This window comes from Streptomyces sp. NPDC057939, assembly GCF_042887545.1.
GTDB lineage: Bacteria > Actinomycetota > Actinomycetes > Streptomycetales > Streptomycetaceae > Streptomyces.
The window spans coordinates 1-55,200 of the sequence record NZ_JBHVPG010000002.1; the positions used below are offsets into that span (position 1 = coordinate 1).

A 55,200-nucleotide genomic window follows, 5' to 3' on the forward strand; every position below is an offset into this window, starting at 1 on the left:
GCCCCTGGTGTCCGGGGCAGCCGGTGCGCCACGACCGCGATGAACGATGATGGGCGGGCGTCGCGGCCTACGGGTGGAAGCGGTCCCGGTCGCCCTGGGAGAAGGCCATGACCTTCTTGCCGCCGCCCTCGGAGAAGGCGGTCACCTTCTTGCCGCCGCCCTCGGACGCCGCGAGGACCTTCGGCCCGCCGGAGCCGGCGTTCGTCGACACGGCCTTCACGTCGCCGACGGCGCTCGGCGCCGCCGAGGCGATCGAGGCGGTACCGGCGAGGCCGAGGGCGGCGAGGGTCAGTCCGGCGATGGCGAAAGTACGGGAAACGCGCATGGGTCAGGCTCCTCTGGGGGCGGGTCCGTCGGCGCCCTGCCGCGATGTGGCGGACCACGCGAAGTGGGGGTTCGGGGTTGGTCTGTTCTGCACCGACCCCTCAAGAAGACCGCGGATCCCGCACCGCCGACGTCCTCCTATCGGCCCCCCGCACGGACGAAGGCCCGTCGTCCCCCGAGCGGGCGCGGTGCTCCGGGAGCTGACACCCTGTTCCCGGCCGTACGCGGGCCGGCATGCTGTGGCCATGGAAGACACGCACAAAGGGCACGACGCCGTGGCAGTCGTCACCGCCACCGGCGAGTACGACGCGGACACCGTGGGACCGATCGCCGAGGAGCTGACCGCGGCCGCCGCGACCCACCGCACCGTCGTACTGGACGCCTCGGCCCTGACCTTCGCCGACTCCTCCTTCCTCAACCTCCTGATCAGGGTCCACCGCACCACGGCCCTCCGCATCGCGGCCCCACAGAGCCAGCTCCTGCGCCTCCTGGAGATCACCGGCGCGGACCAGGTCCTCGACCTGCACCCCACTCTGGACGAGGCGGCCCGACCCTGACGGCGACGGGCACCACACGTGAAACGTACGAGCCGGCGGCGGCCCTTCCCCCTGACCGCACGGACGATGTGTGCGACGATCGCGTGGTCGATTCGGCAACGGGCAGACGCGGAGACATGGGACGGTCACGAGGCAACGACGAGCCGGGCGGACGTACCGCCCGCCCGGAAGCCTCCCCCGCGACCCCACCGGCCCCGCTCCCCGCGACCGCGGCCGACGCCCGCACCCAGGTCGCGGCCGTCCTGCAACGAACAGGTCTCCCCTGGGACCCGCGCGCCGTGACGGACGCCCTGATGGTCACCACCGAACTCGTCACCAACGCCATCCGCCACGGCGGCGGCCTGGCGGCCTTCCACGCCGACGTCCACGAAGGCGCACTACGGGTCTCCGTGGCCGACCACGACCCGCGACCCCCGATCACCCGCACCAGCCCGCCCGCCGGAAGCCGGATCGGCGGCTACGGCTGGCCGCTCGTGCAGAGCCTCGCCGCTCGCCTGACCATCACCGAGCACGGTGGCGGCAAGCTGATCACCGCGGACCTGAAGCTCCACTGAGCCACCGCCTCGTCCGTCCGGCCGACCTGGGCCCCGCTCGGCCGTCCGTCCGTCCGGCCGGTCGGTCGGGGAGTGGGTCGGCCGTGGGGACGGTGCCCGTCCCAGCGCCGCGAGCGGGGTTCAGTCCGCGTACACGAAGATCAAGCAGAGTGCCGCGAACGGTACGACGGACGCCCCGAGCAGCGTCAGCGCCGCCGGAACGGCCGCCGTCCGACGCTCCCGGCCCTTGCGCACACCGGCACGGAACACCGCGCGGGCCGGAACGAGCGGCAGCACGACGAGGGAGATGAGGATGACCGGCGCGAGGAACCGGCTGAACGCGGTGGCACCGCTGTCCGTGGCCAGGTGCCAGGCGGTCGTGCCGAACACGACGGCCGAGCCGCCCAACACGCCGAACGAGAGCACCGACGCCACGGCGACGGTCAGCCGCTCCGCCCAGCGCTGCGCCCGCGTACGCTCCCGCCGCGCGTCCGTCACCCCGTCGTACCCCATGCCCGTACCCACGCCCACACCCGTCCCCCTCCGCTGTCACGGTCCGGCGCTGCAAGCCCACGGCGACCCGCACCGCGTCGCCCGCCCCGCACCCCGGGCCGATGGTACGGGGACGGGATGCGACCACGCCGTGTCGAAGCCACCGCCCTGCGGCAGTTGTCGGGCGGGCCGGTGGCTCACGGCGGCCCGAGTCGCTATGCGAGCGGCACCGGGCCGGAGCTCGGGCAGAACTCGGCCTGCAGGACGTCCGTGAACGTGGTGATCGGTGAGTTCCAGTCGCCGTTGACGTTGACCGAAACCATCCGCGTGCCGTTGCGGGTGCCGAAGGTGTAGGTCCAGGAGCCGTTGACGGCACCCCCCATGCCCCATACCGTCACGCCGCAGGAGAGTTTCTGCGAGGCGACACCGAGCCCGTAGGTGGTGAACGGGATCCAGTTCTTGGTCGGGACCATGGTGAGCATCTCCCGCTGCTGGGCCGGGGGCAGGATCCGTCCGCCCAGCAGTGCGCCGAAGAACCGGTCGAGGTCGCCGGTCGTCGAGATCATGCCGCCCGCAGCCCACCCCCACGACGGGTTGAGTTCGGTCACGTCGTGGATGCCGGCGTCGGGGTCGGTCAGCATCAGCTTCGAGTAGTGCCGGCCGTGGGGTCCGCGGATCAGCGGATCGTCGCCGCGCGGCAGGTACGTCGAGGTGAGGCCGAGCGGGCGGGCGACGCGCTGCTCGATCGCGGTGGCGAGCGACCGACCGGTCACCCTCTCGATGATCATCCCGGCGAGGAAGTAGGCGGTGTTGGAGTACGCCCAGCCGCCGCCCGGCGCGAACGTGGGCGGATGGGACACACCGATCCGCACGATCTCCTCCGGGCGGTAGCTGTCGAAGCGGTGCTTGAGGAAGGGCAGGCCCACGCCCTTGTCCGTCATGCCTTCGTCGTTGACGTAGTCGTAGATTCCGCTGGTGTGGTCGAGCAGCTGCCGGATGGTGATCAGCTCGGGCTCGTGGCCGGGGCCGCGCACGACGCCGGGCAGCCACTTCTCCACCGAGTCGTCGAGGGTGAGCCTGCCTTCGGCGGCGAGTTGCAGCATCACGGTGGCCGTGAACGTCTTCGTGGTGCTTCCGATACGGAACCGGTCGTGCGCCCGGCGCTGGCGGCCGGTCGTGGTGTCGGCCACTCCGGCGGTGCCGACCCACGTGTCACGGCCGTCCTGGATCGTGGCGAGGATCCCGGGCACTCCCCCATCGGCCACGGCACGGTCCAGCACGCGCTGGACGCCGGTGTGATCGGCGGGCTGCGCCGCCGCGGATGCGGCCGGGGCCGCGATGGCGACCTGGCCGGCCACCGCCGCGGCGATGATCAACCGCAGTCCCGCACGGATCCCCCGGCCGGGAGCACGCAGCGGGTTGCCGGTCCGGCCCCGGGCGGGACGGCGGCCGTGGGCGGCGAGGTCATGGGCGGCAAAGTCATGGGGGGAGGAGCCGGAGGTCTGTCGAGGCGTTTTCGTCGTGTTCATGAATGAAGCGTCGGACCCTGACGCAGGGTCAGGGTCAAGCCCGTGCGGCATCCAATCGCGGAAGCGGCGCGCACCACCCTTTCCGCAGCCGCGGGACGCCTCGTCGACCAGACTTTTCAGGCAAGGGAAAGCTACGTTGCGTTTCATTCATCAGCAATGATGCTGTTGCGTACGCTCAATGCATTCGCAGGTAACGACAACCGATTCGTTGCATAGACCCAAGACTTAACGCAACACACGGCAAGGATCGCGTTGCATTGATGTGAAGTCGAACGCTAGGCTGGGGCACTCTCGACCACGAAGGAGACCGCGATGCCGGGAGGCAGGCTCACCCAGCAGGAACGCCGACAGATCGAGCTGGGAGTGGGAGACGGCCTCGCCTACGCCGAGATCGCCCGGGGGCTCGACCGGCCCACCTCGACGGTCACGCGCGAGGTGATGCGAAACGGTGGCCCCGGCGCCTACCGCGCCGACCTGGCGCACCGCGCCACCGAACGCCGCGCGCACCGTCGCAGGCAGCCGGTGTCGAAGGGGGCGGAGGCGCCGGCGCAGGCCCACGGACGGGACGCCGAGGCGGTGCGCGAGTACGAGGAGGTGTTCGCGACCGTCTTCATGCAGTCGGGCCTGCCCAGGATGACGGCCCGGGTGCTCGCCGGCCTCTACACCACCGATACCGGCAGTCTCACCGCGTCCGAGCTCGCCGGTCGCCTGCAGATCAGCCCGGCCTCCGTGTCCAAGGCGATCACGTTCCTCGAAAGCCAGGGGCTCATCCGCCGGGAACGCGACGAACGGCGTCGCGAGCGCTACGTCGTCGACGACGACGTCCTGTACCAGTCGACGATGGCGAGCGCCCGGGCCACCGCCCACCTCGGCGACGTCGCCCGGCAGGGCGTCGCCATCCTCGGCCCCCACACTCCGGCCGCCGCCCGCCTGGAGAACATCGCCCGCTTCGTCGCCTTCATTTCCGAGAGCATCGCCCGAGCCGCGGACCAGGCCCGCGAAGTCCTCCACACCAAGCCCGAAGGGGCTTCGGACGGCGCCCCCCGGCCGAATCCGGACCAGGGGTAGCTGCCGGACCACGAGTAGCAGGGCGACGCGGGCAGCGCCGTCAGGTCGACGCCGGGCCCTGCGCGAGATCCAGGTCCAGGAGCGCGTTCGAGACCACCTCGGTGGGCGCGGGGTGGATCCACAGCGGGGTTCCGGCGAGCGCACCGGCGTCGATGCCGAGGCTCATGGCGACCACCAGCGGTTGGATCAGGCTCGCGGCCTGCGGGCCCAGGATGTGCGCGCCCAGCAGTTGCCCGGTACCGCGGTCCGCGAGGACCTTGCAGAAGCCGGTGCCGTCCTCCAGGGCCCAGCCGTAGGCGGTGTCCGAGAAACGGCGAACGGAGACCGCGTAGTCGAGCCCCTCCTGCCGACACTGCTCCTCGGTCCGGCCGACCTGCGCGATCTGGGGGTGCGTGAACACCCCGGCAGGCACTGCCTCGTGGGAGGTGCGGATCAGGTCTCCGGGATGCAGCAGGTTGTGCGCCACCACCCGGGCCTCCCGGTTCGCCACGTGCTTGAGGGGGAACGGCGTGCAGACGTCGCCGAGCGCGAACACCCCCCGGGCATTGGTGCGCTGGTGGGCGTCGACGGCGATCCGGCCGTCGTCGTGGAGTTCGATCCCGGCCCGGCGGGCGTCGATCCGGTCGCTGTTCGGCGCGCGCCCGACCGCGACCAACAGGGTGTCCGCCTCCACGGCCGTACCGTCGTCCAGCACCAGGGACAGCCGCCCCGGCTCGCCCTCCACCCGGGTCAGTGCCGTTCCCGTACGCACGTCGTACCGGTCGGAGGCGATCTCCGTGTAGGCGGTGGCGACCGCCTCGTCCTGTGCGGAGAGGAGGGTGTCCTCCTGCTCGATGATCGTGATGCGGCTGCCCGCGGCGTGGAAGACGTGCGCGAGCTCGGCAGCGATGTAACCGCCGCCCAGAACCGCCAGGTGCCGCGGCGGGCGGTCCAGGCGCATCACCGTGTCGGAGGTCTCGTACGGCAACCCGCAGTCGCGTACCGGCGGCGGTACGGCCGGGCGGCTGCCGGTGGCGACCACGACCTGCTCGCCGCGGACCGTGACGGCGTCCGGGCCGCTCCCGATGGTCAACGTACGGTCCCCGGTGAAGCGGGCGCGCCCCTTGAAGACGTCGATGTTCGGGGCGTCCCGGCGGCCCTGCTCCCCGTCGGCGGCCTGCCGGTCCAGGCGCCCGAAGACCCGTTCGCGGACGGCGGACCAGTCGACGCCGCTCAGCCGTGCCCGAACGCCGAACCGGTCGGCGTCCCGGATGCCGGCCGCGAGGTCCGCCACGTGCACGAGCATCTTGCTGGGGATGCAGCCGCGGTTCAGGCAGGTACCGCCGAAGGGGCCCTCGTCGACGAGGGCCACCTGCAGGTGGGAGAACCGGTCGTCCAGGAGGGCGTTGCCGGAGCCCGCCCCTACGATCACCAGGTCATGAGTACGCATCGGCGGAAGGTACCCCCGCATCGCGGATGTATCCGCGAACGGCACGCAGTGCCTGACGAAATGTTGAAGGTGCAGACCATGTGAACACCCGGCGCGCATGCTCCCGCCGCGTGTAGGGCATGAGGTAGCAACCGCGCACCACCCTTACCTTCCGAACGGAGTTGCCGCCGTGCCCCTGTGGCTCACCGCACTTGTCGTCCTGGGCGTCTGGGCCCTCGCGGCGACCGCCCTCGGTCTCCTGTTGGGCCGCCTCATCCACCGCAGCCCGACCCACGGGCTCCACCCCGCCGTCGTGGAGCGGAGATCGCCGCACCCGCGGCAACCGTGACCGGGCCGCGCCGCGGCCCGGCCGATCCGACCCTCGCGATCGCACCCCCGCCGCAACCCGCCCGATCACGCACCCATCACGCCTCCCACCGCGCCCCGAACCGCGACGCCCGCCACTCATTCGTCCCCGGTTCATCGTCATGCGCCGGGGTAGCGGAGCGGCATGGCTTCCGAGAACGCATCCACCACCGTGACCGGTTACGTGCAGCCCGAGATCGACGTCGCCTCGCTGACAGCGGTGCTCGATGGCGAGTACGCCGGGATTCGTGACCTCGTCCGCACCAACCTCACGAAATACGCCTCCGTGCTCCAGGACGCCGACGAGCTCGGCATCGACGCCTTTCGTGAGCGGGTGCGGGAGATCGTCGTCCAAATGGCCGCGACCGGCCAGACCGGCATGGGCTTTCCACCCGAGTACGGCGGGGGCGGGGACGTGGGGGCCTCGATCGCCGCCTTCGAAACGCTGGCCTTCGGCGATCTGTCCGTCCTGGTCAAGGTCGGCGTGCAGTTCGGGCTGTTCGGCGGCGCGATCCTGCACCTGGGCACCGAGCGCCACCACGAGGCGTACCTCCCGGATCTGATCACCGGCGAGCTCATGGGTTGCTTCGCGATGACCGAGACCGGACACGGCTCCAACGTCCAGGCGCTCGGGACCACCGCCACGTACGACCCCGCGAGCCGGGAGTTCGTCATCACCACCCCCGACGAACAGGCGCGCAAGGACTACATCGGCAACGCGGCCCGGCATGCCGAACTGGGTGTCGTCTTCGCGCAGTTGGAGGTGGAAGGCCGATCCCGGGGCGTGCACGCCTTCGTCGTCCCCCTCCGGGTCGACGGAACGACGGCGCCCGGAGTCCGGATCGAGGACGACGGGCGCAAGATGGGGCTCAACGGCGTGGACAACGGCCGCATCCGGTTCGACGGCGTGCGGGTGCCGCGCGAGGCGCTGCTCAACAGGTTCGCCGACGTCACGCCGGACGGTGTCTACGAGAGTGCGATCGACAACCCCAACCGGCGCTTCTTCACGATGCTCGGCACCCTGGTGCAGGGGCGCGTCAGCGTGGCGGGCGCCGGAATCAACGTCGCCAAGGTCGCGCTGACCATCGCCACCAAGTACGCGGTACGGCGGCGGCAGTTCGAGGCGGATTCGGGCACCGGGGAGCAGGTGCTCCTCGACTACGGCCTGCATCAACGCCGTCTGCTGCCGCTGATCGCCCGGACGTACGCCCTCCACGCCGCGCAGGACGTCGTGCGCGCTCAACTGCACGAGGTCTTCTCCGACATCGAGGACGACGCGCAGGCTCGGCGCCGGCTCGAATCACAGGCCGCGGGCCTCAAGGCGCTCGGCACCTGGCACGCCACCCGCGTCGTCCAGGAGTGCCGCGAGGCCTGCGGCGGCGCCGGCTACCTCGCCGTGAACCGGTTCGCCGCCCTCAAGAGCGACAGTGACGTCTTCACCACCTTCGAGGGCGACAACCACGTCCTTCTGCAACTGGTGGCGAAGGGGCTGCTCACCGATCACGCGAGCGAGTTCGAGGACCTCGACCAGCTCGGCATGGTCCGGTACGTCACCGGTCTCGCCGTGGAGACGGTCATCGAGCGCACCTCGGCGCACAAACTGCTGGAACGGGTGCGCGACCTCCTGCCCGGCGGCGACGAATGGGACCGGGAGGCCGGCCTGCTCGACTCCGAGTACCAACTCGCCATGGTCCGTTTCCGTGAGGAGCACATGCTCGCCGGCCTGGCCCGGCGGATCAAGCGCGGCATCGACCAGAAGCGCGAACCGGGCGCGGTGTTCTCGCAGGTGCAGGACCATGTCATCGCGCTCGCGCGTGCGCACGTGGAGCGACTGGTGACGGAAGCCTTCGTCGACCAGGTGCGCGGTCTGCCCGAGGGGGACGAGAAGGCGGCGCTGGGCCTCCTGTGCGACCTGTTCGCCCTGTCGACGATCGAGGCGGACCGGGCGTGGTTCATGGAGCACGGGCGGCTGACCGTCCAGCGTTCCAAGGCGATCAGCCGCGAGGTGAACGACCTTTGCCGCAAGGTCCGTCCCCTCGCGGTCGAGCTGGTCGACGCCTGGGGAGTCCCGACCTCGATGCTGCGGGCGCCGGACCTGGTGGGCTGATCCGGGTCCGGCTCGTACCCGGATCCGACACGAAACCGCCTCGGCCGGTGGTCCGGACCCTCCGTAGGGGGTCGGACCACCGGCCGAGGCGTCACCGGTGCGGGCTCAGATCATGCGCCGGCCACGATGGCGCCGAGAATCATGCCGCCCACGAGGCCGACGGCGCTCACCACCATCGCGATCGTGGCGAGCCGTTCGTGGCGGACGGCCTTGGCGACGATGGCCAGGACCAGGCCGATCACACCGAAGACGATCGGCAGGAAGATCAGGGAGATCACGCCCAGCACGATCGCGATGATGCTCAGGACGTTGCCGGTCGACGCGCCGACCGGGGCGCCGCCGGTCCCGTGTCCGGTGGGCTGGTTGCCGTACTGCGTCGTCATCTTCCACTCCTTCGGAACGATCACCCAAAGGCCCGGTCCCGAGGAGGACCGGCCTGGCCCGCGAATACCCCGAACTCCTATGACAATGCAGTTACTTGAGCGCCTTCATCGAGCCCTGCGACCGGGGCCCGACGTAGGACCAGGCAGACGAAGCCGAAGTCGTCCCGGTAGGAGCGCAGCCATTCGCCGCGGCGGGTGGTGGCCGTCGCAAGGGCTTCGGGGCTGTCCGGATCGTCAGGATGGTCCAGTGCCCAGGAGGCCAACGACCCCCAGCACGCCCACTCGTAGTCGTCCAGTTCCCGGCGGGTGCTGATGTGGCCGTGGACGGGCACCCATCCATCGGCGGTCACACGGTCCAAGGTGGTCGCCAGGTCGGTGAGGTCGCCGAGCATCTCGACGGCCGCCGGGGAGGGTTCCCGCGCCCAGAATCCCTCTCCGAGCAGGACGCGCCCGCCCGGGGCCAGATGCCGGCGTGCTGCCGCGAGTGTGGGGAGCAGGCCGCCGAACGCATGGGTGGATCCGATGCTGAGCACCAGGTCGAACGGGTTCGGGGAGCTGAAGTCCGCCGCCGCCCGGTGGTGGAGGACCAAGCGTTCTCGCACGCCGCGCTCGCCCGCGGCCGCATGGGCTTGCGCCAGGGCGTCCTCGGAGATGTCGACGCCCTCGGCACGCAGTCGGGAGTTGGCGGACAGGGCGCGGAGCAGCCATTCGCCTCCTCCGCAACCCAGATCGAGCACCTGTGCGTCGTCACGGGGGATGCCGTGGCCGAGGAGTTCGCGCACCGAGTCGTCGTCGAGCGGGGACCTGATCGGATGGTCGGCATGGGCGATCCTGGACACCTGTTCACGGTTCACCGGCGGAGACTGACATCGGCGGAAGGCCCGACGCATCCCATTTCCTCGCTGCGGCGACGGCCGGGGCCGCCTCCGCCCCGTTTGGAGTGCACCGGAGGGCGGGAGTCTCCCAGTACTCCCCCGCCGCGCGTCATCACGGGCCCTGTCCGGCCTCACGGCGGTCCGGACCCCGGCCGGGGTCCACCCGAGGCCCCCGCCGGGGCCGTCCGCCGCCGCGTGGCGAGCCGGTTCGAGGTGCCCCGCGAGCGGGTCGGGCGCAGGCTGGACGCATGCCCGACCAGACGGAGATCGTCATTCACCCCGTGTCGCCCCAGGGCGGCCGGAAAGTGACCGTGCACGCGCTGGGAGTGGATGCCGACCTCGGGCGCGCCTACACGCCCGGTGACGTGTCGGAGTTCCTGCGTCGCGCCGGCCTTGAGGACGTGGACCTGTCCGAGGACGGGCCGATCCGCTGGGAGGGCGGCGGCCCCGAGGTGTGGACCTGAACCGGACGGCATCCCGGGCGGACCGTCGGACGTGGCGGAGCTCTCCCGACCCGGCAACGGGACGGGGAGAAAATTCGATGGCGCACGAGGGTTTGGCGGTGAGGGTCCGGGACACACGCGTGGGTACGGTGGACGCCTCAGGAGACGGGCGGCCACCGCGGCTGGGTGACCGCAGGCGGCTCCCCTCTCCCCCCTGGGAGTCGCCTGCGGCCCGCCGAGCGGCGCACCGCGGCATCACCACCGCGCGGCGAGCGGCGCGCCCGGACATCGCCCGCCGAGCGCGACCCGCCCGTCCCGACCCGGGGCGTCAGTCCGTGGCCTCCTGAGGCTTCGGATCCTTGGGCTCGGCGGGCCGGTCCACCCCTTCCCCCGCTTCCTCCCGCGGCTCTTCGTTCGCCTCTTCCCGCGAGCCTTCGCGTGGCTCCCCGCGGGATTCGACGGGGCCGTCGGCCTCGCCGTCCCACAGGTCGGGCGCCTCGACGAACCTCGGGGGCAGGTCGGGCGTGAGCGCGTCCTCGTTCTCGGGAACCTTCGCGGGCAGCTCCGGTTCGGGCGTCCTGGATTCACGGGCTTCACCGTCATGAATGGTCATACAGCCCGCCTGCCCCACAAACCGATCCGAACGCCCGCCCGGGAGAACGGGCTTTCCGGTGGTCGGACTTGCGTACCCACCGGCGGTGGCCGATGCGACGGGCGCGGTGCGGACGGACCCGCTTCTTCGCTGCGAGAGCCGGTTGGCGACCGTGTCAGGGGCCGGTGCGATGATCCTCTGGGCGGGTGCGTGCTCGCCGAAGTATCGACTCGGGGGTGGCTCGGTTTTGGACACGTGGCAGGAGTTGTCCGCGGCGGTGGAGGATCGCCTGGCAGCCATGTCGTCGAGTGAGCGGGCGGTGTTCGCCGCCGGCGCCGCCGAGCGGCTCATGAGCCGCCATGAAGCACTGCCCGAGGAAGACCGGGCTCCTTTCACGATGAGCCTTCGACCCCTGCTGAACTCCGTCTGGGAGGGATCCCTGGGGGACTCGACAGCTTTCACGGCGGTGAAGCGGGGTATGGCCGAGTACATGCTCGGCGAGTACTACCACAACGACGGCCAGGACGGCCCCGACGATGCGGACGAGAACGCGGCGGCCACTACGTTGTATGCCGCGCAGGCCTACCTGTTCGAGTGCTGTGACTTCTCGGTCTGGGCGAGCCGACGGGCCGTGGACGCTGTGGACGAGCACCTTGAGCGCCTTGCCGAGCGGGAGGAGGAAGTACCCGAGCTCGCCGAGGCGACCGTTGCGGAGCTCCGGCGTCAGTTGCGGGATCTCGACCTCATCGCGCACCACTCGGAGGACCTGCATTTCGCCGTCCCGGGACTGCCCATCGGTACGTCGATCCGGCTTCGGGCGGAACTGCGGACCCCTCTCTCCGCCCGGGACTGACCGTGTGAACAGCCCGGCCTCCCGGGTCGCCCGAGGTCGGTGACGCGGAAGCGGAACCCACCCGGCGCCCGAGCAGTGGCTCCCGAATGCACCGCCGCCGCCGACCCCGCTCCGCCTTGCCGGGAGCACCCGGACCGCACGACGAGCCCCGGCCCGGGCGCTGGGCGCGCACGGGTCGGGGCTGGGGGCCCGGGCCGTTCCCGGCCGGGTGTCAGTTGGCGAGCATGCCCTCGCGGAGCCGCGTGAGGGTGCGGGTGAGAAGTCGGGAGATCTGCATCTGGGAGATGCCGAGGCGTTCGCCGATCTGGGCCTGGGTCATCTCCTGGCCGAAGCGCATCTGCAGGATGAGCCTCTCGCGCCCTTCGAGCCCCTGCAGCAGCGGCGCCAGGCTGTGCATGTCCTCGAAGAGCTCCATGGCCGGGTCCTCGCTCCCGAGCACGTCGGCGAGCGGGCGCGGCGCGTTGTCCGAGGATTCGTCCTGCTCGTTGTCGAGGGACTGGCTGGAGTGGCCGTTCGCCGCGACCAGGCCCTCGATCACCTCGTCGTCGCTGAGCCCCAGGTGGTCCGCGAGTTCACGGACCGTCGGCGCGCGGTCGAGCACGGAGTGGAGGTCCTCCTTGCCGCGCGCCAGTTCGATGCGCAGTTCCTGGAGGCGTCGCGGGACCCGCACGGCCCAGGTGGTGTCGCGGAAGTGCCGCTTGATCTCACCGGTGATGTAGGGCAGGGCCAGCGTCGTGAACTCGTTGCCGAGGGACGGGTCGAAGCGGTCGATCGCCTTGATGAGGCCGATGGTGCCGACCTGGATGATGTCCTCGATGTCCGTGCCGTCGGTGCGGTTGCGGAAGCGCCGCACCGCGAACTGGACGAGGGACAGGTTCATCTCGATCAGGGTGTTGCGGACGTACTGGCGCTCGTGGGTGCCCTCGTCCAGGGTGCGGAGCCGCTCGAAGAAGGCCTTGGAGAGGGTGCGGGCGTCGGCCGGGGCCACCTCTCGGGCATCCGGGACGTGGGGAAGCGGTTCGGGGAACGCCGCGATGGGCTCGGCCACGGCCTCGGCCTGCGCGGTCGTGAACTGCGTGGACAGAGCGTTCATTTCGGATCCCCGATGCGATCAATCAACCTCGTACCCGAGGACTCCCCCCGGACGCTGCCGCCCCTGTGGCCGCCGCTCGATCATTGCGCCTTCGACACACACCCGTCAAGCGATACGTGAAATGCATTTCGCGAGTTGCGCTGCCGGGCACTGTTGGGCGGACGATTCCGCGCCTCCCGGAGGCCGCACCGTGCGGCCGCGGGCCCGCGGCGCCGGGCCCGCGCCGACGACGGACCGGGGCGGCGTGCGGGCCACGTGAAGCCGCATACACTCCATCCATGAACCGCACACGACGCGTCACGGGAGAGTGCCTGCCGCAGGCCGCCCCTGCCGCGCGTGCTGCCTCCGCGGACCGGACCGGCGTGAGCCCCCGGACCGCCGCCGACGGCAAGGCCCCCACGGTCGGCCGCGGCGTCCTGCACGGCCACGGCTAGCGCCTCTTCCCGGCCGTTCCCGGCTCTTCGCCACCCCGCCCGAGCCCCGCTCCCTCCCGCCGCACCACACTCCGCGACGGGACCGGCCCCGGCAGCCCGGCCTGATCGCCGAACCCCTGCCGGCATTCGCGGCCCGAGGGCCGCATCCCTTCCCACCGCACCACCGCAGTCCCGACGCTCCGTCGGCTCTGCCGCCAGGCGAGGGCCGCACCCCGGGCCGTAGCCGTCTCCGAAGGGACCACCGTGAAGTTGAGCGGATTGTTGACCGGCCACGAGCACCACGTCATCCAGGGCGACACGGAGTCGACGGGGATCACCGCGGGCACCACCTTCGACGTCGACCGGGTGGTGCCGGGTTCGCTCTTCATCGCCGTGCCCGGCCACCGCGGCGGCGGCCCCGCCTCCATCGGCGCGGCGCTCGCCCGCGGTGCGGTGGCGGTGCTCGTCGACGCGGCGGGAGCCGCCGCCGCGCCACCCGGACGGGAACTGCTGCCCGCGGTGTGCCTCGTACGGGTGCCCGACACGCGGAAGGCGGCCGCGGTCGTCTCCTCGCGTTACTTCGGCGAGCCGGGCCGACAGATGAACCTGGTGGCCGTCACCGGGACCAACGGGAAGACCTCCATCTCCTACATGGTCGAGTCTCTGCTGAGGATCTCCGAGGGCGCCTCGGTGGGCGTGATCGGCACGGCGGGCAGCCGGATCGGCGACGAGGTGATCCCGATGCCCCCCTCGGTGCTGACCACACCCGAATCCCCCGACCTTCAGTACCTCCTCGGCCACATGCGCGACCGGAGTACCGCGAGCGTGGTGCTGGAGGCCACCTCCATGGCACTGCAGACGTACCGGATGGACCGGACCTTCGTCGATGTCGGTGTCTTCACCAACCTGACCCAGGACCACCTGGACGACCACGGCACGATGGCCCACTACACGGACGCCAAGCTGCGACTGTTCCAGGGGCTGTGCCGGCACGCGGTGGTCAACGTGGACGACGCGGTGGGAGCCGGCATCCCCGCGATGATGCCGCGGGCGGTGACGACCTACGGGATCGACGAGGAGGCGGACTTCCGCGCCACCGACCTGATCGCGGACGCGTCGGGCACGCGGTTCACGCTGCACCACGCCGGCCGGACGTACCCGGCGGCGATCCCGGTCCCGGGCCGCTTCTCCGTGTCCAACTCGCTGGCGGCAGTGGCTGCCTGCCACGTGCTGGGGAACGACCTGGGCGGACTGGTCGCCGCGCTCGCGCTGATGCCGCCCGTACCGGGCAGGTTCGAACGCTTCGTGACCCCCGCCGGCACGTCGGTGATCGTGGACTACGCGCACTCGCCCGACTCCCTCGACAAGGTCCTCACCGCCATCCGCGGCTTCGCGCGGGGCCGGGTCATCACCGTCTTCGGCTGCGGCGGGGACCGCGACACCACCAAGCGCGCCGAGATGGGCCGCATCGCCGGCACCCACTCGGACCTGTGCGTCCTGACCTCGGACAACCCACGGACCGAGGACCCCGAGGCGATCCTGGACCAGATCGCACCCGGTATCGAGGCGACCGGCACACCGTACGAACGGTCCGCCGACCGCCGCCGGGCCATCGCCTTCGCACTGTCCGAGGCACGGCCCGACGACATCGTCCTGATCGCCGGAAAGGGCAGCGAACCGCACCAGATCGTGGGCGAGGAGCTGCTCCCCTTCAGCGACATGGCGACCGTCCGCGACCTGACCTCCCTCCGGCTCCCCTGACGCGCCCCGCGCAGCGGCTCCGGTTCACCCCCTTGCCCCACCTATCGATATTCGATAGATTTCCATCGCAAGTCGATGGAGGGATGAGTCATGGGAAAACTGACGGTGCGGGCGCTCCGCGCCGTGCTCGCGGTGGTGCTCACCGGAACCGTGTTCGTACAGGTGTCGATGGTGTGGGCGATGGCCACCGACCCGGAGGACGGGTCGCTCCCGCTGAACCCGCTGCGCGTGATCGTGATCCTGGGGATGGTCGCGGGCCAGGTCGCCCTGGGCAGCGTCTGGCGACTGGTGGCCATGGTGCGCCGCGGAACCGTGTTCTCGCACGCCGCCTTCCGGTACGTGGACGCCGTGATCGGCTCGATCGTGGCGATCGCCCTCCTGTGGTTCGTGGTCACGGCGATCAACGCGCCGGACCAGCGGGAGGACCCGGGCGTCACGGTCATCATGGGCGGGATCGGCCTGGCCATCCTGGGGGTCGCGCTCATCGTGCTCGTGCTGCGGATGCTCCTCGTCCAGGCCGTGGCGCTCGATGTGGAAGCGGCTCGCATGCGGGCCGAGTTGGACGAGGTGATCTGATGCCGATCGTCGTCGACATCGATGTGATGCTGGCGAGGCGGAAGATGTCCGTGGGCGACCTCGCGGACCGCGTGGGCATCACGCCCGCCAACCTGGCGGTACTCAAGAACGGCCGCGCCAAGGCGGTGCGCTTCGCGACGCTCGCCGCGCTCTGCGAGGTACTGGAGTGCCAACCGGGCGACCTGCTGCGCTGGGAAGCCTAGGGCCTGTCGTCGAACTCCCGTCTGCCTCGCGGCGCCCGGCACGCGCTGGGACGTCGCGGCGGACGAGGCGCCACCGGCGCGGGTCCGAGAGCACCCGGCGGCGCAGCGCGCCGACCCGGCCCGTCCCGGCGGGTTCAGAGGGACCCGACGACCTTGCGCGGGACGACGCGGACGACGACGCGTTCGCTGTCGTCGGCGGATGCCGGGTTGAAGTCCGCGTACTCCTTGCCGGTGTACTTGCGGGAAAGCGCGTTGATCAGCTGCTGGCCGCCCTCGGTGGTGAGCTCCGCCGTGCCGCGGACCTCGGCGTAGGTGTACGGGGCGTTGTGCGGGTTGATCAGTACGGTCACCCTCGGATCGCGCCGCAGGTTCTTCTCCTTGCGACGCCCGACGGTGGTGGAGAAGAGCAGGTCGTCGCCGTCGCGGGCGAGCCAGGTGACGGACACCTGGGGACTGCCGTCGGGCTGGATCGTGGCGATGGAGGCGAAGACCGGGGTGTCGTCGATGATCTGCTTCAGGTCGTCGGAGAGCGCAGCCGTCACGGTCGAGTTCCTTTCAGCGGGGTACCGCCCAGGTGCGCGGACGGCGTACCCAGCTTTGCAGAGACCGGCCGACGCGGAACATCTCCTCCCGCCGGCGCGGCGAGGGGCGGACCGGCGACGGCTCCGGTTCACTCGAACGGCCGCCCGTCGGGCCCCGCCGCGACCGGGTGGACACGCGCGGACAGCGGTGGACAGTACCCGGCGCCGTCGACTCTGGCCGGTGGACACCCCCCGAGGCGAGCCTGTGTGCCGTGCCGGTCGAACACGACCCCGCGCACCCGCACATCCGCACACCGAGGAGCACCACCATGACGCCCCGTCCGCCCCGCGCCATGACCGTACTGATCGCCGCCGCGGCCCTCTGCGCGTCCACGGCCGCAACCGCAACCGCCGCCACGACCTCCACCGCGACCACCACCGCCCATGTCTCCCATGCCGCGCACGACGCCGGACGCCGCGCGCCGAGGATCGTCACCGAGTGGGCCCGGGCCTGGAACGGCACCAACCCCCGTGCGCTCGGCGACCTGTTCACCGCCGACGGCACCTACACCGACCAGGCCGTGGGCATCACCTTCCGCGGCCGCAAGGAGATCTCGGGCTGGAAGGCCCGCGCCGACCGCCTCATCGACGACGTCCACGTCACCGTGCGCACCACCCGCCGCGACGGTGACCGGATCAGCGTCGAATCCGTCTACTCGGGCCACCTCAAGGGCGCGCCCAAGCCCTTCGCCGTGCCGATGACCACGCTCCTCGACCTCGACCGGAGCGGATGCCTCATCGCCTCCGACCAGGACCACTACAGCCTCGCCACCGTCCTCGCCCAGTCCGGCCTGCCCGCGGATTGGACCCCGCCCGCCTCCTGACGGCAGCGGCTCGGCGCCGGCCGGGCAGGCCCCCGGCTCCTGCCCGAACCGGCTGGAGCCGGGGGCCTGCTGGGGTGGTGGGGGCGTAGTGCATCATCAGGGTGCCCGTGCACCGTGCCCGAAGGATTTGATGATGAGACGTTCCGTACCCGCGGCCCTGGCCGTCCTGCTCGCAGTCGCCGCGACGGCCGGTTGTGGCGGGCAGACTTCGAAGGCCGGCGCCGACGGTACGGCGACCCCCACCGCCGCCCCCGCGACGAGCGCCCCGGCCGCTCCGGTGAAGGCGCCCCCGCTCTCCGCGGAGGAGGCTCGGGGCGTCGTCAAGGACCTGACCGCGAAGGTCGAGGCCGTCAACCCCGACGCCGAGTACTGGAAGGGCGTCACCGGGGGTCCGCTGCTGGCGCAGCAGCTCGCGGTCGTGGAGACCGGCAAGAAGTACGGAGCCGATCAGCCGCCGAGCCCCGGCACCCCTCCGAAGACGGACCCTGCGGTGCACACGTGGAGCACCGGCAAGGACGACGGCAGCGACCGGTGGATATTCGGCGCCCACGAGATGGAGGGTCGTACCGTCGGTGTCGCCAAGAGCGAGACCGTGCTGCGCTGGTCGCTGTTCCACCAGGAGCGGACGGGCGGGCCCTGGCTCGCGACCTTCGTCGCCCGCGCGCCCGCGACGACCGATCTGCCCGGCATCGCGGTCGGGCCCGACGGCCGGGCGGTCACCGGCGGGGACGTGGCCGGGCTCGCCGCCGACCCGGCGAACGTGTGCGGGCAGTACGGCGACCACCTCCACACCGACACCGGCACGGGCGGTGTGAAGTGGAGTCAGGACATCGCCGAGGTGAAGGCGGGCTCCGCGGCGGGCCTCAAGGCGATGCGCAAGGACCTGGGCAAGGGCGGCAAACTCGATGTGAACGTCGACATCGACCGCGCCCCGCACGGACCCGTCTGGCGCACCACGGACGGTGGGGCCCTCGTGGCCTGCACCGCCATCAGCCGGGTCCACACGGAGCTGGGCCCGGGACGTTCGACGACCTTCAGCAGCAGCGGCTGGGCCGGCACGACGGGCATCCCGTGGGCCTCGTACACCCAGCGGATCATGGGCCTGACCGTACTGAGGGTTCCTGCGGGCGCTTCGGGCGAGGTGTCCGTCGCGGCCGAGTCGAACCTGCCGTACTCCTTCGACGGCACCAAGTACACCGGCTGACGGGTCCGGCGGGGCCTGCCGGCAGCGGCGGGCGCCTCGCGGGCCCGGGGCGTCAGGAAGCGCTTCGAGCTCCGACCACTCATGCGGATCACTCATGTGATTTCACGGTCGCAAGTCATAGCATCGGATCATGTCGCTTACCCAGCCACGGGTTGAACTGTGCCCGCTCACCCTCGCCGACCAGGACGAGTTCTGCTCGCTCGTGAGGGCCAGTGCGGAGCTCCACTCGCCGTGGATGCAGTTGCCCGCTACCGCGGAGGATTTCCGGAACTGGATGGTCCGTTTCGAGGACGGCACCAACAAGGGCTTCGTGATCCGCGTTCGCGAGACCGGGGTCGCCGCCGGCACGGTCAACATCAACTCGATCATTCGGGGCCGCTACCAGGGCGCGTCCCTCGGGTACGCGGCCTTCGCCCCGTCGGCGGGGCGCGGATACATGGCGGAAGGGCTCGCCCTCGTCATGGAGTACGCCTTCGGCGACCTGCGGCTCCACCGGCTGGAGGCGAACATCCAGCCGGCGAACGAGGCGTCGTTGTCCTTGATCCGGCGTCTGGGCTTTCGCCACGAGGGCCTGGCGCCCGACTACCTCTGGATTCGCGGTGCCTGGCGCGACCACGAACGTTGGTCGATCACGGCGCCGACTCCCTGGACACCGGACCCCTCCCGGCCCGAATTCTAGGAGGGCCGGGGGGCGCGGCGGGCGGACCGGGGCGTGTTTTGGAAGAGGGCCGGGCGAGACTTTCGGAACACGCCCTAGTGGCGGGCTTCGATGCCGCGGGCGGCCAGGATCCCCGGGGCGTCGGGGAGCATGTGCGCCAGGGCGAGCCCGCCGGTGAAGACCTTGAGGTTGGGCAGGAGGTCCAGGTCGTCGAGGGACCGGATGTCGAAGAGGTCGTCCTCGCCGTCCCAGACCGGGGCGCACTCCATGTAGACGCTGTGTCCGCCGTCGAAGGTCAGTTCATCCACGGTGGCGAGCAGTTCGGCGGGGATCTCCAGCTCCTCGAAGTACGCGCGGGCCTCGGCCAGAACGGTGTACTCCAACTCGTTCCGCTCCACGTGCGCTTCGAGGTCCTCGACCCCGTGCGCCCTCATGTGATCGCGCAGGCTGAACTCGGGGCCGAGCGTCCGGTCCCAGTACATGAGCTTCTCGATGACGAGCAGCTTGAAGTTGAAGTCGCGAAAAACAGTCATGCCCCATCCATATCAGCGACGTCCGACGAGCCCGCCGGGAGGTCCTCCGGGAAGCGGGTCCGGCCGACGGGGTCGGCGCACCAGGTGTGCCTTCGGACTCCGTACGAACTTCGACCGCCCGGCGGAAGCAACCTGTACGGGTACTCGCACGTCATGCAGCCGGGGGGGTGGGGACGCGGGCATCCTGTCCGGGGCCCCTCGGTCGAAGGACGGCGGCTGCCATGAGGAGAGAAGGCGATGGATGTCGGATCCGCCCGGTTCGACCGGGCCTTTGACGTCCCGATTGCCGCTCCTGTCACGCACCGCGCACGTTGAGAGGTTTTTCCCATGCCCGTGGTCAGTCCCGATTTCAGCGTCCTGTCCGAGGACTTCGCCGCCTCCCCCTACCGTTGGTTCGCACAGCTGAGGGAACGGGCACCGGTGCACTACGAGCCTGCGATCGACAGCTATTTCGTCTCCCGCCACGAGGACGTGCGGCGGGTGCTGACCGACCACGAGGCGTTCACGACCGAGACGCTCCAGGTGCGCGCCGAGCCCGTGATGCGCGGGCCGGTCCTCGCCCAGATGACCGGGGCGGAGCACACCGCCAAGCGGAAGATCGTGGTCCGGAGCTTCACCGGCGGGGCCCTGCAACACCAGATGCGCGCCATCCGTTCCAATGCCGCCGAGCTCATGGCGCCGTTCCTCCGGCGCGGTCGCATGGACCTGGTCAACGACTTCGGCAGACCGCTGGCCATCCGCGTGACGCTCGACGTGCTCGGTCTGGACAAGAAGGACCGGCTGCAGGTGGCCGCTTGGCACAGCGGGGTCGCCGAGTTCATCACCAGCATGGTCCTCACTCCCGAACGCCGCCGGCACTGTCTGGACTGCGCCGAACGGCTGGAGGCCTACCTCCTCCCCGTCATCGAGCACCGGCGCGTGCACCCGGGCGAGGATCTGATATCGCGGTTGTGCACGGCCGAGTTCGACGGCATCGCCATGAGCGATCGCGACGTCACCGCACTGATCATCAATGTGCTGGCCGCCGCGACCGAGCCCGCGGACAAGACCCTCGGTCTGCTCTTCAAGCACCTCATCGACCACCCCGAGCAGATGACGCAGGTCCGTCGGAATCCGGACCTGCTGCCCGCCGCGATCGCCGAGACCCTGCGCTACACCCCGCCGGTCCAGCTCATCCCCCGCCAGGCTGAGGGGGACGCCGTGTTCGCCGGTTCCACCGTCCCCGCGGGTGCCACCGTCTTCTGCATGATCGGCGCGGCGAACCGCGACCCCGAGGCCTTCACGGCGCCGGACACCTTCGACATCCACCGCCCCGACCTGGGAACCGCCCGCTCCTTCACCGCGGCCGCCCAACACCTGGCCTTCGGCACCGGGCTCCACCAGTGCGTCGGCGCGGCCTTCGCCCGCGCCGAGATCGAGACCGTCGCCGCGATGCTCCTGCCCCTGCTCGACCGGGTCCGGTTCAGCCCCGATTTCCAGTACCGGGAGGCAGGCCTGTACACGCGGGGCCCGGTCGCCCTGCCCCTCGACTTCACTCCTGTCCCCGAGGGCGCCACCGCCCTTGAGTGACGTCCCCCCTTCCCCACCCCTCACCCATCCCTCCTCCCCCAGGCGAAGACACCCATGACGCAGACCACCGACATCACCCGGGCCATCAACGACCTGCTGTTCACCCCGGGTCTCGACCTCTCCGAGGCCATCGACAGGCACTTCACCCCCGACTACCGTCAGCGCACCAACGGCGTGTGGAGCGACCGGGCGGCCTTCACCCAGCACATGACGCGGCTGCGCACCCTGGTCGTGAGCGGACGCATCGAGGTCCACGACGAGCTCCGCGACGGACCGAACTACGCCGACCGCCACACCGTCACCATCACCCAGCACAACGGCCGTACGTCGCGCACCGAGGTGTTCCTCTTCGCCCGACTGGCCGAGGACGGCCGCTTCCGGCGCGTCGAGGAGACCACCCTCCTCGTCGAAGGCCACCCCGACGACGGGAACCTCGGGCTCGTCAAGTGAGGCGGACGGCCTTCGCGGGCCGCCGCCGCACCGGGTCGCGCACTTCTCAGACGTTGGAACAAGGGGGTTGGCCACCATGGTGTCCGTGGGGGAAAGACTGAGCCGAGCGCGCGTACGGGCCTTCGTGGGCCGGGACGAGGAGCTCGTACGCTTCGGGGAGGCTCTGGCCGGAGATCCGCAGGCGCCGTTCGCGTTCTACGTGTGCGGGCCGGGCGGCATCGGGAAGTCGACGCTGCTGCGACGGCTGGCGGACCACGCCCGCACCGCGGGTCGCCTGCTCGTCGAGCTCGACGGCCGGTTCGTCAGCCGGGACCCGGCCGATTTCGAGCGCGCCGCCGGGCCGTTCCTCGACGTTCCGGGCACGGTCCTGTTCGTCGACTCCTTCGAGCACTGCCAGTGGCTGGAGAGCTGGCTGTGGCACCACTTCCTGCCGCGCGCCGCGGACGACACCCTGGTCGTCCTCGCCGGACGGCGTGCTCCGCAGCCGCAGTGGACCGCCGACCCCGCCTGGTCCCGGCTGCTGCACGTGACCGAGCTGGAGCCGTTCTCCGCCGAGCAGGCCCGGCACCTGCTGGTCGCGGCCGACATCCGGCCCGAGCTTCGGGACCGGGTGCTCCGCTTCGCCGGCGGGAACCCCCTCGCCCTGTCCCTGGCGGCGGCGGCCGGGTCGGCGGGCTGCGGCAGCGAGGAGATCTGGGCCCCCTCGGCGGACGTCCTGCGCACCCTGCTGGCCGGGTTGATCGGTGAGGTGCCCACGGCCGCCCACCGCCGCGCCCTGGAGGTGGCGGCGCAGGCGCACTCGACGTCCGAGGAACTGCTCACCGCGGTGCTGCCCGACGAGGACGCCCACGTGTTGTTCTCCTGGCTCAGGGACCTCCCCTTCATGGAGTCCACGCACCGGGGGCTCCACCCTCACGACGCCGCGCGCGAGACGCTGGCCGCCGACCTGCGGTGGCGGGCACCCAACGCGTTCGAGACGATGCGCCGACGGCTGGCCGACGAGTACCTGCGCCTCCTGCGCGAGGGCCCCGAGGACCGGGGGTGGACGGTCACCGACGAGCTCTTCTACCTCTTCCGGGAGGGCGAGACCCTGACGCGGCTGCGTACCTGGTCCCGTGAGAGCGAGGTGCACGACCGCCCCCTGCACCCGGACGACCTCGACGTCGTACTGGCCATGGCCCAGGAGACCGAGGGGCCCGCCTCCGCGGAACTCGTCCGCTACTGGGCGCGGCGCCAGCCCCGGGCCTTCAGCGTCTACCGCCTCGTGAGCACCGGCCGGATCGTGGCGTTCACGGCCCGACTGGCCCTGCCGGCGCCTCCCGACCCGCAGGACCTGACCACCGACCCGGTCGTCGCCGCCGCGTGGCGGTTCACGGACGCCACCGCGCCGGTGGGCCCCGGAGAGGAGATCGGCATCAGCCGCTTCTCGATCTACCCCGAGCAGTACCAGGTCCCCTCGCGCGTCATCGACCTGAGCAGTTCCCGCGCCCAGGCGGAGGCGGCCCGGGCCCGCGGCCGCGCCTGGGGTTTCGCCGTCTACCAGGACGCCGAGACCTGGGCCGAACGCGTCAAGGGCACCCTCACCGACACCGGGGCGCGGCCGAGGGTCGGTGCGCACACCTACGGGGTGTTCGGCGTCGACTGGCGTCGGACGCCCGTGGAGGCCTGGCTACAGCGGTTCATATCGGCCACGGACATGACGGACGTCCCCGTCCTGTCCGGACCGTCGCCCGTTTCGCGCGGCGCGTTCGACCAGGCAGTGCGCGAGGCGTTGGCGCACTGGCGCGACGGGAGCGGTTTCGCCGCCTGCGCGCTGCTGCGCACCCGGCTCGTGGCCGATTGCGAGGAACCCGTCGGCGCGTTGCGCACCCTGCTGCGCGGGGCCGTCGACGACCTGGCCCTCGACCCGCGCGGGGTGCGCGCCCGCGAGGCCCTGACCGCGGGGTACTTCTCGGGGGCGCCGACGCAGGAGGCGGCGGCCCGTCGCCTCGGACTTCCGTACGGCACCTACCGGCGCCACCTGCGTCAGGGCCTGGACCTGCTCTGCGAGGCCTTGTGGCAGCGGGAGCTGCACGGTCCGCGGTGACCCGTCAGCGCACCTCGATCCCGATGAGGCAGGTGTCGTCGTCGGTGTCGGACGCGGTGTGTATCAGCATGTTGTCGAGGCGCTTTTCGAGGGAGTCCGCCGCCCGGGACGCGACGGTGAGGAGCTGCGACAGGGAGTCCGTGACCGCGATGTCGCGGCGTTCGACGAGGCCGTCGGTGTACATGAGCAGGACGTCACCGGCGTGGAGTTGCACCTCTTCCTCGACGAAGGTCGGCTCGGGCAGCGCCCCGAGGAGCATTCCGCCCGTGAGGGGGAACGCGCCGGCTCGGGTGCCGCGGACGAGTACGGGTGGCAGGTGGCCCGCGCGGGCCCACCGCAAGGTGCGGGTTTCGGGGTCGAAGATGCCGCAGACGGCGGTGGCGGTGAGGTGGCTGGTGAGGTGGAAGGCCACGCTGTTGAGCCAGGTGAGGAGTTGTGCCGGGCCGGCTCCGGTGACGGCGAGGCCGCGCAGGGCGTTGCGGAGGACGACCATGCCGGTGGCGGCCCGGACGCCGTGGCCGGCGACGTCACCGACGCTGAGGAGGATCTTGTTGTCGGGCAGGACGACGGAGTCGTACCAGTCACCGCCGACGAACGCCTCGGTCTCCGCGGGTCGGTAGCGGACGGCGATGCGCAGTCCCGGTACTTCCAGGGGTGCGGGAGCCGGCGGCATGATGGCCTGCTGGAGTTGCAGGGCGAGCCTGCTGCGGTCGGCGGACTCGGCTTCGCTGTCGGCGAGTTGGTCGCGCGTCGCGGCCAGGGCGACCTCGGTCCAGTGTTGTGAGGAGACGTCCTGGCAGGCGCCGCGGATCGCGTGGAGGCGGCCCCGGTCGTCCAGGACGGGCTCGGCCACCATGCGGATGTGGCGGGTGATGCCGTCCGGGCGCATGAGGCGGAAGTCGACCGATGATTCGCGTCGGTGGTGCAGGAGGGTGCGCAGGAACCGGCCGATGGAGTCCACGTCGTGGGGGTGGGCGTGGGTGGCGAGGTCTTCGAGGGCCACCGGTGAGGCGGTGACGGGGAGGCCGAAGAGGCTGAAGAGCTGACCGTTCCAGGTGGTCTTCCCGGTGGTCACGTTCTGTTCGAAGCCGCCCACCCTGCCGAGCCGTTGGGCGTGTTGCAGCAGGCCGGCGAGGCGTGCGGTCTCGTCCTCGATCTTCCAGATGAGGAGGAGGGCCGCGCCGTGCCGGGTGATGCTCACGTCGGCGACCGTGGTGAGGGGCACGTCACCGACGAACGCGGTCAGCGCCGTGCTGAGGACCTGGCAGGCCTCCCCGGTGGCGTAGGCCCGCTCCAGTTTGTCGAAGAGGCCGCCGTCCTCGGCCGCTGCCGGGTACGCCTCCAGGAAACGGGCCCCGGTGACGATCGACCGGGGTCGTCCGGCGGGGTCGACGAAACGGCTGTTGGTGTGGTGGATGCGGAAGTCGGCGAGGCGGCCATCGTTGTCGAGGGCGGGGGTGAGGACGAGGGCCGGGTCGTGGAGGTGGTCGGTGAGGTCGGTGAGTTCGGCCACCGCTCCCGGGTGGGCGGTGTCGGTGGCGACTCCCGGGTGGGGGGACCGTTCCTCCAGGGTGTGCGCGCACAGCTCGGCCAGGGCCTCCAGTTGCCGCAGGATCTGCGGGGGTTGCGGGGGCAGCGCCCGGGGCCAGGCGATCTCCAGGACGCCGTGGATGCGTCCGCCGGTGCCGGAGGGGACCACGACGCGTCCGCCGTCGGGGTGTGGCCGTCGACCGATGGTGGGGACGCCGGCCTCGGACAGGCTCGTGACGACCGTGAGGTCGCGGTTGGTCAGGGCGAGGCGGGCGCAGGTGGCGACCTCGGGCGGTACGTAGCGCCAGCGGGCGGCGTCCTCCCGGGTGAAGCCGGCCTGGCCCACCAGGGTCAGGGAGGAGTCGGCCGCGGCGATCCAGATGGCGACGCCGTGTGCGCCCAGCGGGCGGAGCGCGTTCTCCAGCAGGGCGGTGGCGACGGCCTGGGAGTCGGTGGCGGCGAGCACGCTGCTCTCGGCGGTGCGCAGACGGACGGCCGGTGCGCCGGCGTCGGGCCCGGCGGGCTCGACGGCGGTGTCGAGGAAGTGCTGTGCGATCTCGCTGACGCGGTCGCGGGCGGACTGGTTGATGACGTCGACGGCGAGGGCGAGGACGGTGGTGCCGGACTGTTCGGCCAGCGTGGTCAGCTGTCGGGAGGCCTCCGTGGGGCCGCAGCCCAGGCGGCCCACGAGGATGCCCTTGGCCATCTCGACCAGTGCCCGTCCCTCGGCGGCCGACTGGGCCTCCAGCGCCTCCTGGCGCAGCCGCTCCACGGTGGCGGCGAGGCGTCCCGCCCCGCCGGGTCCGCCGCCGGTCGGCAGTTCCGGTGGCGCGTCATGGGGCAGCGGCTCCGACGCGCGGGCGGCGGGGACCGCCCGCGCGTCGGTGCCGGGAACGGCCCGGTCGTGGTGGTGCGGCTGCGGGGCGGTGGGGTCGCCGGGGGTGGTGTTCACCGTGCGTGGTTCTTCTCCGTGGGATGGGCAGGGTGGCGGGGTCAGGCCCGGGGGGCGTCCGGGGTTCCTTGCGAGGGCAGCCACCTGCGCAGGCGGAGGATGAGGTCGTTGGCGTCGACGGGCTTGGTGACGTAGTCGCTGGCTCCGGAGGCGAGGCTCTTCTCCCGGTCCCCGGGCATGGCCTTGGCGGTCACGGAGATGATGGGCAGGTGGGCGTACCGGGGCATGCGCCTGATCTCCGCCGTCGCCGCGTAGCCGTCCAGTTCCGGCATCATCACGTCCATCAGGATCAGGTCGATCCCGGGGGTGCTGGTCAGCGTCTCGATTCCCTTGCGGCCGTTCTCGGCGTGGAGGACCTGCAGGCCGTGCAGTTCCAGGATCCCGCTGATCGCGTACAGGTTGCGCGGGTCGTCGTCGACGACCAGGACGGATCGGCCGGCCAGGCCGGTGTCCACGACGGGGTGCTCGGGCGTGGCGAGGTCGGCGTCGAGGCGTACGAGGGGCAGCGCGTCCCCGGGGCGTTCCGCCGACAGGTGCAGGGCGATGCGTTCGCGGAGCTCGTCGAGGCTGGAGAGCACTTCGAGCGGCTGGGTGGTGGCGCGCAGCGCGATCTCCTCCTGCTGTGCGCGGGTCATGCGGCGGTTGTCGTGCGCGAGGACCGGCATGGAGGCGAGGGCCGTGTCGCCGGCGAGGTCCTGGAGGAAGCGCACGGCTTCGCCGTCGGGGTCGAGTTCGAGGACCACGCAGTGGAACGGCGATTGCGCGAGGACGTCGGCCGCGTCGGCCGCGGTGACGGCGGTGACGACCACGGCCTGACCGGCCGGGCCGGCGGTCGCCCGGCCGGCGGTCAGGTCGGCGGCGGCGCTCTCCGCGACGAGGCTCAGGAGGCCGTTGCTGCGCTGTTCGATCACCAGCAGGCGTCGGGGGTGGCGGGTGTCCTCGGCCGGAGCGCCGTCGCCGTACTGCTCGGCGGCGTCGCCGTCGGTCGCTTCGGGGGTGGGGACGGACGTCTCGCGGTCGACGAGGTCGGGGCGGGAGACGGGGAGGTAGAGGGTGAAGGTGGAGCCTTCGCCCGGGACGCTGTGGGCCGTCACCGCGCCGCCGAGGAGGCGGGCGATCTCCCGGGTGATGGACAGGCCCAGGCCGGTACCGCCGTACTTGCGGCTGGTGGTGCCGTCCGCCTGCTGGAAGGCGGCGAAGATGACCTCCAGCTGTTGTTCGGCGATCCCGATGCCGGTGTCGATGACCCGGAAGGCGACGACGGATCCGGACCGGGAGAGCTCCGCGGGGACCTCCGCCGGGGACGCCGGTTCGATCCGTACCTGAACCTGGCCTCGTTCGGTGAACTTCACGGCGTTGGAGAGCAGGTTGCGCAGGATCTGTTGCAGGCGCGCGTCGTCGGTGAGGAGGTCCACCGGTACGCCCGACGCGGTCGTGATGTCGAAATCGAGGCCCTTTTGGCTGGTCAGGGGCCTGAACGAGGCTTCGACGTAGTCGAGGAGCTTCTTGAGGGAGACCCGCTCGGGGTTGATGTCCATCTTGCCGGCCTCGACCTTGGACAGGTCGAGGATGTCGTTGATGAGCTGGAGGAGGTCGGAGCCGGCGGAGTGGATGATGCCCGCGTACTCGACCTGCTTGGGGGTGAGGTTGCGGCTCGGGTTCTGGGAGAGGAGCTGCGCGAGGATCAGCAGGCTGTTCAGCGGGGTGCGCAGCTCGTGGCTCATGTTGGCCAGGAACTCCGACTTGTACTTGGAGGCCAGGGACAGTTGCTGGGCCCGGTCCTCCAGTTCCTGCCTGGCCTGTTCGATCTCCAGGTTCTTCGTCTCGATGTCGCGGTTCTGGGTGGCGAGGAGAGCGGCCTTCTCCTCCAGCTCGGCGTTGGAGCGTTGCAGCTCGTCCTGCTGGACCTGGAGCTGCTCGGAACGGGCCTGGAGTTCGCCGGTGAGGCGCTGGGACTCGCCGAGGAGTTCGTCGGTGCGGGCGTTGGCGACGATGGTGCTGACGTTGACCCCGACGGTCTCCATCAGACGGCCGAGGAAGTCGCGGTGCACGGGTGTGAAGGAGCTGAACGAGGCGAGCTCGATGACGCCGAGCACCTGGTCCTCGACGAGGATGGGCAGGACGATGAGGTTGGCGGGAGCGGCGGCGCCGAGCCCGGAGGAGATGAGGTAGCCGGGCGGCACGTTGTCGGTGGCGAGGATGCGGCGGCTGCGCGCGGCCTGCCCGACCAGGGTTTCGCCGTGCTTGATCCGTCGGGGGCTGTCGGTGGGCCGCCCGTAGGAGCCGATCAGGGTGAGCCAGGACTGTCCGTCGGCCTCCTCGCCGAGGTAGAAGGCGCCGTAGCTGGCGTCGACGAGGGGGGTGAGCTCGTCCATGACGAGCTCGGCGACGACTGCCAGGTCGCGGTGTCCCTGCATCAGGCCGGAGATCTGCGCCAGGTTGGACTTGAGCCAGTCCTGTTCCTGGTTGGCCCGGGTGGTCTCGCGCAGCGAACCCACCATCGAATTGATGTTGTCCTTGAGTTCGGCGACCTCGCCCGAGGCGTCGACGGTGATCGACCGGGTGAGGTCCCCCTCCGCGACGGCGCTGGCGACCTCGGCGATGGCGCGGACCTGCTGCGTGAGGTTCCCGGCGAGTTCGTTGACGTTCTCGGTGAGCCGCTTCCACGTCCCCGAGACGCCCTCGACCTCGGCCTGACCGCCGAGGCGGCCCTCGCTGCCGACCTCGCGGGCCACGCGGGTGACCTCGGCGGCGAAGGAGGACAGCTGGTCGACCATGGTGTTGATGGTGGTCTTCAGTTCCAGGATCTCGCCGCGCGCGTCCACGTCGATCTTCTTGGAGAGGTCACCGTTGGCGACCGCGGTGGTCACGAGGGCGATGTTGCGGACCTGGCCGGTGAGGTTGTTCGCCATGGAGTTGACGTTGTCGGTGAGGTCCTTCCAGGTGCCGGCCACGTTGGGTACCCGGGCCTGTCCGCCGAGCCGGCCCTCGGTGCCGACCTCGCGCGCCACCCGGGTCACCTCGTCGGCGAACGCCGACAGCGTGTCGACCATCGTGTTGATCACTCCGGCCAGCGCGGCGACCTCGCCCTTGGCCTCGACGGTGATCTTCTGCGAGAGGTCGCCGCGCGCGACGGCGGTGGCGACCTGAGCGATGGAACGGACCTGGCCCGTCAGGTTGGACGCCATGACGTTGACGTTGTCGGTGAGGTCCTTCCAGGTGCCCGAAACGCCCCGGACGGTGGCCTGGCCGCCCAGGTTGCCCTCGGTGCCGACCTCGCGGGCGACCCGGGTGACCTCGTCGGCGAACGCCGACAGCTGGTCGACCATCGTGTTGATGGTCTCCTTCAGCTCCAGGATCTCGCCGCGCGCGTCGACGCGGATCTTCTGCGACAGGTCGCCCTGGGCGACGGCGGTGGTGACCTCCGCGATCGAGCGGACCTGCGCCGTGAGGTTGTCGGCCATGAAGTTGACCGAGTCGGTCAGGTCCCGCCAGGTGCCCGAGACGCCCTTCACGTCGGCCTGACCGCCCAGCCGGCCGTCCGTGCCCACCTCTCGGGCCACGCGGGTGACCTCGTCGGCGAACGCCGACAGCTGGTCGACCATCGTGTTGATGGTGGTCTTCAGTTCCAGGATCTCGCCGCGCGCGTTCACCCGGACCTTCTGCGACAGGTCGCCCTGCGCCACCGCGGTGGCCACCTGGGCGATGGAGCGCACCTGCGAGGTCAGGTTCCCGGCCATGAAGTTGACCGAGTCGGTCAGGTCCCGCCAGGTGCCCGAGACACCCTTCACGTCGGCCTGACCACCGAGGATGCCCTCGGTGCCGACCTCGCGCGCCATGCGGGTGACCTCTCCGGCGAACGCGGACAGCTGGTCGACCATCGTGTTGATGGTGTTCTTGAGTTCCAGGATCTCGCCGCGGGCGTCGACGGCGATCTTCTGGGACAGGTCGCCCTGCGCGACCGCCGTGGTCACCTGGGCGATGTTGCGGACCTGGTCGGTGAGGTTGCCGGCCATGAAGTTCACCGAATCGGTGAGGTCGCGCCACACCCCGGCGACACCGGGCACCTCGGCCTGGCCGCCGAGGCGTCCCTCACTGCCGACCTCGCGGGCGACGCGGGTCACCTCGTCGGCGAAGGAGGACAACTGGTCGACCATCGTGTTGACGGTGTCCTTCAGCTCCAGGATCTCTCCCCGGGCCGCGACGTCGATCTTCTGCGACAGGTCGCCGCGCGCCACCGCCGTGGCCACCTGGGCGATGTCGCGCACCTGGGTCGTCAGGTTGCCGGCCATCGCGTTCACGGAGTCCGTCAGATCGGCCCAGGTACCGGACACCCCGGGCACCACGGCCTGCCCGCCGAGCGTCCCCTCCGTGCCGACCTCCCGGGCGACGCGCGTCACCTCGGAGGTGAACAGGGACAGTTGGTCGACCATTCCGTTGAAGACCGTGGCGATCTCGCCGAGCAGACCGTCGGCCTCGTCCGGCAGCCGGGTACCGAAATCACCGTCGCGTACGGCCGTCAGCCCGGCGAGGAGCTGGCGCAGTTCCGGCTCCCCCACCGCCCCCGTCGCCCCGGCACCCGCGCGTGTTTCCGCCGGCTTGCTCATCCCAGCCCCATCTCAGTCCGCCCTGGGCACGCCACGATCCTCGGGCGGGCCGGGGACAAGTCCACCACACCCCGCGCGGCCTCCGAAGCACAGGCCTGTGAACTCCTCCCGCCCGCGGCCGGTCCGTCCACCGGATCCGCCCGGCGGGCGCCGAGCCGCGCCGCGGGCCACCCGGAGGCGGCGGGCGCTCCCCTGTGTCGGGCTCCGATCCGAGAACCGTCCGACGCGGATCGCGAACGCCCCGAATCGACCGCCCCCCGGCCCGTTTGGGATCGAACGGGGTGGACACACGAGCGACTACGAGACGTTCCCGAGCCTGAGGACCTCTCGCAGCGGACCCGGGTCGCGAGGCCCTTCCCCCCTGTGCCACGCGACCGGGTCCCGCACCACCGCGGGCTGCCGCACGGATCCGTACGGCACCCGGACAGCTTCCCCGCCCGCCTCCCGCGGGCACCGGGGAACCGGCAGGCCCCCGGCGGCGGCGCGCAGGTGTCGCCCCCGGGCTCCGGAGTCCGGCGGCAGCCGCCCGGTGCGTACGACGACCCGGCCGCGGCGACCGCCCGGATGCCGGTCGGGGCGCCGCCGCTCCCCACGCAGGGGGGACCGATCCGCCCCGGCGCAGGCTGTTCAGCGGGCGGTCCGCTCCGGTTCGGGCAGGGTCGCGGCCCGGTCGGCGACCAGGCGGACCGCCGCGACCGTGAGGTCGGGGTCGTGGAGCTGGACGTAGTGGTCGCTGCCGGTGGCCATCAGCTGCGGGGTCTGCGGCCGCAGCCCGACCAGCGCGCGCTGGGCCTCGGGCCAGGCCGCTTCCAGCTTCGCGAGGAGGGCCTTGTCCATGGTGGCCGGCGCGGCGAACGGTGCGGTCTTGCTGAGCACCGCGACCGGGACCGGCGGCAGGGGGCCGCCCCGGTCGATGGCGTCGACGCCGGCGTCGATGTCGACCTGCTCGAAGTTCGGGTCGGTGTCGAAGGCCGTGCCTGGGTGGCGCAGGGACTCGACGTACGCAGCCCAGTCCGCCCCCATCGCCGGCTTCAGCCCGGGTCCCAGGGCGTCGACCAGGACCAGCCCGCGCGTCCGCCCGGGGTGCTCCTGCGCGTACCGCAGGGCCAGCATCCCGCCGAAGGAGTGCCCCACCAGCAGGTACGGTCCCGGTACGCCGCCGGCGTCCAGTACCCGGTCCAGGTCCTGAACCATGTCGGGGAGCGCCCGGGTTCCCCGTACGGGGGTGCTGCGGGTGGTGAGCGTCGGTGGCTGCGTGTAGCGGAGGGTGCCCGGCCGGTCATACGTGCACACCCGGGTGAACGCGGCCACGCCGGGCAGCACCGCCGGTGTCTTCGGCACGGGTGGGGTGGTGTCGGTCAGCGACCACGGGTCGGATGACTCGTGGAGCCCTGACAGCAGCACGACGGTCGGGCTCCCCGAGCCCTCGCATCGCAGGTACAGGCCGCGGCCGCCACCGATGTCCACCCGCTGTCCGGTGTCCGCGCCGTCGGGCCCGGGCGTTGCCGCCACCAGGAGCAGGACACCCAGCGCGGCCGCCGACGCACCGCGCGCACGCCATCGCATGTGCCCATCCTCCTCCGTGCCGCGCCCGCCCGCCTCCGGGCGCCGCGCGGTGCTCCCGGAGGCGGGCGCCGCCGTCCCGGCGGTCGGGTCAGGCGACCGCGCCGTTGTCCACGACGGCCGACTTCCCGAACACCTTGACGGCCTGGTAGTAGGTCCAGGCCGTCGAGTCGCACGAGGTGCGCTTCGCCCCCGTGTAGGCGGTACACACCCGCTTGAGGTCGGCGTGGAAGGCGTCGTCGAGCCGCGCCTTGTTGGCGCTGAACGATCCCGCCGCCTTGTAGTTGCGGTAGCCGAAGTCGTGGCGGGCGCAGGACGTCTGGAAGGGGAAGCCGAACGGGTTGTCCGGGGAGGAGGAGCAGTAGTCGGTCGACCAGTCGAAGCCGTAGGCGGACCAGTTGCCCTGGTTGGCGCGTGCGGCGACCCAGGAGTTGTGGCTCGCCGCGCTGGTCTGCGTCCAACCGCTCAGGACCTGCGGCTTGTCCGCGGGGGCGGCGGCGGCCGGGGTGGCCAGGGCGACGACGGCGGCCGCCACGGTGGCGGTCACGGCGGTGAGTTGACGACGCATCGGGATCCTCCGGGAGTGGTGCGCCGGGGACCTCCCGGCGCCGATGCGCATGAGTCTGGAAGCCCCCGTTATCGAATTCCTACTGCCCTGCTATCCGGTGCGGGCGGGGCGATGGTGAGGGGGCAGGACGCCACGGCCCCGACCCCGGTACCGGCTCCGGGCGCGCCCCGGCGGGGCGTCCGGACGCTCAGGTCTGGCACTGCTTCGTGGTCGCGGGGGACCAGCCGCTCCAGGCGGCGCCGTCGGCGCGGGCGTGCACGCGGATCTCGACCTTCACGGGGCCGCACACGCGGGTCGTGCTCCCCACTTCGACGGGGCCGATGGACTCGCCCGCCCGGACGTGTGCGCGGCCGCTGCCGATCTTCTCCCAGTGGCCGCCGTCGACGACGCGGAAGTACGCCTCGTAGGCGACGTTCACCGCCTTGGTTCCCGTGTTGCGCGCCTTGATGTGTGCCGTGATGTCCCTCGTGGGGAACCGTCCGGCGGAGCCGCGCTGGGCGCTGATGCAGCCGTTGACGGCGATCCGGCCGGTCGACACCCCTCCCCCGCAGGCGACGGCCGCGGCGTGCGCGTCCGCCGGCAGGGTGAGCAGGGTGAGCGCGGCCGCGCCCAGGATCGTGCCGGTGCGCCTCAGGTGCAATGTCCCGTTCCCGTCCATGAGTCCGTTTCCTCTGGGGAGACCATGGCCCGTGTCGGGGTGTGAAGTGCAGCCCCTCGGGGGGTCTTTCACTCAAAGGAGGACAAAGCGCGGCGCCACCGATCGGATGGTCACACCTCCAACCCTGTGACCCGTATCACCGTCGGGGGAAAACCTCGCGTCCCGGTCGTACGTCTAGCAGGTGTGAAACGAGTGTGGGCGGCAGCGCCGCAAGAACTGGACGAGGAGCGTCTCCTGCGTCGGGTGGCCCGGGGGGACCGGGCCGCCTTCGAGGAGTTGTACCGCCGTACGTCGCCCTGGCTGGCGGTGCGGCTGCGGCGGCGCTGCGACGACCAGCAGATCGTCGCCGAGGTCATGCAGGAGACGTACCTGGCGGTGTGGCGGGCGGCTGGTTCCTTCTCCGGAAGTCGGGCCGGGGGAACGGCCGTCGGCTGGCTGTGGACGATCGCGGCCCGCCGCCTCGTCGACGCGTTCCGGCGCCGGGCCCACCACGCCGAGCCGCCGCTCGCCTACGCTCCGCTCGCCGTGGCGCCCGCCGCCGAGGAGGAGGCACTGGTGGCCACCGTCGGCGGTGACGTCGGCGACGCGCTGCGGCGCCTGGCGCCCGAGCTCAGAGAGGTGTTGCAGGCCATGGTGCTCGACGGACTGTCCGTCCGCGAGACCTCCGTTCTGCTCGGACTGCCCGAGGGAACGGTCAAGACCCGCGCCCGCCGGGCCCGGATCGCGATGCGGAAGGAGCTGGCATGAACGGGGAACACGCTTCGGCACGACTCGTCGACGGGTACGCGCGCGGCGATACGAGCCTCCTCGTGGACGAGGTGTGGGCCCTGGAGGCCCACTTGGAGGGGTGCCGGGTCTGCCGCGACCGGTTGTCTGCCGCCGTCACGACGCGGGCGCCCGCCGTGGTCGCGCTGACCGAGGCCGTCTGGTCCGATCTCACGCCCCAACTGGACTCGACCGCCCCCGCACCGCCGCGTCGACTCCGCGCGCGGCTGCGCGCCTGGACGACGCCCGCCATGACTCCGTGGTTGGCCATGGTCCTGGCCGTGACACTGCTCGCCCTGCTGCTGGACCTGATGGGGCCCGGCTCCGGCCGGGTGTCCCTGGTGCTGCTGCTCGCTCCCGTCCTGCCCGTGGGCGGGGTGGCCGCCTCGTGGTCGCGCGGACTGGATCCGGCGTACGAGCTGACGGCGTCCACCCCCCGGGCAGGCCTGCAACTGGTGCTGCGGCGCACCGCCTCCGTACTCGCCGTGGTCATCCCCGCGCTGCTGGCGGGGGGTTGGACGACGGGGCTGTCGGCCGCCCGATGGTTGCTGCCCTGCCTGGCCTTCACCTCGCTGACCCTGGCCCTCGGGGCGCTGATCGGCGTGACCCGCGCCGCCGTCGCGCTGGTGGCCGTATGGGTGGCGGTGGTGGTGGCGCCGACCCTGGCCACCAGTCGTACGGCGACGGTCCTGCAGGCGGACGGGCTGCCGGTGTGGGGGCTGCTCCTCGCCCTCGGCGTCGCCGTCCTGATCGGCCGCGGGGGCGCGTACGCGAAGCCGGGTGAGCACCGTTGAGCCCGCAGGCCGCCCCGACACTCCCCCGAACGACCCCACGAGACCGGAGGAAGCGCACGATGCCCGCACTGAACAGGGACGACATCGCCCCCACGACCTACCCCTGGGAGATCCGGGCGACCGGCTTGCGGGTCAGGGTCGGCCGCAAGCGGATGGCGGTCGACGGGCTGGACCTGTCGCTGGGCACCGGTGTGCACGGTCTCCTCGGCCCCAACGGGGCGGGGAAGACCACCCTCATCCGGGCCCTGGCCACCGTGCTGCGCCCCGCCGGAGGTGAACTGGAACTGCTCGGGGAGTCCGTCGGCGGGCGGGGCGAGTTCCGTGCGCTGCGCCGCCGGATCGGCTACCTGCCGCAGGAATTCGGCTACTACAAACGGTTCACCGTGCGCGAGTTCGTCGAGTACATGGCATGGCTGAAGGAGGTGCCCGCGCCGGACATCCCGGCGGCCGTGCAGCGCGCCGTGGAACGGGTCGGCCTGGCCGACCGCGCGGACGACCGGATGAAGACCCTGTCGGGCGGGATGGTGCGGCGGGCGGGCATCGCGCAGGCCATCGTCAACGACCCGTCGGTCCTGCTGCTGGACGAACCGACCGTCGGCCTGGATCCGGCGCAGCGGCTGCGCCTCCGGGAACTGCTCCAGGAGTTGGGAACGGACGCCTGCGTGGTCGTTTCGACCCATCTGGTGGAGGACGTGGCCGCCGCCTGCACGGACGTGGTGCTGTTCGCCGAGGGACGGTTGGTCTTCCAGGGCACACCGGGCGAGTTGGCCGCGGCGGGCGGCCCGGAACACGTGGGCGACAGCCCGTTGGAGCGCGGCTACTCGGCCCTGCTGGTCGACCCCGTACGGACGAGGGGTGCCTGGTGAACGTCCGCATCCCGCTCATCGAACTGAGGCGCTCCGTCGCCCCGTGGGCCGCCGCCGTCGTCCTGCTGGCGGCGCTCGCCTTCCTGCACCTGCTGTCCGGGCCGTGGACCAGGGGCACCGCGCTGTGGACGGCCCAGTGGACGTCCATGGCCATGTGGACCCGGTACCCGCTGGTGTTCCTGTGGCCCCTGGCCGTGGGCCTCGGGGCGCTCCAAGGGCTGCGCGACCACCGCTCGCGGATGCCCGAACTCCTGAACAGCACCCCGCGACCCGCCCTGCACCGCGCGGCCGCCCTGGCCGGTCCGACGGCGTTCGCGCTGGTGACGGCCTTCGCGCTGGTCGTCGCCCTGGGTGCGGTACGGGTCCTCGCCGGTGACGCCTCGTACGCCCACCTCGGTTGGCTGCCGATCTCGCTGGTGGGGGCGCTCGCGCCGGCCGCCGGAGCCCTCCTGGGCATGGGCGTCGCACGGGTCCTGCCGTCCGTGCTCACCCCGCCCGTCCTGGCCGTGGGCGCCTTCCTGCTGACCAGTTTCCTCCGGCAGACGACGGACGGGGCGCTGCCGACCTCCGCCGTGCCGAACCGTCTCTCGCTGCTGTCGCCGACGGTGGCGGAGGCGCGCGAGACGCTCCTGACGCTCTCCGCCCCCGTGCACCTCGGGCAGGCGCTCTGGTTCCTCGGCATGGCCGTGACGGGCCTCGCGCTGTCGGCCGCCGCCGGTCCGCGCGGCCGGCTCCTCGCCCTCGCCCCGCTGCTGGCGGGCGGGGCCCTGGCGGTGCTCCTGTTCCCGTCCGACCCGCGCGGTACGTACGTCCTCGACCGGGCCGCGGCGACGCAGGTGTGCGACGGCCGGGTGTGCGTGACCGCCGCCCGGGGGGCACGGCTCGACCGGTTGGCGGGGCCGGGCGAGGAGGCGCTGCGCCTGCTCCGCGACGCCCTCGGGGACCGGGCGCCCGTCGCCGTCCACGAGGCCACCCTGCCGCGCGCCCTGGGCGAGACCCCGGAGCGGTCGCCCGGGTTGCTGCTCGTCGACTTCGACGACGGGGCGATCGACGGCGCGCGGGGCGAGGCGCTGACGCGGGCCCTGGTCGCGCAGGGCCTGGCGCCGGTGTGCCGTCCCCGCAGCGACACCGAGAGCGGCACGCTCTCGGACGCCGCCGCGCAGAGCATCGGGGCGGCCTGGGTACTGGGTGGGGAGCCCCGGCCCCTCGACGGGACCATGCACCGGGCGGAGGACCAGGACGCCGTGGCCCGCCCGGTGTGGGAGGAGTTCACCGCGCTCCCGGCGGCGGAGCAGCGGTCCCGGATCGGCGCCATGCACGCGGCCGCGGTCTCCTGCTCGGGCGATCCGATCGAAGCGCTGACCGGTGGTGCGCCCCGGTGAGGTGGCTGACGCTGTACGCGCGTTCGCGGCGGCTGCCCGCCTCGCTGGCCGCGGTCCTGATCAGCGGGCTGCTGGTGTGGACGCTCGCCCGGATCGGCGGCGGCCCGTGGGATCCTCGGCTCACCACGCTCGCCCTCGCCGCGGGGGCGACGGCGGTCTCCGTCGGTCTCGGCGGACAGGACCTCGCGATGGACCGGACGGCAGCGATCCGTTGGATGCCGCGCCGGGCGGCGCACGTGCTGCTGTGCGGCGTGCTGATCGGCGGTGTGCTGCTCGCGGTGCAGGCCTCGGGCGGGCAGTCCGCCTCCCCCGCGTTCGTCGTGCGCAACTGTGCCGGTTTGATGGGCCTCGTCGCCCTCGGGGCCGCCTGGTACGGGAGGCAGTACGCGTGGATCCTGCCGTTCGCGTGGATGTCCGTCTCCTTCGTCGCCCCGTCCGCGCCGGACGTCCCCTCGCAGGTGCTGACCTGGATGCTGCTGCCCCCCGACGCTTCGGCAGGCGTCTGGACGGCCCTCGTCCTGGCCGTCGCGGGCCTCACGGTGTATGCCGTCGGCGGCCCGCGGCGTTAGGCCGTCCCTTTCGGCTCCTGCCGGGGCGCGTGGGTGCTGGGGCTTCCCCCACCTTCGGGTGGGGGGCGGACCGCAGTGATCGGGCGGCGTCGGTGCGGCAAGGTGAACGGGACGACCCGCCCGAGCCGGAGGAGCCTCCTTGCCCAGCACCACGGACCCGGCCCCGTACCCGGCACGGCCGGCGGGCGTCCCCGGACGGGCCCTCGCGGCGCTCGTCGTCCTCGCCGCGGCGCTCGTCCTCGCCTTCGTCGTCGCCCCGCGCACGTTGGCGGCGCGCGGCCCGGACGAGGAGTTCGCCGGGCAGGCGGACCTCGTGCGGGCCCTCCGTGAGGCGTTCGTCGGCTACTGGGGCGCCGGCGGTCGGGACCTCACGCCGGACCTGGAACGGCTCGTCGACCACTGGTTCCGCTACCACGTCGCCAAGGGCGTGATCGCGGCGCTGCTGCTGATCGTGTTCGTGGTGATCGGCGCCCTGCTCCGGAAGGCGTTCCTGCGGGCGGGCGGTCGCGGGGTGGCGGGGCGGATCGCCCTCGCTTCGGCGGGGGCCGTCGCCTCCGTGCTCGTACTGGCCGCCGCGGCCACGGTGATGGCCAACGTCCAGGGTGCGGCCGCGCCCCTCTCCTCACTGCTGTCGATGCTGCCGACCGGTGGTGGGGCCGGCGGGGAGCTCGGCGGCACGCTCGATCGGATCAGGCAGCACCTGGCCGCTCCCGCGGGTGACCCGACCCCTGCGGCTCTGGCGGCCATGGTCGGTGACTTCTCCCGGTACCACGCCGTGATGGCCGTGGTCGCGGGGGTCGTGACGCTGGTCCTCACGGTGACGGGCGTGGTGTTCTGGACCCGCTTCGCGAGGACGCCTTCGTCCGAGGGGCGACCGAGGCGCGTGTGGGCGGCGTTCGGCGTCCTCTCCGTGCTGTCCGCCCTGGCCGTGCTCGTCGTGTGCGTCGCCAACGTGTCCACCGCGGCGCACCCCGAGCCGGCGCTCCTGGCCTTCTTCGAGGGCGGGTCGCTCTGACGACCGGCGGCGCGCCGGGGCCGCCGGGGCTCCGGTGCCCCCGTGCCCCGGTGTCAGGGCCGTTCGGCGTACTGGAGGACACCACCGATCGAGAAGCACAGGGCACCCAGCAGGGTGCCCCAGTTGGCGATGTCCGCGTCGAGTTCGCTGCCGGTGACCCGGGGGGTGAAGGCCGCGAGGGCGGACACCATGAACAGGACGGAACCGAGCTGGTTGACGGCGACGATCCACCAGCCGAGGTCGTGTGCGAGCACCCGCAGCCGGCCGTGGCAGACCTCGACGAACGACAGGTGTCCCGACACCAGGAACAGCACGCATCCGATCACGTCGGGGGTCCAGATCAGCCGGTTGATCTGTTGGACGGTCAGGCCCTGGAGGAACGAGTCCAGGAGGTTCACCCCGAACACCAGCGTGCCGGCGAACAGCGCGAACACGCACAGCCAGTCCAGGTGCATCGGTTCGTAGCTCCACCACCGCCACCGCCGGGTGACCAGGGCGTCCGCTCCCGACGGGACTTGCCGGGGGGCATTGATCACCTGGAGCAGGGAGACGTATCCGCCCGTGTTGAAGAACAGGCCGCCGACGAAGTAGACGCCGGAGCTGGTGATCGCGTCGCCCGATCCGAACTGGGCGATGGCCGCGCCGGCCGCGAAGAGCGCACCGCCGATCACGAAGGCGACGGCGGCGATGGAGTTCAGGCGCCGTAGTCGTACGAGGCTTGCGGCGTCGGCGCGTGCGTGACGGGCGGTCGACGCTCCCGGCGCGCGCACCGCGAGCACGCCGCGGCGCCGGGCCAGGCGCGACTCCCAGACGGCTTCTCGGCCGTCGGGCAGCCGCCAGGTGCGCCTGGTGGTGAATGGTCCGGCGCCCTCGGCGACGCGCAGTTCGGCCTGTGCCACGGACCGAGCCTAGGTCGTTTCCCACGGATATCGCCCGACCCGCGCCGGGGCGCGCGAACGGTGCGGTCAGGCGTCCTCGAAGGCGCCGGTCACCACCAGGTTGCCGTCCGGGGTGCGGTGCGCGAGGTTGCCCGTGCGGAGGTAGCCGTCGGTGGTGAAGGCGCGTGCGTTGTGCTCCGGCGCCCGGTAGTGGCCGCGGGGGACGTGCGGGCCGCGGGCGAGGAGCTCGCCCGGCTGGCCGTCGGGTACGGGCCTGCCCTCGGTGTCGACGATGCGGAGTTCGTCGTCGGGCGAGAGCGGCCGGCCCTGGGTGCCGAGCACGGTCTCGTCCGGATCGCCGGGCCGGGTCAGGGTCAGCGGCCCCTCGGTCATGGCGAAGACCTGCTGCAGCCCGCAGCCCAGTGCGGCTCCGAGCCGTTCGGCGGTCGCCCGGTCGGCCGGCGCGGCGCCGACCTGTACGAGGCGCAGGCTGCTCAAGTCGGCCCCGGCGTCGGGAAGTACGTCCGTCCAGCGTCGGGCGAGGTCGGGCACCACCGACGTGAGGGTGACCCGCTCCCGTTCGATGGCCCGCAGGCACTCGGCGGGATCCGGGTCCTCGACCAGGACGACGGTGCCGCCGACCGAGAGGGTGCCGATGATGCCGGGGCAGCCGAAGGCGAAGTGCGAGGAGGCGGGCAGCGCCGCGAGGTACACGTCGTTCTCGGTGAGAGACACCAGATCGGCCGCGGCCCGCGCCTGGTAGGCGTAGTCGTTGTGGGTGCGGGGAACGAGTCGTGGCGGTCCGGTTCCGGCGTCGGAGAGCAGGAGGAACGCCACCTGGTCGGCGCTCCGCGCGGGCGTCGGCTCGGGCGGGGAGTCGATGGAGTCCAGCGGGAAGTAGTAGCAGCCCGCCGGGTCGGTCGTGAAGCCGCCGTACGGGGACGCGGCGCCCGGCGCCTCCAGGGTGAACACGCGTCGGAGGAAGGGTCCTCGGGCAGCGATGTCCGCGGCCATCGCCGTGTGGTCGAAGCCCCCGTACGTCGACGGGCCGACGTAGCCGACGCTCTCGGTGACGTGCACGAGGTCGGCGACCTCGGACGCGCCGTACGGCAGCGGGCAGAACACGGGCACCGCGCCGACTCGCATCAGCGCGAACACGGTGATGACGAAATCGGGGACGTTCGGCAGTTGGACGACGACCCGCTGCCCGGGCCGCAGGCCGCGCAGCCGGAATCCGGCGGCCATGCGGTCCGCGCGCCGGTTCAATCTCGCGTAGGTGACGCGGGTGTCGCCCTGCACGAGCGCGGTCCGCGGTCCGTACTGGAGGGCCCAGCCGCGGAGCAGGTTGTCCAGGGTGTTGCCGTTCCAGCGCCCGGCCGCCCAGTAGCGGTCGACGAATTCCTCGGGCCAGGGCGTACAGCCGTCGAGCAGGGGTGTCATGTGCTTCTTCCTGTGCCGGTGCCACCTGTCGTCTTGATCTTGGCCAGCCAATCCCCGGCCGCCGTCGGACGCAATGCGCCATCCGAACCAGGGACGGCGCCGTTCATCGGCCGATGGTCCAATGCGGGCCGCTGACCAGCGCGATGGCCGTGGAAGAAGGCGGCTCGACGGGTGCGGGGACGCGTTCCAGGACGCCGCCCGCGAAGACGTCGTACAGGGGCAGGCTCTCCAGGTGGACGTACCCGATGTGGCACTCGCAGGTGGTCAGCGGGCAGGGGCGGGGGGCGAGGGCGGTGCGGTAGGAGCCGTCGTAGAGGTTGCCGAGTTCGGTGCGCACGAAGTGGCAGCGGCGGACGGCGCCGTCGCCGTCCACCGAGATGACGGACTCGCCGGTGCGGCACGGCAGGCCGGCCGAGCGGTGCGGGTGCCGGCTGTAGGGGAACAACGGGTCGAGGTCGGTCCAGGCGTCGGCTTGGGCATCGGTGTACGTGTGGCCGTCGGCGGCGTTCACCCACAGGTAGACGTGGGCCGGCAGGTCGGCGCGCAGCCTGCGGGCGTGCTCGAGGTTCTCGGGGAGGCCGACGATGCCGACGCTGTGGCGGACGCCCCGGTCGGAGAGGTCGCGCACCTTGGCCAGGAAGCGTTCGTAGGGCGTCTGTCCGGGGTGATAGGTGCACCACAGGGCGAGGGTGTCGGGGTCGGCCTCCGCGAGCCATTCGGTGCGGCAGCTGAGGTTGGTCTGGATGGCGACGCGGTCGACGTGCGGTTGGTGGGAGAGGTCGACGAGGGCGCGCCGGTACCAGGAGCGGACGAGGCCCTCGCCCCAGGGCGTGAAGAGCAGCGACAGCCGGTCCTCGGTACGGGAGCACGCCCAGTCGACGAACCGTTCCAGGGCCGCCCGGTCGGCGCGCAGTTGCGCACCGGTGTCGCGCCGCTTGGCGAAGGGACAGTACGGGCAGTCGTAGTCGCAGGAGGCGAGGGGGCCGCGGTACAGGAGGGTCAGGTCCACCGGCCCTACTTCGTCTCGTAGGCGGCCATGGCGGTCCGGACCGCGGGCGAGAACAGGGCCGGTCCGACCGCGTCGGAGTGGGCCAGGCCCTCCGGGGTGAGGCGCAGGACGGGGCCCGTGCCGCCCTCGTGGAGCCAGCCCAGGGTGGCGAACACGGAGAGTTCGGCGGGGAAGTCGTCGTGCGGGTCGGTGGCGAACCGCTCCCGGTAGTCGGCGACCGGCATGCCCCGGGCCTGGAGCAGTGACTGGAGCAGGTGGCGGCGGCGCGCCTCGTCGGCGTTGGTGGGCCGGCCGTGGACGGCGCGGGTGAAGTCGTCGGTGGTGGTGTAGCCGTCGATGATCGAGCGGATCTCGCCCATGTCGACGGCGTAGTCGAACGAGTAGTGCAGTGCGGAGGTGTAGGAGCGGGCTCCGCAACCCAGGCCGATCATGCCGTCGGTCTGGCAGGCGTGGTCCTCGGGCCCCCGGGGCGCGGTGCCGGCGAGCCGGAACATGCGCATCGACACCTGCTCGTAGCCGTGCGCGAGGAGGTGGTCGCGGCCCCTCCGGTAGAGGTCCAGGCGCTGTTCGTCCCAGGCGAGGTCGGTGAGCGCGGTGCGTCGGGCGAGGCCGGTGAGGGGGCGGACGTACAGGGGGTACAGGTACAGCTCCTCGGGCCGCCAGGCCAGGGCGGCGTCGAGGGAGGTGCGCCAGGTGTCGGGGGTCTGGCCGTCGATGCCGTAGATCAGGTCGATGTTGAGGACGGGGACGCGGGCGTCGCGGATGCGGCCGAGCGCCGCCTCGACGTCGGCACGCCGTTGGGGGCGGACGGCCGCCCGGGCCTCTTCGGCGACGAAGCTCTGGACGCCGATGCTGACGCGGGTGGCGCCGCGTTCGGCGAGGACGGCGAGCCGGTCGGCGGTGGCGGTCGCGGGCGAGGTCTCCACCGACAACGGGACGGCCCGCAGGTCCGCTCCCATGGTCAGCTCCGCGATGTCGCAGAGCCGTTCCAGTTCGCGGGCCGTCAAGAAGGTGGGGGTGCCGCCGCCGAACGCGGCGTTGGCGAACCGGACCGGCCCGTCGTCGCCGAGGGACTCGCGTACGGCGGCTGCCTGCCGCTCCAGGGCGTCCAGGTAGCGGCCGGTGAGCCCGTCGGGGGCGCCGACGCGGGTGAAGAGGTTGCAGAAGCCGCAGCGGACCTCGCAGAACGGTATGTGGAGGTAGAGGGAGAGGGCGTCCTTGCGTTCGCCGCGCCACAGGTCGCGCAGGGCGGGCCGGTCGGGCAGCGGCCGGTACGCGGTCTTGTGGGGGTAGGCGTACACGTAGGAGCCGTACGGGCGGGCCCGGTCCTGATCGGCGGGCGCGGTGGGCGCGGGCGCGAGGGTGGTCATGCGGACGGCTCCAGGAAGAAGTGGGCGTACGGCACCGTCCAGACGGCCTGGTGGGCGAGGCGGTGGCCGGTGTAGCCGTCGTCGCCGTAGGTGGTGCCGTGGTCGGAGCAGACGATGGCGAAGCAGCGGCGGCGGGAACTCATGGCGGCCAGGAGCCGCCCGACGTGCCGGTCGACGTATTCGAGGGCGGCGGCGTGGGTGGCGCGGGTGTCGCCGGCCCCGGCCGTGGCGCCGGGCAGGTGGAACCAGTTGGGCTGGTGCAGCGCGGAGGCGTTGACGAAGAGGAACAGCCGCTGATCGGCGGGGAGATCGGCGACGACCTGCTCGGCCCGCTCCACCTGTGCCTCGAAGGAGGTCGGCGACGCGACGCCGAACTCGGGTTCCCAGTGGCTCTCCTGGAACATGCCGGGCAGGACGTCGCCGAGCGCGCCCCGTTTGTTGAAGAAGCCGACGCCGCCGACGCACACCGTGCGGTACCCGGCCGCGGCGAGCCCGGACACCAGGTCGGGGGTGTCGAAGACGTACGTGCGGCCCTCGGTCGTCTCGCTGCCGGCGAAGCGGGCGGCGAACAGCCGCGGGTGCGGGCCGGGGCGGGCGGGCGTGGGCAGGAATCCGGCGAACATCGCCTGGTGGGAGGCGTAGGTGAAGCTGCCCGGGGCGTGCCGTTCCTCCCAGGCGCCGCCGGGCAGGTGGCGGGCCAGGTTCGGGAGGCGTCCGGCGGCCGCGAGTTCGACGGCGACGTCGTGGCGCAGGGTGTCCAGGGTGAGCAGCAGCAGGTCGTCGCGGCCCACGACCTCGTTCATGTCGGGGAGCTGGGCTTGTGGTGTTTCAGGCGGTTGCACGGTGGTTCCTCGTGGGGTGGTGCGGTACGTGTTCGCGGGTGGCGGCGGCGACCTGCGCGGCATAGGTGTCCAGGCCCTCGGCGCCGCTGCCCGGCAGCCCGGTCAGGCCCGGCAGCAGGTCACCGAAGGCGTTGACCTCGGCCACGGCGAACCGGCGCCAGCCGACGGCGGGCAGCAGGTCGACGCCGACGCAGAGGGTGCCGGGGAAGCAGGCCGCGGCCCGCTCGCAGATCCTCAGGGCCTCGGCCCAGCCCGCCGGGCCGGTGGCCCGGACCACGGCGGAAAGGTCGCCGCGCCGGCCGCCGAGGTGGAGGTTGGTCATGGGGGTCCGGCTGGTGCGCACCACGGCGTGGGTGGCCCGCCCGGCCACGACGACCACCCGCAGGTCGGCCGCGCCGTGGTCGAGTGAGGCTTTGGGCCACCACCGTTCGACGTGGAGTCCGTCGGGGGCGAGGGCGTCGACCAGCGCGGCCACCTCCGGCTCGTGCGTGAGGCGGCGCACCCGCAGGGAGTTGTACAGCCGGCCGTCCTGCGCGCTCTCGACGGAGGTGGTGGCCCGGATCCGGCCGCCGCCGGCCGTCTCGACGGCGACGATCCCGGAGGCGGAGGAGCCGTGGGCGGGCTTCAGGAACACCCGGGGCATGCGGTGCGCGTCCATGAGGGCCCGAACGTCGTCCCAACCGGCCACCGGTGTCGCGCCGTCGGAGGTCGGCGACTGCGGTACGGGGACCCCGGCCCGGGCGAGGACCCCGTGGCAGCTCCGCTTGTCGAAGAGCACGGCCAGTTCGTCGGGGTCGTCGAGGCGCAGGCCGCCGGTCAGCGTCCGGATGGCGGCCGTGAACGCGGCGTACCAGCGGACCCCGCCCTCCACCCGGGTGGAGTCGTCGGCGCCGCGCAGGAACCGGTCGACGTCCGCGTTCTCGCCCGGCGACTCGATCCGGACGATCTCGTCGGCGGCGAAGGCCGCGCCGCCCGCGCGCAGGACGTCCGTCCAGGGCACGATGCGCGGCGCGGGCAGCCCCGCGGCGCGCACCGCCCCGGAGAACAGGGTGACGCGCCGGTTCTCCGGGTTGCCGACGACCGCCCAGCGCGGCGGCGGCGCATGGTCCCTCATGGCCCGTGCGCTACTCGCCGACGGCGACGAAGCGCCAGGTGCGGCCGTCGTACTCGTCCTCCTCGGCATGGCCGCGGTCCAGGTCGAGGACGACGCCGGCGCCGCCGAGGACTTCCTGGAAGCGCTCGCGCAGCGGCTCGTCGAGGTAGTTGTGGTGCAGGTCGAGCTTCTGCAGGTGCGTCAGCGGCTGCCCGGCGAGCAGCGCGGCCGCACCCTCCTCGGTGAGGACTCCCAGGGACAGGTCGAGGGTCTCCAGGCGGGCGACCACGGGCGCGGACGCGACGGCGACGGCGATCCCGTCCTGGATGTCGCTGTTGCGCAGGCCCAGGTGGCGCAGGCGCGGCAGGCGCTCCCCGTCGAGGATCGGCGCCACGTCGGTGACGGTCGCGTCGCCGCCGTACTCGGACGTGCCGAGCCACAGGTCGAGGTGCTCCAGGGCGGGCAGGTCGCTCGCGGCGACGCCGCGGACGGCCTCGGCGGGCATTCCGCCGGTCTCGACGGTCAGACGGCGCAGATTCCGGTGCGCGAAGGCCGGCAGGACCAGCCCGGAGCCGCCCCGAACGCCGAACTCCTCCAGCTCCGGGAAACCGTCGAGGAGCGGGCCGACGTTCCCCTGGTTGATCCAGCTGATCTCGCACTCCTCCGACTCCATGTCCCCGAGGAACAGGGCCCGCAGCGCGGGCAGTTGGGGGCGTGCTTCGAGGAGCGCCGCGATGATCTCCTCCGGGCCGGTGTCGTAGGCCTCCTCCCAGGAGCCGACGACGATCGCGCGGACCGCGGTGGTGTCGACCGCCGCGCGGAACCGGGCGAAGGCCTCGGTCCAGGTCTCCTCGCTGTCGTAGCTGTCGGTGGCGATCCGCCAGGCGACGTCGTCCGCCTCGGGCAGACGCGCGTCCGCGCCCTTCGGGCCCGGGAAGTCGATGACCGGCAGCCCGCCGAATCCCGTCAGATGCTGCGCGTAACTCATGGGTTCCCGCCGTTCCTCGCCTGTCGCGTCCGGTGCGCTGCAAGTTGTACCAAGCGGCACGGACAACGGCCGAGGTGGGGTGCGGGAGGCGCGGGGGCGGCCGGTCCCGGGGGCGGGACGGCCGGTTCGGGGCGTCGGCCGGCCGGTTCGGTTCGGGATGTCGGACCGGCCGTTTTCGGGGAGCGTACAACCGTGGTGGTAGGCGGGCGCCGTCCCTGGTGGTAGGCAGGAGTGCACTCCTGGTGGGCCGACAGGCGCGGCGGCCGGCGGTTACGTTGACGCTCGTTCCCCAACGCCCAAGACGGAGGATCGCCGCATGCAGACCCGTTTGGCCGATGACCCGCGCAGGCGCGTGGTGTGGGGGATATCCCTCCTCCTGATCGCGGTCACCGCGCTCCTCGGGGGCGCGCCCGGTGCCGCGACGGCGACGCCGCGGCACGCCGCCCCGCCCGTGCCCGTGCTGTCCTGGGGGCCCTGCGACGGGGCGGACGCCGACGGTCCGGGCGACGGCTTCGAGTGCGCGACCGCCCTGGTCCCGTTGGACCACCGCCGGCCCACCGGGGTGACGATCCCCCTCGCCGTCACCCGACGGCTCGCCGCCGACCCGTCCCACCGGACCGGTGTCCTGCTGCTGCACCCGGGCGGACCCGGCAACTCCGGCGTCGACTTCGCGCGCAACAGTTACGACGCGCTCCCCGCCTCCCTCCGTGAGCGCTTCGACGTCGTCGGGTACGACATGCGGGGCGTGGCGCGCAGCGGACAGGTCGAGTGCTGGAACGACGAGGAGTACACCGCCGCCGTCGACGCCGCGCGGGGCGTACCGGGTCCGGGCGCCCTGCGGGAGGCCGTCCGGCAGGGCCTCGACTTCGCCACCGCCTGCGCGGAGCGCGCCGGGAACCTCGTGCCGTTCATCGGAACCGGGTCGAACGCCGACGACATCGAGCTGCTGCGCCGGGCCCTCGGCGAGGAGACCCTCTCCTTCTACGGACGTTCCTTCGGCAGCTACGTCGGCACCGTCTACGCCGCCCGGTTCCCCCTGCGGGTCCGCGCCATGGTGCTGGACGGGGGGTACGATCCGCGGACCTACGCCGACGTGCCGTACGCCTACGACGCCCAGCAGTTCGCCGCCCTGGACTCGGCGGTCGGCCGGTTCCTGGACTGGTGCGCGCAGAACGCCGCCACCTGCGGGTTCGGTGACGGCGAGCCACGGAAGGCCTTCGAGCGGCTCAAGCGGTCGCTGGACGCCGAGCCGGTCGTCACCGCGAGCGGCCGCCCGGCCACCGGCTACACCCTCGCCTACCGCCTGATGTTCAACATCAACTCGGGCAAGGTGATCTGGCCCTACCTGGGTCAGGCCCTGCGCGCGGCCCAGGACCGCCAGGTCTCGTTCCTGCTGTCGCCGCCCTCACCGGGGTCCTTCGACTTCCTCAACGTCAACACGGCCGTGGAGTGCGCGGACCGCGTGTACCCGACCGGTCGGGTGCTGCTCGGCGCCATGGTCGGCGCCCGGGCCGCCTCCGCTCCCCTGCTGGGACCGCCCGTCGGCCTAGGGCCGCCCACGTACGACCACAATCACGCGCCGACCTGCGCCCAGTGGCAGGCCGGGCGCCCGAGCCGCCACGAGGGCTCCTACCGGGCGGCCGGTTCGGCGCCGATCCTGGTCCTCGGCACGACCGGGGACCCGGACACCCCCTACCAGGACTCCGTGGCCCTCGCCGGGACGCTGGACAACGGACGGCTGCTGACCTTCGCGGGCGAAGGGCACACCGCCTACAACCGGAGCGCGTGCGTGAGCGCCCTGGCCACGGACTACCTCGCCACGCTGGCCCTGCCCGCGCGGGGCACCGTCTGCGCCGACGAGGCGCCTCCGGCACCGGTCGGCCTCCGTTCGACGGCCATCGAGGTGGACGAGACGCAGGACGTGATCCCGGTACTGCGCTGAGCCGGCCCCTCCGGAGGTGCGAAGGCCAGGGGGTGAGGTGATCCGGTGATCCGGTGGTCTTTCGGTCCGGTGATCCGGTGGTCAGGCCTTCGTACGGGTGCCGCTGGGCCGGTCGGCGAGGGTGAGGCCCCAGCGGTGCAGAAGCCCCTTCTTCCCGTCGTGGGTGAGCCAGGTGCCGTCGCCGAGCGGCCTGGCGAACCCGTCGACGGGACACGGGTAGGCGATGCCGCCGCGCAATGTCAGCGTGCGGGCGTCCAGGAGCCAGTGATCGGCCTCTTCCGGGTGCTCGTCGCACTCGACCGTGGTGGCGATGACCGTGTCGGCGTCGACGAAGCCGCAGGGGTGGTCCCAGGGCCGGCACTCGTCCCATTCGCCCGCCTCCTCGCCCGTCGGTCGGGCCTCCGCCGTGGCCAGGACGGTGCCGTCCAGGGCGTGCAGGCGTATGTCCTCGCCGTAGTGTTCGACGGTGAGGAAGCCCGCGTGCCCGGGGTGGACGTCCACGAGGATGCGGTCCTCGGTCTCGTTGACGTCCCAGGTGGTGACCTCGCCACCGTCCAGGCGCGCCCAGTGCAGCAGGATTCCGTCCTGACCCATGCCGATGCACAGGCCCATGTGGACGCCGTCCGGGTGCGACACGTGCTGCGACCCCGAGGCGACGCCGGTCAGCGGGACGCGGGCGAGCTCCGCGCCGTCCGTGGCGTCGAGGACGACCCAGTACTCGTCGTACTCGTCCTGCTCGGCGTGGCCGGCATCCGCGACGACGTGCGCCCACACGAGCGCTCCGTCGTCGGAGACCCGACAGGATCCGGATTCGATGCCGCCGCACACCTGCTGGTCGTCACCGCTGTGCCCGTGTCCGATCCGCTGGTCCCAGCAGCCGTGCCGGTACACCCACAGGGTGGTCCCGTCGGCCGCGACCGCCCGGACGGAGCGCTGCCCGGAGAAGACCGCAAAGGAGGCGTCCGGAGCGACCGAATGCTGCCCGAGGGACCAGTCCGGCCACGGGAAGGGGAAGGCGGCCACCGGGGCCCGCTCACCGTCCCACAGGCGGTCCAGGTCGTACGCCTCCAGCTGGGACCCGCCGCGCAGCAGGGCGCGGCGGCCGGCGGCGCCCCGCGCCTCCAGGGCGAACCCTTCGGTCAGCGCGGCCCCGCCCGTCAGGGCGAGCGAATCGAGCAGGAGTGCGGGGATCAACGTCGTCATGGCGGCGACGGTAGCGTCCGCCACCGACGCCACCGATGTCGCCGCCGCTTACCGGGCCGGTCGGGCCGTTCGGGCCGGTACGCGGCGGGCGGAGGCCGCGTACCGCTCCCGCCGTGACGCGCGCCACCCGACCCCCCGTCCCGGGAACCTTTGCCATCCGTTTATGATGGAAGCAGCGAAGGGGAGTAGTCCCGAAATACCGCTGGTCGACACACTGGACAGGGCAACCCGTCCCGGCCATCGGGCCCCGGCACACAGTGCCGTGGTGGACGAGACCTTCGGCCAAGCATGACCGCGTCCGCACATCTGTGCGGGCCGATCCGTCGTGCCGGGCCGAGTGGTTCTCCCGTCGCCTCCTGGGTGTCGTTCGAGCTGACGGTCCGGCCCCAGCAGAAAGCACCAGGATGACTCTCGACCCCCTGGCGATCATCACGGCCTTCGGCCTGATCTTCCTCGCGGAACTCCCCGACAAGACCATGTTCGCCTCGCTGGCCATGGGCACCCGCATGCGCCCGCTGTACGTGTGGTTCGGCACCTCCACGGCGTTCATCGTGCACGTGGCCATCGCCGTCGGAGCCGGCAGCCTCCTCGGGATGCTCCCGGACATGCTGGTCAAGCTGGTCTCCGCAGCCCTGTTCGCGTTCGGCGCGGTCGTGCTGCTGCGCAGTGGGGACGACGAGGACGAGAACGGCGCCGCCAAGACCGTCACCGGCTTCTGGCCGGTGTACACGACCGCCTTCATGGCCGTGTTCATCAGCGAGTGGGGCGACCTCACCCAGATCACCACGGCCAACCTCGCCGCCACCAACGGCTGGCTGCCCACCGCCATCGGCTCCGCCCTCGCCCTGATGTCGGTCTCGGCCCTCGCCCTGCTGGTCGGCCGGTTCATCGCCCAGCGCGTCCCGCTCAAGACCGTCCAACGGTTCGGCGCCGTCTGCATGGCCGCTCTCGCCGCATGGACCCTCTTCGAGGCCTTCACCGCCTGACCCGCCTCCGACGGCCCCGGCGGCCGTGCCCGTACCGCCCGGCCGCCACCGCACCGCCGCCCCACCGCCCCACCGCCCGCCCCGACGGCCGGGGCGGGCGGCGCGACGCGACGCGCCCGTTCCGGGGGCCGGCCCCCGCAGCAGGACCAGGAGAGACCGACCCATGCCCGCACCGCTCCGGCTGCTTTCCGCCCAGCACTCCTTCCTGACCGACCTCCACCAGTTGGAGGAACCCCTGCTCATCTGGCTCGAACACACCGCCCGTCACGACCGGACCGCACCCGACGACGCGTGGCGACTTCCCGCGGGCCTCGACGGAGAGGCACCCCGGACCGCGCTGATCAACATCCACAGGGCGCTGCCCAAGCCGCTGCGCCAGGAGATGTACGCCCTCGACGACGGTCGGGCCGTGCGGGACGGCAACCGCGTAGTGGGCTTCGGCGGCTCCGTCCTCACGGCGCTGTACGCCGTCCCCGTCGACCCGGCCGACATCGACGTCCTGGCCGGGCTCCTCGACCACTTCCACCGGGCCCTGTCCCGCCAGGACGGCTACGCGAGCCTGCACGGCCTCCTGGAGGAGGCCGGTGACTGGTACGGCTGCGAGTACGGCACCGCGCGGGAGACGCCGGCCGATGTCGTCGACCGCCTCGCCCGGACCGTCGCCGTGCTGCGGATCGACGACGAGGACACCCGGATGCTCGTCGAGGCCGTCACCGCGGCGGGACCGGGAGGGCGCATCACGCTGACCACCCCTCAGGAGGCCGCCGCGATCCGCTACCTCGACCTCGTCGCCACCCTGACGAGGACGAGCACCTCACCCCTGGACCGCGCCCTGGCCCGGCTCCTCGAACCCGGCGAACGCAACGGCTGACCGACCCCGGCGGCCGGGAACGGGGGGCGGGAACGGGGGGCGGCAAAGGAGGGCGGCGGCCGGGGACACGGGCCGGGAGCGGGGGCCGGGAACTACTGTCTCGGCATGGTCGAACACAATGCCCTCAGTACCGTCCGCGACGCCTACGACGCCGCCGCCCCCACCTATGCGCGCCTGTTCCGCGACTCGCTGCGCGACAGTCCCCTGGACCGCGCGATCCTGGCCGCCTTCGCCGAGGTCGTGGGGGCGCGGGAGGACGGTCCGATCGCGGACCTGGGATGCGGGCCCGGCCACATCACCGCCCACCTGAACGGGCTGGGGCGAACGACGTTCGGCGTCGACGCCTCTCCCGAGATGATCGGGTTGGCCCGACGGGCGCATCCGGAACTGCGGTTCGAGGTGGGCTCCATGGCCGCCTTGAACATCGCCGACGGCGCGCTGGGCGGCGTGCTCTCCCGTTGGTCCGTCATCCACACCCCGCCACGGGAACTCCCCTCAGTCCTGGCGGAGTTCCACCGGGTGCTGGCTCCTGGCGGTCACCTCCTGATCGGGTTCTCGGCAACCGACGGGGCGTCCCACCCGACGCAGGCCTTCGATCACGCGGTCACGACGGCCTACCGGTGGTCGCCCGATCACCTCGCCGCGCTGCTGCGCGAAGCCGGTCTGGTCGAGGTGGCCCGGATGGTCCGGGAGCCGCAGCCCACCGACCGGCGTCAGTTCCGGGAAGTTCACCTGCTCGCCCGCAAGGCCCGGTCCGAGCCCGCCGGGTCCGACGGGGCCGGGTGATCGCGCCGTGTGCTCCGCTCCGGTTCACCATGGCCCTCGTACGGGTGTTCATCCGGTCGGGGATCGGGCCGGATTCGCGGACCTCGGGCCGAATTGGAGTGACCGCCACTCAAGACGCCGCCCGCCCTCCCTCGTAGATTGCGGAGGACCGCCGTGGAGCCGGCGCCCCAGTGGGCGCCCCGACGTCCCGTGATGCCGACGGCGCTTCGCACGGGCGGCGTTCGTACAGCAGGGATTAGAACAACAGGGAGCAACAAGTGAATCGTGTCGGCTGGTCCTGGGGCCGCGCCGCCGACCTGCCGGACCTCGCCCCCGGCGCGTCCCCTCCGGTGCCCCTGCGCCGGGGCACCCGGCAGACGCTGGACCTCACGCTCATCGCCCGCGACGGGGACGAGGAGGATCCGATCCTGGGCGAGCACGTACGGGTGCGGTGCGTGCGAGGGCTCCACGGCTAGGAACTGTCCGGCCGCTCAAGCCGGCGGCCGTCCGCTGATCCGTTGACGGTCCCTCACGCCATCGCACCAGGTGTGCTCATGGTTCGGCGTCGCCCCACTCCTTGACGGCGACCTCGTCGCCGACCGACAGTTTCCCCGGCGTCAACACGGAGAACTTCGTGCCGAAGACGACGCCCCCGCTCGCCGCTCGTCGATAGCCGGCGAGAGTGCGCAAGGGCTCCGGCCCCTGCCGCGCTCCGACGTCCTGCGCGACCAGAGTGACGGCGCAGCGCACCGCGAGTTTGGCATAGCCCAGTTCGGCACTGCCGATGGTGATGCGACGTGCGCGGTCCTCGGCGTGCGGTACGGCTGCCCAGTCGATGCCGCTTTCCTGGTCGTGGTCGTGGTCGTGGTCGTGATCGTGGCTGTCGCCGCTGTCGACGACGATGTTCGGGCGGAAGCGGTTCATCGACAGGGGTGGAGAGCCCCGTTCGGCCATCCGCCGGTTGAGGAGGGTGAGGGAGGCTCGGGACAGGAGGTGGACGGCACTGCTGTCGGCGTAGCCGGACGGGCCAGGGGTCAGGCCGTCCGCGATCCGGTCGTGTTCCGGCGGCACGCGGACGAGACGGCTGGGGGTTCCGAGGACGTCCGAGAGCCAGGCGGCGACGTCGTCACCCTGGTCGATCCCCCGGAAGGAGGTGCCGAACAGATCGACGGCACGGCGTGACGCGGCTGTCGTCACGTCGAGGCGGGCCGTGCCGTGATGGTCCGTACGATCGGCCGACTCCAGCGTCAGGCGGGTGCCGTCGGCGCTGATGGTGGGACGGATCAGCGCGAGGCGGGGGTGCCGGCGCTGCGTGCGGAAGACTCCGTCCTCGCTGATGACCATGAAACTGCGGTCGTGCGCGAGACCTGCCGGCGTCAGGAGCGCATCCGTCATCGACGTGCCCGCGCATCCCTTGACGGGATAGCAGATCAGATCCATCACCCTGGCCATGCCCCACCCCTTTCGCTCGACGACCATGGTCGGGCCCATCCCTCCACAGCCGGCGACGGCTCCCGGATCCGATCAGATTCGCGGACGGGCCTTGTGTCTTCGGTGGTAGGACCAGGTCACCGCCGCCAGCAGTGGACCCCAGAGCAGGAGTGGGGCGTAGGCGGCGACGAAGAGGGCTTCGCCGACCGAGATGCCGGGATCCGGACTGGGGGACTTCAGCAATCCTCCGAAGAGGAGAACCCACCACAGGAAGGTAACCGCGAGAGCTCCCAGGGAAGCGACGAGGACGGCGATCCTGGGGTCGACCGGGCGGCCCCCAAGAAGCGGAATCCAACGCGGCACCACTTCCCCCCAAGGCCGTACCAGGCCCAGTGCGAGGTATGAGGCGGCTTCCGCGACAGCACCGATCAGCAGTACGTAAGTCAGCGCGATCAGAACGGAGTTGTACGGAATGGCGGCGAGGAACTCTTCTCGCTCCATCACTCCGACCGGCACCCCGAGCACGAGCGCGACGCGCCACACCCCGGAGGGGACGGTGGACCAGGCAACGATACGGGCGGCACCCACGGCCCAGCGCGGGGGCGGCGGGACCGACAGCACGCGCCATTCGGGCGGGGAGGGATCCGTCGTCGTCATGATGTGAATCTCTCGCACCGGCCGGCCCCGCACGTCGCCCTGCAAGATGATCCGACTCCCCCGCACGGGGGAACCCGGCCGGTCTCAGCACTCCGTCCGTCATCCGTCTCCCCCGATCTGCCGTTCGGCAGATGTGCGCCGGACTCCCGCGAGGAATGCTGGATTTCAGAACACCGAGGAGGCAGCACCATGACACAGGTGACCGAGAGCGCGGTATTACCGCGACAGGCACGCACCCCGGGCGTCGTGCGCCGGCGGTTGGCCGGTTGGCCGCGATGGATCGGGTACGTGGCGTTCCTCGTGCTGTTGGCCTACGGGCTGGCCCAGACGTATTGGGCGTTGGGCGGTGCCGGTTTTCCCTTCGGGGCCGATGACGCCAACCCCGAGTACTCGGCGTTCGAGCACGTGGGCCGCGATCGGCTCGCCCCGTGGTTGGCCGTGGGGTTCCTGCTCAGCGCCGGGGTGGCGCTGTTGTTGGCCCTGCCGGGTCGGCGCCGGGTGCCCACCGGGGTCCTGCTCGGCGCCACGGCCGTCTCGGGCGCCGCGGTGTTCTCCACGCTGGCCGACTTCCGGATCCTGGGGAACCTGGCCTACGTCTTCATGTTGAAGTTCGGCGCCATCAACTGGACCGTCATCAATCAGGTGTTCGCGGTGACGGGGGTGGCCCTGATGGCGGCCTCGGCGATCGCCTACCAGCGCCGGACCACCGGTGCCTGCGGCAACTGCGGTCGTACCGGGGCCGGCGCCGAGTGGACCTCGCCGGCCTCCGCCGCCCGCTGGGGCCGCAAGGCCGCCTGGACGGCCGTCGTGGTGCCGCTCCTGTACGCCACCACCCGTTGGGCCTGGGCGCTCGGTTACCCGTTGGGGATCTCCGACGAGCTGTGGCAGGAGGGCAAGGAGGACAACCTGTGGATCCTGGGCGCGGCCCTGGCCACGATGGGCGCCCTCGGCTCGCTGCTGACGCTGGGTCTGGTG

At 72.1% G+C, this 55,200-nt stretch carries 54 protein-coding genes (1 of these 54 only partly in view); 29 read left to right on the forward strand and 25 right to left on the reverse strand.

The window, feature by feature from the left end; all coding sequences use genetic code 11:
• Positions 1–67: 67 nt before the first annotated feature.
• Positions 68–325 (reverse strand): hypothetical protein, encoded by a 258-nt coding sequence (locus ACFVS6_RS02260; RefSeq protein WP_389700043.1) that lies wholly within the window; start codon positions 323–325, stop codon positions 68–70.
• Between the two features lie 244 nt (positions 326–569).
• Here ACFVS6_RS02260 and ACFVS6_RS02265 point away from each other — a divergent pair, with 244 nt between their 5' ends.
• Together ACFVS6_RS02265 and ACFVS6_RS02270 are read left to right on the forward strand one after the other, a co-directional pair.
• Positions 570–881 carry an STAS domain-containing protein gene (locus ACFVS6_RS02265; RefSeq protein WP_389700044.1) on the forward strand — a complete coding sequence of 104 codons (312 nt, stop codon included), beginning with the start codon at positions 570–572 and terminating at the stop codon, positions 879–881.
• A gap of 116 nt (positions 882–997) precedes the next feature.
• The gene (locus tag ACFVS6_RS02270) at positions 998–1,435 is read left to right on the forward strand and encodes an ATP-binding protein (RefSeq protein ID WP_389700045.1); all 438 of its coding nucleotides are present in this window, start codon (positions 998–1,000) and stop codon (positions 1,433–1,435) included.
• Between the two features lie 120 nt (positions 1,436–1,555).
• On the opposite strand, the gene ACFVS6_RS02275 is transcribed toward ACFVS6_RS02270, so the two are convergent.
• A complete protein-coding gene (locus ACFVS6_RS02275; protein ID WP_389700046.1) occupies positions 1,556–1,945 on the reverse strand; it encodes a hypothetical protein in 390 nt (129 codons plus the stop codon).
• A gap of 176 nt (positions 1,946–2,121) precedes the next feature.
• Entirely contained in the window at positions 2,122–3,435 is a 1,314-nt protein-coding gene (locus ACFVS6_RS02280) for a serine hydrolase domain-containing protein (protein ID WP_389700047.1), read from the reverse strand.
• Between the two features lie 312 nt (positions 3,436–3,747).
• On the opposite strand from ACFVS6_RS02280, the gene ACFVS6_RS02285 reads away from it, so the two are divergent.
• Positions 3,748–4,503, forward strand: a complete 756-nt coding sequence (locus tag ACFVS6_RS02285) for a MarR family transcriptional regulator (RefSeq protein WP_389700048.1) — start codon at positions 3,748–3,750, stop codon at positions 4,501–4,503.
• A 40-nt stretch (positions 4,504–4,543) separates the two neighbouring features.
• Here the strand turns inward: ACFVS6_RS02285 and ACFVS6_RS02290 are convergent, their stop codons facing one another.
• The gene (locus tag ACFVS6_RS02290) at positions 4,544–5,932 is read right to left on the reverse strand and encodes a mycothione reductase (RefSeq protein WP_389700049.1); all 1,389 of its coding nucleotides are present in this window, start codon (positions 5,930–5,932) and stop codon (positions 4,544–4,546) included.
• 169 nt (positions 5,933–6,101) lie between these two features.
• On the opposite strand from ACFVS6_RS02290, the gene ACFVS6_RS02295 reads away from it, so the two are divergent.
• Together ACFVS6_RS02295 and ACFVS6_RS02300 are read left to right on the forward strand one after the other, a co-directional pair.
• The gene (locus tag ACFVS6_RS02295; RefSeq protein ID WP_389700050.1) at positions 6,102–6,260 is read left to right on the forward strand and encodes a hypothetical protein; all 159 of its coding nucleotides are present in this window, start codon (positions 6,102–6,104) and stop codon (positions 6,258–6,260) included.
• 162 nt (positions 6,261–6,422) lie between these two features.
• Positions 6,423–8,384, forward strand: coding sequence for an acyl-CoA dehydrogenase (locus ACFVS6_RS02300; protein ID WP_389700051.1), 1,962 nt, complete (start codon positions 6,423–6,425; stop codon positions 8,382–8,384).
• A 110-nt stretch (positions 8,385–8,494) separates the two neighbouring features.
• On the opposite strand, the gene ACFVS6_RS02305 is transcribed toward ACFVS6_RS02300, so the two are convergent.
• Complete coding sequence (locus tag ACFVS6_RS02305) at positions 8,495–8,767, reverse strand: hypothetical protein (RefSeq protein WP_389700052.1); 273 nt, start codon at positions 8,765–8,767, stop codon at positions 8,495–8,497.
• Between the two features lie 77 nt (positions 8,768–8,844).
• On the reverse strand, positions 8,845–9,621 hold the full coding sequence (locus ACFVS6_RS02310; RefSeq protein ID WP_389700053.1) for an SAM-dependent methyltransferase: 777 nt from the start codon (positions 9,619–9,621) through the stop codon (positions 8,845–8,847).
• Positions 9,622–9,890: 269 nt separating this feature from the next.
• Between ACFVS6_RS02310 and ACFVS6_RS02315 the strand changes: the two genes are divergently transcribed.
• The gene (locus ACFVS6_RS02315) at positions 9,891–10,106 is read left to right on the forward strand and encodes a hypothetical protein (RefSeq protein WP_389700054.1); all 216 of its coding nucleotides are present in this window, start codon (positions 9,891–9,893) and stop codon (positions 10,104–10,106) included.
• A gap of 307 nt (positions 10,107–10,413) precedes the next feature.
• Here ACFVS6_RS02315 and ACFVS6_RS02320 read toward each other — a convergent pair whose 3' ends face one another.
• Positions 10,414–10,698, reverse strand: a complete 285-nt coding sequence (locus ACFVS6_RS02320) for a hypothetical protein (RefSeq protein ID WP_389700055.1) — start codon at positions 10,696–10,698, stop codon at positions 10,414–10,416.
• Between the two features lie 85 nt (positions 10,699–10,783).
• On the opposite strand from ACFVS6_RS02320, the gene ACFVS6_RS02325 reads away from it, so the two are divergent.
• Positions 10,784–11,530: a hypothetical protein gene (locus ACFVS6_RS02325; protein WP_389700056.1), complete on the forward strand. Its 747-nt coding sequence runs from the start codon at positions 10,784–10,786 to the stop codon at positions 11,528–11,530.
• Between the two features lie 211 nt (positions 11,531–11,741).
• On the opposite strand, the gene ACFVS6_RS02330 is transcribed toward ACFVS6_RS02325, so the two are convergent.
• On the reverse strand, positions 11,742–12,623 hold the full coding sequence (locus ACFVS6_RS02330) for a SigB/SigF/SigG family RNA polymerase sigma factor (RefSeq protein ID WP_389700057.1): 882 nt from the start codon (positions 12,621–12,623) through the stop codon (positions 11,742–11,744).
• Between the two features lie 278 nt (positions 12,624–12,901).
• On the opposite strand from ACFVS6_RS02330, the gene ACFVS6_RS02335 reads away from it, so the two are divergent.
• The 4 genes from ACFVS6_RS02335 to ACFVS6_RS02350 all read left to right on the forward strand — a co-directional run bounded on the left by ACFVS6_RS02335 (position 12,902) and on the right by ACFVS6_RS02350 (position 15,576).
• A complete protein-coding gene (locus tag ACFVS6_RS02335) occupies positions 12,902–13,057 on the forward strand; it encodes a hypothetical protein (protein ID WP_389700058.1) in 156 nt (51 codons plus the stop codon).
• A gap of 243 nt (positions 13,058–13,300) precedes the next feature.
• Positions 13,301–14,797, forward strand: a complete 1,497-nt coding sequence (locus tag ACFVS6_RS02340; protein WP_389700059.1) for a UDP-N-acetylmuramoyl-L-alanyl-D-glutamate--2,6-diaminopimelate ligase — start codon at positions 13,301–13,303, stop codon at positions 14,795–14,797.
• A 90-nt stretch (positions 14,798–14,887) separates the two neighbouring features.
• Positions 14,888–15,373 carry a DUF2975 domain-containing protein gene (locus tag ACFVS6_RS02345; protein ID WP_389700060.1) on the forward strand — a complete coding sequence of 162 codons (486 nt, stop codon included), beginning with the start codon at positions 14,888–14,890 and terminating at the stop codon, positions 15,371–15,373.
• Positions 15,373–15,576, forward strand: a complete 204-nt coding sequence (locus tag ACFVS6_RS02350; RefSeq protein ID WP_389700061.1) for a helix-turn-helix domain-containing protein — start codon at positions 15,373–15,375, stop codon at positions 15,574–15,576. The genes ACFVS6_RS02345 and ACFVS6_RS02350 overlap by 1 nt, the downstream gene beginning before the upstream one ends.
• 134 nt (positions 15,577–15,710) lie before the next feature.
• Here ACFVS6_RS02350 and ACFVS6_RS02355 read toward each other — a convergent pair whose 3' ends face one another.
• Positions 15,711–16,118: a PPOX class F420-dependent oxidoreductase gene (locus ACFVS6_RS02355; protein ID WP_389700062.1), complete on the reverse strand. Its 408-nt coding sequence runs from the start codon at positions 16,116–16,118 to the stop codon at positions 15,711–15,713.
• Positions 16,119–16,426: 308 nt separating this feature from the next.
• Between ACFVS6_RS02355 and ACFVS6_RS02360 the strand changes: the two genes are divergently transcribed.
• From ACFVS6_RS02360 to ACFVS6_RS02370, 3 genes are all read left to right on the forward strand, one after another.
• A complete protein-coding gene (locus ACFVS6_RS02360; RefSeq protein WP_389700063.1) occupies positions 16,427–16,981 on the forward strand; it encodes a nuclear transport factor 2 family protein in 555 nt (184 codons plus the stop codon).
• Positions 16,982–17,114: 133 nt separating this feature from the next.
• Positions 17,115–18,185, forward strand: a complete 1,071-nt coding sequence (locus ACFVS6_RS02365; protein WP_389700064.1) for a hypothetical protein — start codon at positions 17,115–17,117, stop codon at positions 18,183–18,185.
• A gap of 130 nt (positions 18,186–18,315) precedes the next feature.
• Positions 18,316–18,864, forward strand: coding sequence for a GNAT family N-acetyltransferase (locus ACFVS6_RS02370; RefSeq protein WP_389700065.1), 549 nt, complete (start codon positions 18,316–18,318; stop codon positions 18,862–18,864).
• Between the two features lie 74 nt (positions 18,865–18,938).
• On the opposite strand, the gene ACFVS6_RS02375 is transcribed toward ACFVS6_RS02370, so the two are convergent.
• Entirely contained in the window at positions 18,939–19,376 is a 438-nt protein-coding gene (locus ACFVS6_RS02375) for a DUF6892 domain-containing protein (RefSeq protein ID WP_389700066.1), read from the reverse strand.
• Between the two features lie 327 nt (positions 19,377–19,703).
• Between ACFVS6_RS02375 and ACFVS6_RS02380 the strand changes: the two genes are divergently transcribed.
• The 3 genes from ACFVS6_RS02380 to ACFVS6_RS02390 all read left to right on the forward strand — a co-directional run bounded on the left by ACFVS6_RS02380 (position 19,704) and on the right by ACFVS6_RS02390 (position 23,481).
• On the forward strand, positions 19,704–20,945 hold the full coding sequence (locus ACFVS6_RS02380; RefSeq protein ID WP_389700067.1) for a cytochrome P450, cyclodipeptide synthase-associated: 1,242 nt from the start codon (positions 19,704–19,706) through the stop codon (positions 20,943–20,945).
• A gap of 54 nt (positions 20,946–20,999) precedes the next feature.
• The gene (locus tag ACFVS6_RS02385; RefSeq protein WP_389700068.1) at positions 21,000–21,395 is read left to right on the forward strand and encodes a nuclear transport factor 2 family protein; all 396 of its coding nucleotides are present in this window, start codon (positions 21,000–21,002) and stop codon (positions 21,393–21,395) included.
• Positions 21,396–21,480: 85 nt separating this feature from the next.
• A complete protein-coding gene (locus tag ACFVS6_RS02390) occupies positions 21,481–23,481 on the forward strand; it encodes an ATP-binding protein (protein WP_389700069.1) in 2,001 nt (666 codons plus the stop codon).
• A gap of 4 nt (positions 23,482–23,485) precedes the next feature.
• Here the strand turns inward: ACFVS6_RS02390 and ACFVS6_RS02395 are convergent, their stop codons facing one another.
• From ACFVS6_RS02395 to ACFVS6_RS02415, 5 genes are all read right to left on the reverse strand, one after another.
• Positions 23,486–25,963 carry a SpoIIE family protein phosphatase gene (locus ACFVS6_RS02395; protein WP_389700070.1) on the reverse strand — a complete coding sequence of 826 codons (2,478 nt, stop codon included), beginning with the start codon at positions 25,961–25,963 and terminating at the stop codon, positions 23,486–23,488.
• A gap of 41 nt (positions 25,964–26,004) precedes the next feature.
• A complete protein-coding gene (locus ACFVS6_RS02400; protein ID WP_389700071.1) occupies positions 26,005–30,570 on the reverse strand; it encodes a HAMP domain-containing protein in 4,566 nt (1,521 codons plus the stop codon).
• 627 nt (positions 30,571–31,197) lie between these two features.
• Complete coding sequence (locus tag ACFVS6_RS02405) at positions 31,198–32,136, reverse strand: alpha/beta fold hydrolase (protein ID WP_389700072.1); 939 nt, start codon at positions 32,134–32,136, stop codon at positions 31,198–31,200.
• An 88-nt stretch (positions 32,137–32,224) separates the two neighbouring features.
• On the reverse strand, positions 32,225–32,701 hold the full coding sequence (locus ACFVS6_RS02410; protein ID WP_389700073.1) for a phospholipase: 477 nt from the start codon (positions 32,699–32,701) through the stop codon (positions 32,225–32,227).
• Between the two features lie 187 nt (positions 32,702–32,888).
• Positions 32,889–33,359 carry a hypothetical protein gene (locus ACFVS6_RS02415; protein WP_389700074.1) on the reverse strand — a complete coding sequence of 157 codons (471 nt, stop codon included), beginning with the start codon at positions 33,357–33,359 and terminating at the stop codon, positions 32,889–32,891.
• A gap of 243 nt (positions 33,360–33,602) precedes the next feature.
• On the opposite strand from ACFVS6_RS02415, the gene ACFVS6_RS02420 reads away from it, so the two are divergent.
• The 6 genes from ACFVS6_RS02420 to ACFVS6_RS02445 all read left to right on the forward strand — a co-directional run bounded on the left by ACFVS6_RS02420 (position 33,603) and on the right by ACFVS6_RS02445 (position 38,750).
• Positions 33,603–34,106 (forward strand): RNA polymerase sigma factor, encoded by a 504-nt coding sequence (locus ACFVS6_RS02420; RefSeq protein WP_389700466.1) that lies wholly within the window; start codon positions 33,603–33,605, stop codon positions 34,104–34,106.
• On the forward strand, positions 34,103–34,918 hold the full coding sequence (locus ACFVS6_RS02425) for a zf-HC2 domain-containing protein (protein WP_389700075.1): 816 nt from the start codon (positions 34,103–34,105) through the stop codon (positions 34,916–34,918). The genes ACFVS6_RS02420 and ACFVS6_RS02425 overlap by 4 nt, the downstream gene beginning before the upstream one ends.
• Positions 34,919–34,977: 59 nt before the next feature.
• A complete protein-coding gene (locus tag ACFVS6_RS02430; RefSeq protein WP_389700076.1) occupies positions 34,978–35,784 on the forward strand; it encodes an ATP-binding cassette domain-containing protein in 807 nt (268 codons plus the stop codon).
• Positions 35,781–37,166, forward strand: coding sequence for a hypothetical protein (locus ACFVS6_RS02435; protein ID WP_389700077.1), 1,386 nt, complete (start codon positions 35,781–35,783; stop codon positions 37,164–37,166). The genes ACFVS6_RS02430 and ACFVS6_RS02435 overlap by 4 nt, the downstream gene beginning before the upstream one ends.
• Positions 37,163–37,735 carry a hypothetical protein gene (locus ACFVS6_RS02440; RefSeq protein WP_389700078.1) on the forward strand — a complete coding sequence of 191 codons (573 nt, stop codon included), beginning with the start codon at positions 37,163–37,165 and terminating at the stop codon, positions 37,733–37,735. Before ACFVS6_RS02435 ends, ACFVS6_RS02440 begins: the two co-directional genes overlap by 4 nt.
• 139 nt (positions 37,736–37,874) lie before the next feature.
• Positions 37,875–38,750 (forward strand): hypothetical protein, encoded by an 876-nt coding sequence (locus tag ACFVS6_RS02445; RefSeq protein ID WP_389700079.1) that lies wholly within the window; start codon positions 37,875–37,877, stop codon positions 38,748–38,750.
• Positions 38,751–38,803: 53 nt separating this feature from the next.
• Here ACFVS6_RS02445 and ACFVS6_RS02450 read toward each other — a convergent pair whose 3' ends face one another.
• The 7 genes from ACFVS6_RS02450 to ACFVS6_RS02480 form a co-directional block, all read right to left on the reverse strand.
• Positions 38,804–39,649: a hypothetical protein gene (locus ACFVS6_RS02450; RefSeq protein ID WP_389700080.1), complete on the reverse strand. Its 846-nt coding sequence runs from the start codon at positions 39,647–39,649 to the stop codon at positions 38,804–38,806.
• Positions 39,650–39,715: 66 nt separating this feature from the next.
• Entirely contained in the window at positions 39,716–41,068 is a 1,353-nt protein-coding gene (locus tag ACFVS6_RS02455) for an AMP-binding protein (RefSeq protein WP_389700081.1), read from the reverse strand.
• A gap of 103 nt (positions 41,069–41,171) precedes the next feature.
• Positions 41,172–42,077, reverse strand: coding sequence for an STM4011 family radical SAM protein (locus ACFVS6_RS02460; RefSeq protein ID WP_389700082.1), 906 nt, complete (start codon positions 42,075–42,077; stop codon positions 41,172–41,174).
• Between the two features lie 5 nt (positions 42,078–42,082).
• Positions 42,083–43,447 (reverse strand): STM4012 family radical SAM protein, encoded by a 1,365-nt coding sequence (locus ACFVS6_RS02465; protein ID WP_389700083.1) that lies wholly within the window; start codon positions 43,445–43,447, stop codon positions 42,083–42,085.
• Positions 43,444–44,250 carry an STM4013/SEN3800 family hydrolase gene (locus tag ACFVS6_RS02470; protein WP_389700468.1) on the reverse strand — a complete coding sequence of 269 codons (807 nt, stop codon included), beginning with the start codon at positions 44,248–44,250 and terminating at the stop codon, positions 43,444–43,446. Before ACFVS6_RS02470 ends, ACFVS6_RS02465 begins: the two co-directional genes overlap by 4 nt.
• Before the next feature lie 25 nt (positions 44,251–44,275).
• On the reverse strand, positions 44,276–45,403 hold the full coding sequence (locus ACFVS6_RS02475; RefSeq protein WP_389700084.1) for an STM4014 family protein: 1,128 nt from the start codon (positions 45,401–45,403) through the stop codon (positions 44,276–44,278).
• Between the two features lie 10 nt (positions 45,404–45,413).
• Positions 45,414–46,370, reverse strand: coding sequence for an STM4015 family protein (locus ACFVS6_RS02480; protein ID WP_389700085.1), 957 nt, complete (start codon positions 46,368–46,370; stop codon positions 45,414–45,416).
• Between the two features lie 316 nt (positions 46,371–46,686).
• Between ACFVS6_RS02480 and ACFVS6_RS02485 the strand changes: the two genes are divergently transcribed.
• Complete coding sequence (locus tag ACFVS6_RS02485; protein ID WP_389700086.1) at positions 46,687–48,312, forward strand: alpha/beta hydrolase; 1,626 nt, start codon at positions 46,687–46,689, stop codon at positions 48,310–48,312.
• An 81-nt stretch (positions 48,313–48,393) separates the two neighbouring features.
• Here the strand turns inward: ACFVS6_RS02485 and ACFVS6_RS02490 are convergent, their stop codons facing one another.
• Positions 48,394–49,515 carry a hypothetical protein gene (locus ACFVS6_RS02490; protein ID WP_389700087.1) on the reverse strand — a complete coding sequence of 374 codons (1,122 nt, stop codon included), beginning with the start codon at positions 49,513–49,515 and terminating at the stop codon, positions 48,394–48,396.
• Positions 49,516–49,919: 404 nt separating this feature from the next.
• On the opposite strand from ACFVS6_RS02490, the gene ACFVS6_RS02495 reads away from it, so the two are divergent.
• The 4 genes from ACFVS6_RS02495 to ACFVS6_RS02510 all read left to right on the forward strand — a co-directional run bounded on the left by ACFVS6_RS02495 (position 49,920) and on the right by ACFVS6_RS02510 (position 52,613).
• Positions 49,920–50,501 (forward strand): TMEM165/GDT1 family protein, encoded by a 582-nt coding sequence (locus ACFVS6_RS02495; protein ID WP_389700088.1) that lies wholly within the window; start codon positions 49,920–49,922, stop codon positions 50,499–50,501.
• A 163-nt stretch (positions 50,502–50,664) separates the two neighbouring features.
• The gene (locus tag ACFVS6_RS02500; RefSeq protein WP_389700089.1) at positions 50,665–51,372 is read left to right on the forward strand and encodes a hypothetical protein; all 708 of its coding nucleotides are present in this window, start codon (positions 50,665–50,667) and stop codon (positions 51,370–51,372) included.
• Between the two features lie 105 nt (positions 51,373–51,477).
• Entirely contained in the window at positions 51,478–52,158 is a 681-nt protein-coding gene (locus ACFVS6_RS02505; protein ID WP_389700090.1) for a class I SAM-dependent DNA methyltransferase, read from the forward strand.
• A 257-nt stretch (positions 52,159–52,415) separates the two neighbouring features.
• Complete coding sequence (locus tag ACFVS6_RS02510; RefSeq protein WP_389700091.1) at positions 52,416–52,613, forward strand: hypothetical protein; 198 nt, start codon at positions 52,416–52,418, stop codon at positions 52,611–52,613.
• A gap of 76 nt (positions 52,614–52,689) precedes the next feature.
• Here ACFVS6_RS02510 and ACFVS6_RS02515 read toward each other — a convergent pair whose 3' ends face one another.
• The gene (locus ACFVS6_RS02515) at positions 52,690–53,589 is read right to left on the reverse strand and encodes an MOSC domain-containing protein (protein ID WP_389700092.1); all 900 of its coding nucleotides are present in this window, start codon (positions 53,587–53,589) and stop codon (positions 52,690–52,692) included.
• Positions 53,590–53,661: 72 nt separating this feature from the next.
• Positions 53,662–54,225 carry a hypothetical protein gene (locus ACFVS6_RS02520; RefSeq protein ID WP_389700093.1) on the reverse strand — a complete coding sequence of 188 codons (564 nt, stop codon included), beginning with the start codon at positions 54,223–54,225 and terminating at the stop codon, positions 53,662–53,664.
• Between the two features lie 189 nt (positions 54,226–54,414).
• Here ACFVS6_RS02520 and ACFVS6_RS02525 point away from each other — a divergent pair, with 189 nt between their 5' ends.
• A protein-coding gene (locus ACFVS6_RS02525) for a hypothetical protein (protein ID WP_389700094.1) crosses the window boundary here: on the forward strand, positions 54,415–55,200 show its 5' portion. Its footprint extends 288 nt past the window's final position; the window shows 786 of its 1,074 coding nt (coding positions 1–786); the start codon lies at positions 54,415–54,417; the stop codon falls past the right edge of the window.

Excerpts from the sequence above, each read along its gene's own strand:
- ACFVS6_RS02365 (WP_389700064.1), top strand. The coding sequence starts at position 17,115 with ATGAGACGTTCCGTACCCGCGGCCCTGGCCGTCCTGCTCGCAGTCGCC.
- ACFVS6_RS02410 (WP_389700073.1), bottom strand. The coding sequence starts at position 32,701 with ATGCGTCGTCAACTCACCGCCGTGACCGCCACCGTGGCGGCCGCCGTC.
- ACFVS6_RS02270 (WP_389700045.1), top strand. The coding sequence starts at position 998 with ATGGGACGGTCACGAGGCAACGACGAGCCGGGCGGACGTACCGCCCGC.
- ACFVS6_RS02470 (WP_389700468.1), bottom strand. The coding sequence starts at position 44,250 with ATGAACGAGGTCGTGGGCCGCGACGACCTGCTGCTGCTCACCCTGGAC.
- ACFVS6_RS02300 (WP_389700051.1), top strand. The coding sequence starts at position 6,423 with ATGGCTTCCGAGAACGCATCCACCACCGTGACCGGTTACGTGCAGCCC.
- ACFVS6_RS02305 (WP_389700052.1), bottom strand. The coding sequence starts at position 8,767 with ATGACGACGCAGTACGGCAACCAGCCCACCGGACACGGGACCGGCGGC.
- ACFVS6_RS02285 (WP_389700048.1), top strand. The coding sequence starts at position 3,748 with ATGCCGGGAGGCAGGCTCACCCAGCAGGAACGCCGACAGATCGAGCTG.
- ACFVS6_RS02320 (WP_389700055.1), bottom strand. The coding sequence starts at position 10,698 with ATGACCATTCATGACGGTGAAGCCCGTGAATCCAGGACGCCCGAACCG.
- ACFVS6_RS02330 (WP_389700057.1), bottom strand. The coding sequence starts at position 12,623 with ATGAACGCTCTGTCCACGCAGTTCACGACCGCGCAGGCCGAGGCCGTG.
- ACFVS6_RS02515 (WP_389700092.1), bottom strand. The coding sequence starts at position 53,589 with ATGGCCAGGGTGATGGATCTGATCTGCTATCCCGTCAAGGGATGCGCG.
- ACFVS6_RS02380 (WP_389700067.1), top strand. The coding sequence starts at position 19,704 with ATGCCCGTGGTCAGTCCCGATTTCAGCGTCCTGTCCGAGGACTTCGCC.
- ACFVS6_RS02335 (WP_389700058.1), top strand. The coding sequence starts at position 12,902 with ATGAACCGCACACGACGCGTCACGGGAGAGTGCCTGCCGCAGGCCGCC.
- ACFVS6_RS02280 (WP_389700047.1), bottom strand. The coding sequence starts at position 3,435 with ATGAACACGACGAAAACGCCTCGACAGACCTCCGGCTCCTCCCCCCAT.
- ACFVS6_RS02370 (WP_389700065.1), top strand. The coding sequence starts at position 18,316 with ATGTCGCTTACCCAGCCACGGGTTGAACTGTGCCCGCTCACCCTCGCC.
- ACFVS6_RS02485 (WP_389700086.1), top strand. The coding sequence starts at position 46,687 with ATGCAGACCCGTTTGGCCGATGACCCGCGCAGGCGCGTGGTGTGGGGG.
- ACFVS6_RS02350 (WP_389700061.1), top strand. The coding sequence starts at position 15,373 with ATGCCGATCGTCGTCGACATCGATGTGATGCTGGCGAGGCGGAAGATG.
- ACFVS6_RS02475 (WP_389700084.1), bottom strand. The coding sequence starts at position 45,403 with ATGAGGGACCATGCGCCGCCGCCGCGCTGGGCGGTCGTCGGCAACCCG.
- ACFVS6_RS02505 (WP_389700090.1), top strand. The coding sequence starts at position 51,478 with ATGGTCGAACACAATGCCCTCAGTACCGTCCGCGACGCCTACGACGCC.
- ACFVS6_RS02400 (WP_389700071.1), bottom strand. The coding sequence starts at position 30,570 with ATGAGCAAGCCGGCGGAAACACGCGCGGGTGCCGGGGCGACGGGGGCG.
- ACFVS6_RS02385 (WP_389700068.1), top strand. The coding sequence starts at position 21,000 with ATGACGCAGACCACCGACATCACCCGGGCCATCAACGACCTGCTGTTC.
- ACFVS6_RS02495 (WP_389700088.1), top strand. The coding sequence starts at position 49,920 with ATGACTCTCGACCCCCTGGCGATCATCACGGCCTTCGGCCTGATCTTC.
- ACFVS6_RS02375 (WP_389700066.1), bottom strand. The coding sequence starts at position 19,376 with ATGACTGTTTTTCGCGACTTCAACTTCAAGCTGCTCGTCATCGAGAAG.
- ACFVS6_RS02430 (WP_389700076.1), top strand. The coding sequence starts at position 34,978 with ATGCCCGCACTGAACAGGGACGACATCGCCCCCACGACCTACCCCTGG.
- ACFVS6_RS02520 (WP_389700093.1), bottom strand. The coding sequence starts at position 54,225 with ATGACGACGACGGATCCCTCCCCGCCCGAATGGCGCGTGCTGTCGGTC.
- ACFVS6_RS02290 (WP_389700049.1), bottom strand. The coding sequence starts at position 5,932 with ATGCGTACTCATGACCTGGTGATCGTAGGGGCGGGCTCCGGCAACGCC.
- ACFVS6_RS02455 (WP_389700081.1), bottom strand. The coding sequence starts at position 41,068 with ATGACACCCCTGCTCGACGGCTGTACGCCCTGGCCCGAGGAATTCGTC.
- ACFVS6_RS02425 (WP_389700075.1), top strand. The coding sequence starts at position 34,103 with ATGAACGGGGAACACGCTTCGGCACGACTCGTCGACGGGTACGCGCGC.
- ACFVS6_RS02360 (WP_389700063.1), top strand. The coding sequence starts at position 16,427 with ATGACGCCCCGTCCGCCCCGCGCCATGACCGTACTGATCGCCGCCGCG.
- ACFVS6_RS02490 (WP_389700087.1), bottom strand. The coding sequence starts at position 49,515 with ATGACGACGTTGATCCCCGCACTCCTGCTCGATTCGCTCGCCCTGACG.
- ACFVS6_RS02315 (WP_389700054.1), top strand. The coding sequence starts at position 9,891 with ATGCCCGACCAGACGGAGATCGTCATTCACCCCGTGTCGCCCCAGGGC.
- ACFVS6_RS02480 (WP_389700085.1), bottom strand. The coding sequence starts at position 46,370 with ATGAGTTACGCGCAGCATCTGACGGGATTCGGCGGGCTGCCGGTCATC.
- ACFVS6_RS02265 (WP_389700044.1), top strand. The coding sequence starts at position 570 with ATGGAAGACACGCACAAAGGGCACGACGCCGTGGCAGTCGTCACCGCC.
- ACFVS6_RS02465 (WP_389700083.1), bottom strand. The coding sequence starts at position 43,447 with ATGACCACCCTCGCGCCCGCGCCCACCGCGCCCGCCGATCAGGACCGG.
- ACFVS6_RS02500 (WP_389700089.1), top strand. The coding sequence starts at position 50,665 with ATGCCCGCACCGCTCCGGCTGCTTTCCGCCCAGCACTCCTTCCTGACC.
- ACFVS6_RS02415 (WP_389700074.1), bottom strand. The coding sequence starts at position 33,359 with ATGGACGGGAACGGGACATTGCACCTGAGGCGCACCGGCACGATCCTG.
- ACFVS6_RS02345 (WP_389700060.1), top strand. The coding sequence starts at position 14,888 with ATGGGAAAACTGACGGTGCGGGCGCTCCGCGCCGTGCTCGCGGTGGTG.
- ACFVS6_RS02405 (WP_389700072.1), bottom strand. The coding sequence starts at position 32,136 with ATGCGATGGCGTGCGCGCGGTGCGTCGGCGGCCGCGCTGGGTGTCCTG.
- ACFVS6_RS02260 (WP_389700043.1), bottom strand. The coding sequence starts at position 325 with ATGCGCGTTTCCCGTACTTTCGCCATCGCCGGACTGACCCTCGCCGCC.